Below are 56684 nucleotides of genomic sequence, written 5' to 3'. Positions count from 1 at the left end.
GATTCCGGCCGGAACGCAGACAGGCGAGCAGTTCCGCCTGCGCGGCAAGGGCTTCTCCGTACTGCGCTCCTCCGCGCGGGGGGACATGTACATTCAGGTTGTGGTGGAAACGCCGCGCCACCTGAGCAAACAGCAACGTGAACTGCTGGAGGAGTTTGAGGGCGACGCGGCGGGCCACGCCAAGGGCAGTCCTGAAAGCACCGGCTTTTTCAGCAAGGTGAAGGACTTTTTTGAAGGCAAGCTCTGACCCCGTCCCGCTGGCCTTGGCTGGCATGACCGGGCGGCAGTTGAAATTGCCGATTGTTCAGGTGTAGGGTCTGGACACTATTCATGGTGAATCCCCCCAACTCGCACCATGAGTAGGGTCAGGCGGCGCGATCCCCCGGTCGCGCCGCCATTTCTATGTCTGGACTGGTGGAGAAAGCTCAATGAACGCGCAGCCATTGCGTATCGGGATCGCGGGCCTGAACGGTCGTGTCGGTCGCCTTCTGGCTGAAGAAGTGCCGGCAGGTGGCGCAGTGCTTGCAGGTGGCACAACACGCGATGGCAGCCCCGTTGCCGGTATTGATTGCCCGGTTTACGCGGATATTGCGGAACTTGCGCGTAATTGCGATGTAATCATTGATTTTACCCATGCCGATACGGTGGTGGAACATGCCGCCGCGCTGCGTAAGGTCGGGACGGCATGGGTGCTGGGCACCACCGGCCTGTCAGCGGCGCAGCAGCAGGCGGTTGATGCGGCGGCCCGCGAGGTGCCCGTGGTGCAGGCGGCCAATTTCTCGGCCGGTGTGACGCTGGTCACCCGCCTTGCGCGCCAGATGGGTGCGGCCCTGCCCGGCAGCGACTATGACGCCGAGATACTGGAAATGCATCACCGGCAGAAGGTGGATGCACCATCGGGCACGGCGCTGGCCATGGGGCGCGCCGTTGCCGAGGGGCGTGGCATCAGGCTGGAAGACCATATTGAAAGCGGGCGCGATGGCCATACCGGCCCGCGCGCCGATGGTGCGATCGGCTTTGCCGCGTTGCGTGGCGGGCAGATCGTGGGGGAACATTCGGTCATCTTCACCTCCGGCCATGAGCAGATCATCCTGACCCATCGCTCGTTCGACCGCCGGGTCTATGCCACCGGCGCGGTCCGGGCGGCCGGATGGCTGCGCGCGCGCGCGCCGGGCCTCTATTCCATGGATAACGTGCTGGGGCTTGATCCTGTCGCCAGTTGACGCAGCGCACCCATAAGCAGGGCGGGATGGTGGTATTTATGGAAATGGCTTGACGCTTGTTTTTGTTTCCGCCAAACGCATCCGATCGTACGTCAGGCTCCATGGGCGTTGCTTATTCCTACTCTACACGAGGCAGACAGGACCATTATGCGTAATAAAGGCGATTTTCTGTTCACATCGGAATCAGTATCCGAAGGGCATCCTGACAAGGTCGCCGACCGGATCAGTGATACCGTTCTCGACGCATTTCTGGCCGCGGACGGTGAATCGCGCGTTGCGTGTGAAACGATGGTCACCACCAACCGCATCATTCTGGCTGGTGAAGTGCGCGGTCCGGCCTCCGTCACGCCGGAGAAGCTCATCCAGGGCGCGCGTGATGCGGTAAAGGACATCGGCTACGATCAGGCCGGTTTCTCCTGGCGCAACGCGGAAGTCGAATATTACCTGCATGCGCAGTCCGCCGATATCGCGGTGGGCGTGGACAGCGCGGGTGAGAAGGACGAAGGCGCTGGCGACCAGGGCATCATGTTCGGTTTCGCCACGCGTGAGACCGAAAGCCTGATGCCTGCGCCGCTGTTCTACGCGCATGAAATCCTGCACCGCGTGCGTGACCTGCGCAAGGCGGGCGACCCGCGCGCCGCCGCCCTGCAGCCGGATGCGAAAAGCCAGGTGACCCTGCGCTATGTCGATGGCAAGCCCGTTGGCGCCACCTCGGTCGTGATCTCCACCCAGCATGTCGAAGGTGCCAGCCAGGCCACCATCCGTGAGGAACTGGGCAGCATCGTGCGTGATGTCCTGCCGCAGGGCTGGATGTGCCCCGAGGACGAATTCTACGTCAACCCGACCGGCGTGTTCGTGATCGGTGGCCCGGATGGTGACTGTGGCCTGACGGGGCGCAAGATCATCGTGGATACCTATGGCGGTGCGGCCCCGCATGGCGGCGGCGCGTTCTCGGGCAAGGACCCGACGAAGGTTGACCGTTCGGCTGCCTATGCCTGCCGCTACCTGGCCAAGAATGTGGTTGCCGCCGGTCTGGCCGACCGCTGCACGCTGCAGATTTCCTACGCCATCGGCGTGTCCCACCCGCTGTCGGTCTATGTTGACCTTGATGGCACGGGCAAGGACGTGGACGAGGCCAAGCTGGGCCGTGTGCTGCGCGAAGTCATGGACCTCTCCCCCCGTGGCATCCGCAAGCACCTGCGCCTGAACCGCCCGATCTACACCCAGACCTCCGCCTATGGCCATTTCGGCCGTACGCCGGATGCGGCGAAGGACGATTTCACCTGGGAGCAGACTGATCTGGTCGATGCTCTGCGTGGTGCCTTCAACCGCTAAGGATCACATCGGGATCAAAGGGCGGGAAGCTTTTCCCGCCCGATCCGGCCCATCGGGGCCGGGACCATCGGGGGCCTGCCATGACTGCTTGCAAAAGCCGGTCGCGGCGGCCCCCGTTGCGTTCCAATCATGGCCCCGGCACAGGGGTAATCATGCCGCGCGGTCAGCCCGCATGGCAGCAGGAGCAGGATTTTCGGACATATGACGGCCTCCGTGGATGTAAAGGCATCTCCAGAACGGCTTTACGGGCGGCAGCGCGGCCACCCGCTGCGTGCGCGCCAGCAACGGCTTCTGGACCAGACGCTGCCACGGCTGCGTTTCCCTGAATCCGCCATTGCGGACCCGGCGGCAGGCTTTGGCCGCGCGCCGCAGCAGATCTGGCTGGAAGTCGGCTTCGGGGGCGGTGAACATTCACTGGCCCAGCACGCCGCACACCCCGATGTGGGATATATCGCCTGCGAGGTGTTCGAGAACGGCCTGTGTTCCCTGCTGTCGCGCGTGGTGCCCGAAGGGGGCGAGGAAACCGCCCCCGTGCCCGACCTGCTGCGGATATGGGACGAGGATGCGCGCATTCTGCTGCAGCGCCTGCCTGATGCGTCCATTGACCGCATGTTCCTCATGTTCCCTGACCCGTGGCCCAAGTCACGGCATGCGAAGCGGCGCTTCATCCACCCTGAAACGGTCAGGCTGGCCGCGCGCATCCTCCGCCCCGGTGCGATCTGGCGCGTGGCGAGCGATGACCCGACCTATCAGGCATGGGTGGAGGAAGTCATGGGCGCGCAGGACCTGTTTGAAACCGCACCCCCTGCACGCATCCGCCCCGAAGGCTGGCCCCCTACCCGGTACGAGGCCAAGGCGCTGAAGGCCGGGCGGCAGCCGCTGTACTGGACGTTCGTGCGCCGCTGATCAGGACAGGGCGGTGCCGGTCAGCCGTTCCGCCACCTGCCACAGCCGCCGTGCGGTGGTCAGGTTGGTGGCGGCAGGCGGAATCCATGCCTCGGCCACGTGGCCCCGGCGTTCGCCCGGCCCGTCGGGGCCGTAATAGCCGCCATCGCGCGCCTCGGGCGCCATGGCCGCGAATTCAATGGGCAGCGCACCGTGTGCCGCCGACTGCCCCATGAACCGGAAGGCCCATACCGCTCCCACCCGCGTCAGGCGTTCCTGCAGGCCCTGCCTTGATGTCAGGCGGCTGGTGGCGATGTCGGTCCGGGCCCAGCCGGGATGCGCGGCTATGGAATGGAGCGGCCAGCCATGGGCGCGGGCCTGCCGGTCAAGTTCCAGCGCCAGGATAAGGTCCGCCAGCTTGCTCTGCCCATAGGCGCGGAAGGGCGCGTAACGGCGGCGGCCCTGCAGGTCGTCAAACACGATCTGGCCCTTCAGCGCGGCAAGGCTGGCCACCGTTACGACCCGGCCCCCTCCATCTGCCGCGCAGACCAGCGGGCGCAGCCGCGCGGTCAGCGCGAAGGGGCCGAGGAAATTGGTGCCGAACTGGAGTTCGAACCCGTCGCGCGTTTCCAGCCGGTGCGGGGTGCCCATCACGCCCGCATTGTTGACCAGCACATCCAGCCGGTCGGTTTCCTGCGCCAGTTCATGGGCAAAGGTGGCGATTGACTCAAGGCTTGCCACATCCAGCACGCGGAAGCTCGCATCCGCCCCCGGCTGGTCATGTTGCAGCCGGGCCAGTGCGTCCAGCCCCTTCTCCACATTGCGGCCCGTAAGCATGACCCGCGCCCCGCGCGCGGCAAGGCCAAGGGCCGTCTGGTAGCCAAGTCCGCCGGTTGCGCCGGTGACAAGGGCAAGGCGGCCGTCCATGCGGGGGGCCTGTTGGAGTGTCCAGTGTCTGCTCATCTGTCCACCTGTTCGCTGGATTGGGTCATTTCCTGCTCCGCCGCGGCTTCGGCCCGGGCGGTCAGGCGCGCTTCATGCCGGCGCAGGAAAATGACGGTGCATATCAGCATGATTCCGCCCCCGGTCGCGAATGCTATGCCCACCGGGCCGGAAATATGAAGGATCCTGTGGCCCAGATAATAGGCCGCATAGGCATACCCACCCGCCCACAGCATGCCGCCCATGGCGTTGAACAGCAGGAAGCTGGGCCATGGCATGTGGTTCGCCCCCGCCAGCAGGGCCACGAACATGCGCAGGATAGCGATGAAACGCCCGAAAAAGACAATCACGCCTCCGTAACGCCGGAACAGGAAACGCCCCGTCTGCAGGCGGCGCGGTGTCAGGCCGATCCGTGAGCCCTTGCGCTCCAGCAGCGGGTAGCCCAGCCAGCGGCCGATCAGGTAGCCGAAATTGTCGCCCATGATCGCGCCGATGGTGGCTGCGGTCGCAACCCACGCAATATCCAGCCTGTGCGTGGCGGCGCAGTAGATCGCGGCGGAAATGACCAGTGTCTCGGCCGGAAGGGGCGCGCCCATGCTTTCCAGCATGACAATGACCCCGATCACGCCATATCCGTAATGCTGGAAAAGTTGTTCAAGATGCTGGAGCAGCGGACTACCTGTCAGAAAGAAAAAGGTTATGTAGGTTACGGAGCCAGACCGTGAAGAACGGTTTGCGCAATCCCGATCCCATTGTCACGCACAAATGGCAGGAGTACGAACATGACCCAGTCCCCCACAGCCGACAGGACAGGCCCCGATGTGCGCCCCTATGGCACGTGGCCTTCCCCCGTCAGTGCGGGCCTTGTCGCGGGGCGGACGGTGGCATTGTCGGATGTGCGCTCCGATGGTGGGGATGTTTACTGGATTGAAGGCCGCCCGGCGGAAGGCGGCCGCCGCGTGCTGGTCCGCGCACATGGCAATACAGTGTCCGACATGACGCCCGCCCCGTTTGATGTCGGCACCCGCGTGCATGAATATGGGGGCGGGGCCTATGCGGTGCGGCAGGGGACTGTCGCATTCAGCAACCGCCGTGACGGGAGTGTCTGGCTGCTGGAAAACGGGACCCCGCGCTGCCTGTGCGCCGGGGCGGGACTGCGTTATGCCGACCTGACCTTCAGCCCCGACGGTCGTTTCCTGTTCTGTGTGCGTGAAGACCATCGCGCCGGGGATGAGGAACCTGCCGCCGCCATCGTGGCGCTGGATTGCGGCCCGGATGTGGACCCCGCCCTGAATGATGGCGTGCCGCTGGTGATGGGGCCGGATTTCCTGTCCTCTCCCCGTCCCTCGCCCGATGGGCGCTACCTTGCATGGATCGAGTGGGACCACCCCGCCATGCCGTGGGACGCGACGCGGCTGCGTATTGCCAGCCTGCTGTGCGAAGGCGATGACCCGCCGCGTCTTGCCGCCCCGTGGACCGCCGCGGGCGGCGAAGGGCTGGCTGAATCCATTATCGAGCCATGCTGGGATATGGCGGGCCGCCTGCTGGCGCTGTCGGACCGGAGCGGCTGGTGGAACCTCTACGCCTTTGACACCACATTCGGCGCGCCGAAGGCCCTGGCGCCAATGGAGGCCGAAATTGGCCAGCCGCACTGGGTTTTTGGCCTGCGCAGTTACGTGCCGCTGGCCAATGGCGATATTCTGGCCATGGTGGTCGAGGCGGGCGAGGCACGGCTGGTCTCGATCCATATGGGCAAGGTGACACCGCTGGATTTCGGTGCGCCTTCCGCCTGTCCCGTTCCGGTGGGGACGGACGGGTTCGCATGGCTTGATGCGCCATCCGATAATGCGGCGGCGGTGGTCCGTGGTGGTCCGGGGCAGACGCCCACGGTATTGCGGCGGGCGACGGAACTGCCCCTGAGTGCTGGCGATATCGCCCTGCCCCGCCCCATCAGCTTCCCCCTGCCCGATGGTTCCGGCGCCGGGCATGCCTTTTTCTACGCGCCTGCCAATGCACGTTATGCAGGCCCGGCGGGGGAAAAGCCGCCGCTGGTGGTCATGGCCCATGGTGGTCCCACGGGGCGCGCCAGTGCCGCGTTTTCGTTCAAGGTGCAGTGGTGGACCAGCCGGGGCTTTGCCGTGGTGGATGTGAATTACGGTGGCTCGGTCGGGTTTGGCCGGGCCTATCGCCAGCGGCTGGAAGGCCAGTGGGGCGTGGTCGATGTGGATGACTGCATTGCCGCATGTGACCATCTGGCACGTACCGGGCAGGTTGACCCGGCGCGTATCGTCATACGCGGCAGCAGCGCCGGTGGCCTGACCGTGCTGCTGGCGCTGGCCCGTTCGGACCTGTTCGCGGCTGGTACCAGCCTGTATGGCGTAACCGACCTGCGCGCGCTGGCGCGTGATACGCACAAATTTGAATCGCGCTATCTCGATACGCTGGTTGGCCCCTACCCTGCTGATGAGGCCACCTACCTTGCCCGCTCACCCATTACGCAGGTGGCAGGCATCCATGTGCCGGTGCTGTTCCTGCAGGGGCTGGATGATGCGGTGGTGCCGCCCGCGCAGGCGGAGTCGATGGTGGCCGCCCTGCGTGCGCGTGGCGTGCCCTGCGCGCTGTATGAGTTCGCGGGTGAAGGCCATGGCTTCCGGCAGGAAGCGACCATACGCAGGGCGTGGGAACTGGAACTGGCCTTCTACCAGCAGGTGCTGAAGCTGCCTGTCTCCCCTGCCCCTACGGTTGACCTGATGGCGGACGGGCAGGCCGTAAGGTCCTAGCCCGGCCCGCAGGGGTCAGTCTTCGTTTTCGTCTTCCTCGGCAATGGCGGTGTTGCCGCGGGTCGGGCGGAAACGGCCCTGGCGCAGGGCTTCCTCGATGTCTTCCAGCGAAGCGCCGCGCGTTTCCGGCACCATGAAGAAGACGAACAGCACCGACAGCAGGTTCACCCCGGCATAGAACCACATGGTGCCACCCAGCGTGATCTTGGAGACCAGCGTCAGCGCCGTGCTGGTCACCAGCAGGTCACTGCCCCACAGCATGGCCGAATGCAGGCTGGTGGCGTTGCCGCGCATGGAAAGCGGGAACATTTCCGCCCCCAGCAGCCAGCCCACGACCTGGATACCGCCCGCGTTGAACATCATGAACAGCAGCATGAACGCGATGATCAGCCAGCTTCCCGCACTGCCGGGCTGCGGGTGGATGAGGAACATGATCCCCAGCCCGATCAGGCTGACGACGCTGCCCGGCCCCATGACCAGCACCAGACGGCGGCGACCGATCCGGTCAACGATGTTCGAGCCCAGAATGGTCATGACCAGATAGATGACCGCAATGCCGATGCTGGCCATAAGGGCTGATGAACTGCCAAAGCCCGCATCCGACAGGAAGGTCGGCGCGTAATAGATCATCATTTCCAGCCCGCCCGCCTGCGTGAAGAAGGCGACGCCAAGGGCGGCGACAAGGGCGGGACGCACCCATGGCTGCATGACGCCACGCCAGCCCACATCGCGGGGGTCGGTTTCCTCGTTCGCGTTGGCGTGGATGTGGCGCATCTCGCGCCGGACCTCGCGCTTGGTCGTGCGGATGCGCTGGAGCTGTTCCAGTGCGGAATCCAGGCTTTCATGCTCGGCTGCCCAGCGCGGGCTTTTGGGCAGGAAGAACATCGACACGAACACGATGGCCGCCGGAATGGCCGCGATGGCCACCATCGGCCGCCAGCCCCATGCGTCGCGCGCGGCGAAGCCGATGATGTTGGCCGCCAGGATGCCGATGCCAATCGCGATGTTGAACATCGTGACCATGTGGCCGCGCTGGTGCGCGGGGGCCAGTTCCGAGATGTACATGGGCACGACCTGCGTGGACCCGCCCACCGCGAGGCCAAGGAACACGCGGGAGATGATGAGCATGTAAACATCGGGCGAGAAGGCGCAGGCAAGCGCGCCCAGCACGAACACCGCCGTCACGATCATGACGGAGGAACGGCGCCCGTAATGTTCCGACAGCCAGCCCGTCAGGAGCGAGCCGATCACGGCGCCCGCCAGAATGGCCGAGGCCACCATTTCCTGCAGGAAGCTGCTCAGGTGGAAATCACGCGTAATGAGCAGCAGCGCCCCCGAGACGATGCCGGTATCGTAACCATAGAGGCCGCCGCAGATGGCGGCCACGATGGCTGCGAGCCATAAAGTCTTCCGGGCGTTGGGGGAAATCTCGATGTTGGTCAGGTCGGGTAACGGTTCGACATCTGACTGGTTGTTCAGGGCAGGCGGGGCTTGATCATTCATGCGGTGGCCTTCTCCTTTCTCTTGTTATTTATAAAGCAGGCGTGCCGGTCCGGTTCCCTGCGGGTGGTGCGCACACCCCGCGTCAGCGGGGCGTGGTGTCCAGGGCGGCTTTCATGCTTGCGATCCGGGCAAGTTCGGTGTGCAGGCGCGACCAGTCATCGGCGGTGGCGATGGGCTGCCAGATGGCTTCCACCGTTTCAACGGGCATCATGGCCGGGGCTTCCCCCACGAAATAAGGGTGCGACAGGTCGATGCCCGGTACAGGCTCATGCAGCATGATCCGGTCGAACAGGGGCCGGAAGCTGTCCTGTGCATAAAAGTCCTTATGTAGTCCTGATGTGGCGCGTTTCTGGCTTAGGGGGCCACCATACCAGTCAAAAAACGGAAATTCAAATCCAATCTGGCTTTCATCCATGAAAGAGAACAGGGATTCGCGCAGATCAGTAGATGATTTTCTTGAAATCTCCTTGAGGCCAAGCCGGTTAAGCACTGTAATATCGAGAAATCTTTCGTACCGTGCCTGAAAATCGTTAAAAATACTTTGTATGGTTTCAATGCGGGAAAGGGGCAGCAGGCACTCCCCCAGTCGCGCCACGTTCCACATCATCGCCTGCGGCTGGCGGCCATAGGCGTACAGGCCGGAATGGTCGAAATAGGCGGCGGTAAAGTCCGGGTCGAAATGGGGCAGGAACCGCCACGGGCCGTAATCAAAGCTCTCGCCGGTAATATTGACGTTGTCGGTATTGAGTACGCCATGGACAAAGCCCGCCGCCATCCACTGCGCCGTCATTTCGGCAATGCGGGTGGTCGCGGCATCATACAGCGCCGCGGCAGGGTCGGCCGCATCGGACAGGTGGGGGTAATAGGTCTCGATCACGTAGGCCACCAGATGTTCGATGCTGGCCCGGTCATCATGCGCCACCAGACGCTGGAACGTGCCGATGCGGATGTGCGAGTGGCTGAGCCGCGCCAGCACGCATGACCGCGTGGGGGAAGGTTCATCGCCCCGGTGCAGGTTTTCGCCCGTCTCGACCACGCTCAGGGTGCGTGATGTACGCACGCCCAGCGCGTCCAGCCGTTCGCTGGCCAGGATTTCGCGCACCCCGCCCTTGAGCGTCAGCCGCCCGTCGCCCCCACGTGACCAGGGCGTGGTGCCGCTGCCCTTGGTGCCTATGTCCAGCAGCCTTCCGTCCACCCCGTCCATGAGCTGCGCGAACAGGAAGCCCCGCCCATCGCCCAGGTCGGGGTTGTAGGCGTGGAACTGGTGGCCGTGATAGCGCAGCGCCAGCGGCCGGGGCAGGGAGCCGGGCAGCGGGTCGAAATAACCGAAATGGCGGACCCACTCCGCATCATCGAGCGTGTCGAGGCCGATGCGCGGCGATACGTCGTCATTGCGGTAGCGCAGGATATGGGCCGGGAAATCGGCGGCCTTCACCACATCATAGAATTCGTCACCCAGTCGGCTGTGGTGCGTGGCGGGGGTGTAGGTTCTGGAAAGGGGCATTTTATCTACTTTACGTGTGATAATAAATTACTGGAGGTCGGGGCCGCGCAGCGGCAGGTCCAGCGAGAAAGGCAGCGGGTCATTCAGGCAGGCCGCGACTTCGGATGCGGAGACGGCGGCGATGCTGTCCGGCGTCCAGCGCGGGGCGTTGTCCTTGTCGATCAGGCGGGCGCGTACGCCCTCGGCAAAGTCCGGGCGGCGCAGCATGTGGCAGATCAGGCGGAATTCCTGCTCCAGCACATGGTCCAGATCCGGCAGCCTGCGGGCCGCATGATAGGCGGCGAAGGTGACGCACAGCGCAAACGGGCTGGCGGCCTGCATCGCCTCCATATCCGCGCGCGCCCAGTCGGCCGGATGGGTGCTGAGCCTGCGCAGGAGTTCGGGCATGTCCGGCGCGCTGTAAACGGGCGCAATGGTGGCCGTATCCGGGCCAGGGGACAGGGTGGAGCATGGGGTCAGGCCATCCATGACACGGCCCGCGGGCTGGCGGGTCAGGGCATCGGCCAGCATGTCCAGCTTATCGGAATGGGCCTGCCGGTCGGCAAAGCCGGCATCAATGGCGGCGGTGGCGTTCATGCGCCCGCCCGTCAGCGCCAGGCGCAGCCCGCTCAGCCCCGGCGCGCGGGACAGGAGGTACGAACCCCCCGCATCCGGCGTCAGGGCAATGGCGACTTCCGGCATGGCGAGGCAGGCGCGCTCGGTCACGATCCGGTGGCGCACATGCCCCCCCAGCCCGATCCCGCCGCCCATGGCGATCCCGTCCAGAAACGAGACGACCGGCTTGGCATATCCCGCCAGCAGCGACGCCAGGCGGTAGCTGTTGCGGAATGGCTCCGCAGCGCCGGAAAAGTCGTCATGTTCCAGCCGGGCGCGGATGGCGCGGATGTCGCCCCCCGCGCAGAACGCCCGGGGGCTGGTGCTGTCCAGCAGCACGGTCTCGATCGTGGGGTCGTGCCGCCAGGCCCGCAGGCAGTCGGTTATGCGGGTGATCATGTCCATGTTCAGGGCATTGAGCGCGCGGGGGCGGTCAAGCGTGATGCGCCCCAGCCTGCCGGTCTGGCGTATGTGTACCAGTTCAGGGTTCATACGGCGGTTTCCTTGTGCGGTTTCCTGTGTTCAACCGGTGCAGAATGCGCTACCCCGGCTACCGTCCGGCGTCACGGCTGCGTGCGGACCGACCGGCATGCAACAGCGACTGAGGCACATTACCATGGGAGTTGACGCCCTTACCTTTCGTAACGCCATGGCGCGCCTTGGCGCGGCGGTAAATGTCGTTACGACCGGAACACTGGATGACCCGGCGGGTTTTACGGCCTCCGCCGTATGCTCGGTCACCGATACGCCGCCCACCGTACTGGTCTGCCTCAACCGCAATTCCCGCGTGCGCGACCGCTTCCGGGTGGATGCGGCCATGTGCATCAACGTGCTCGGGGCCGAACAGAAGGACATATCGGGCGTGTTCGCCAGCCCGCTCGAGCAGGCGGAGCGTTTCCGTTCCGGCCACTGGGATACGCTGACCACCGGCGCGCCCGTGCTGGAGGAAGCGGTCCTGTCGCTTGACTGCCGGATCGAACGCATTGTGGAAGTCGGCACCCACAGCGTCATGTTCGGCGCGGTGGAAAGCGTGCGCAGCGGCAGCGCGCGCGGCGGGCTGGTCTATTTCAACCGCACCTATCACATGCTGCCCCACACGGACGAATAGCCCGCCCGTTCCCGGTTAAGGAAAAATCCAGTTTTCTGCTTCATGAGCGGTGGGACGGATCAATCTGACGGGAAGACAGGCATAAAATGGGCAAGACACCGGACAAGAAACGCATGCATGCGGGCAGGGTTCCCGTCTTGACGCTGCACCGGCTGATCTGGATACATGCCGGGCTTGCCCTTTTCGTGGTATTGATGGCCATGTGGGTGGATTACCTGCCGGACTGACCCCTGCCCGCCTTTGGCTTTTGGCTGGATGGGTCATGCTGGCGACCGGACACAGGAGCACCAGCAGTGGCCCGCACGACACCGATGGCCGGGACCGGCCAGGCCGAAGGGATGGACGCGCTGCTCGATCAGGCCGCCGCCCTGTGCCATGAACGCGCCGTAAGGCTGACGGATATCCGCAGGCTGGTGCTTGGGCTGGTTCTGGCGGCCGAGCGCCCGCTGGGGGCCTATGAACTGCTGGAACGCATACGCACGAGCCGGGGCCGCCCGGTGGCCCCGCCCACGGTGTACCGGGCGCTTGATTTCCTGCTGGAGCAGGGGCTGATCCACAAGATACAGCGTCTTTCCGCCTTTGTCGGCTGCCGGCACATGCTGGAATCAGGCCATGCCTGCCATGGTCATGTCCATGCGGCGCAGTTCCTGATCTGCACCCGGTGCGGGCGCGTGACGGAGCTGGATGACCACCATATCCTCCATGCGCTGCTTGAGGTTACGCAGGCACGCGGCTTTTCTGTCAGGCAGAGTACGATCGAGGCCGAAGGGATATGCGCCGCCTGCGCCTGAGGGAAGGCGGCAGCTTACTACCGGCATGGATGGGGCAGGGACATGGCGCAGCGGCGGAAGGGCAGGGGGATGGAGTTGCCTTTCGCGCCCATGGCCCGCGCCCCGCGCCGGGGTGCGCGGCGTAAGGCGGCGGTAACCACCCCGCCCGCGCCGGACCCGGCCACACAGCCGGACCTGTTCACGGTGCCGCCGCCACAGGCGCGGCGCAGGCTGACCTATCTGGACATAACGGCGCTGGGGCTAGGCAGGGTGGACATGGGCACCCTGCGGGCAGGAACCGGGCCGGATGGTTATCTCTACCATGTGACCACACAGGACGGGCTGGATACGATACAGGCCCGTGGCACGCTTGTGTTTTCCGAACGCGCGCCGCTGGTGCTGACGGAACGCACCGGTGTTGCCGCGTGGCTGGCGGACATGATGGAGCATGACGCCCTGGATGGCCCGCCGGTCATTTTCCGGGTCCGGCGGTTCATGGTTGATGACCTGCTGGAAAATGATCCTGACCGGACACGCGGATATGGTGTATCGTTTTACCTGCTGACCGGCATTGACCGGTCGGAACAGTAAGAAAACCGGCAATAAAAAAGATCAAAAGGACCGGACTTGATGGAAAACCAGCCCCAGGGCACCGGCTTCGACCCGGCCCGCCTGCGTACTCTTGTCATCGGTTGCCTCGCCGCACTGGCCGGCCTTATGGCGGGGCTTGATATCGGGGTCATTTCCGGCGCGCTGGATCTGGTGGCGCGGGCCTTCCATGCATCCACCATCGCACAGGAATGGATTGTCAGCGCCATGATGGGGGGTGCGGCCATCGGCTCGTTATGCGGAGGGTGGATGTCGCACCAGATCGGGCGCAAGCATGCGCTGCTGGTCGGCGCGCTGGTGTTTGTTGCCGGGTCGCTGGCCTGTGCGCTGGCATGGTCGATCCCGTCCATGATCATCGGCCGCCTCGTCATGGGGCTGGCCATCGGGGTCGCGGCGTTCACCGCGCCGCTCTACCTGTCCGAAATCGCAAGCGAGCAGGCGCGCGGCGCCATGATCTCGACCTACCAGCTCATGATTACGGCGGGTATCTTCATCGCGTTCCTGACCAATACGATGTTCAGCTACTCGGGCAACTGGCGCGGCATGTTCGCCGTGGCGGCGGTGCCGGGGGTTCTGTTCCTGATTGGCGTGCTGTTCCTGCCGTACAGCCCGCGCTGGCTCATGATGCGCGGCCGCCGGAACGAGGCGCTGCAGGTGCTTGAAGACCTGCGTGACGACCGGAGCGTGGCCATGCGGGAAATACAGAATATCAGCCGCCAGTTGCAGATGAAGCAGCGCGGCTGGAGCCTGCTGCGCCATAACGCCAATTTCCGCCGTTCCATCTTCCTCGGCATCGCGCTGCAGGCCATGCAGCAGCTCGCGGGGGTGAATGTTGTGATGTATTACGCCCCGCGCATATTCGCGCTGGCGGGCTACGTTGGCCCCGCGCAGTTGTGGTGTACGGCCATGGTGGGGCTGGTGAACATGCTGGCCACGTTCATTGCCGTGGGGCTGGTGGACCGCTGGGGGCGCAAGCCGATCCTGTACACCGGCTTCATCATCATGGCGATTGGCATGGGCTTTCTGGGGCTGGTGCTGAACCATTCCGATCTGGGGCAGACGGAGCAGATCATCTCGGTCTTCATGCTGCTGGTCTATATTTCCGGTTTTGCCATGTCCGCCGGGCCGCTTATGTGGGTCCTGTGTTCGGAGGTGCAGCCCATTCAGGGGCGTGACCTTGGCATTTCCATTTCCACGCTGACCAACTGGGTCGCCAACATGATCGTGGGGGCCAGCTTCCTGTCCCTGCTGCAATGGCTGGGTAATGGCATGACCTTCTGGCTGTTCGCGGGGTTCAACCTTGTGTTCGTGCTGGTGACGTGGCGCTTCGTGCCGGAAACCCGTGGCATGTCGCTTGAAAAGATCGAGCAGCGGCTTATGGCTGGCCTGCCGCTGCGTGAAATCGGGCAGGGCCGCCCGCTATCGGCCGGGGAGGGGTAAACCTTTCCCGTTCGGAAAAGCTGTCAGGAAACGCCGCCTTTTTGAAAAAAAGGCGGCACCCAGAAACTTTATACTTTTTACCGATGCGTTATTGGGGGCCGTTTACATACGGCGTCAGCTTGCCTGCCAGCCATCAAGCTGTAGGGCAACCCCGGCCAGATACAGGCTCCCGCATATGATAACCCGCGCGGGCGGGGTGGTGGGCTGCGCGCCTGCCGCCAGATGCGCCAGCGCGGCCCGTAATGTCGGACCAGCCGTGGCCTTGCCGCCCGATGCCGCGATGATGTCGGCCACGGGCTGCGCCAGGTGCTGGCTTTCCTCGGCCACGGCCTGGACGGATGCGGCGCGGGGCATGAGCGGGGCCAGGAAGCCGGTGGCGTCCTTGGTCTGTTTCATGCCGATGACAAGATGGGTCGGGCGGTCGGGCCACGCATCCATCACGCGTGCCAGCACTTCACCCGCGCCGGGGTTATGGCCTCCATCAAGCCACAGTTCCCACCCTTCGGGCAGGAGTGCCGCCAGATGCCCGGTCAGGCGCTGCATGCGCGCGGGCCAGTCGGCGCGCGCGATGCCGGACCACGCGGCGGGTGGCAGCGGCAGCCCCGTGGCGCGCAGGGTGGCCACGGCCAGCCCGGCATTGTCAATCTGGTGCGCGCCACCCAGCCCGGGCAGGGGCAGTTCAAGCGTGCCGTGCGTGTCACGGTAATGCAGGCCCGCGCCATCGGGTGTGGGGGCAATGAACCATTCATGGTCACGCCGCCACAGGGGGGCCGTGTTTTCCCGCGCCGTGCGCTCCAGCACCTCCATGACCTCGGCGGGCTGGCGGCCGGTGGTGACCGGCACATCGGGTTTGATGATCCCGGCCTTCTCACCCGCGATGGCCGCCAGCGTATTGCCGAGGAACGCCTCATGATCCATCGAGATGGCGGTAATCGCGCAGGCTGCCGGGCGTTGCAGCACGTTGGTGGCGTCATGCCGCCCGCCCAGACCGACCTCCACAATGGTGAGATCGGCCGGATGGCGCGCGCACAGCACGAAACCCGCCGCCGTCAGGACCTCGAACACCGTGATCGGCGCGCCCGCGTTGACCCGCTCGATTTCTTCCAGAACGGCGGTGAGTTCGCTTTCCCCCACCAGTTCCCCCGCAATGCGGAAGCGCTCGGTCACATGGACAAGGTGGGGAGAGGTCAGGACATGTACCCGCCAGCCCGCGGCCTCGGCCACGGCGCGCATCAGCGCGCATGTGCTGCCCTTGCCATTGGTGCCCGCCACATGCACCACCGGCGGCAGGTGCCGCTCGGGGTGGCCAAGGCGCGCCAGCAGTGTTTCCAGCCGGGTCAGGGACAGGTCGATCAGGGCCGGATACAGGCGGTTCAGCCGTTCCAGTATCTGCCCGGCACGCCCGACGAATTCAGGGCCGAGGGTTGGCGCGCTCATGCGGGTATCCTGCGTGGGGTCAGGCGGCGGGGCGGGCGATGTGGCGGTAGTTGAGCTGGCCGATCAGCCGCCCCAGCGTCTCGGGCAGCTTGCCACGGGCCACCACCATGTCCAGCATGCCGTGCTCGAGCAGGTATTCCGCGCGCTGGAAGCCCTCGGGCAGTTTCTCGCGCACGGTATCCTCGATCACGCGCTGGCCCGCGAAGCCGATCAGCGCATTGGGTTCGGCAATCTGCACATCGCCCAGCATGGCGAAGGAGGCGGAGACACCCCCCGTGGTGGGGTTGGTCAGCACCACCAGATAGGGCAGGCCCGCTTCCTTGAGCATTTCGACTGCGACCGTCGTGCGGGGCATCTGCATGAGGCTGATCATGCCCTCCTGCATGCGCGCGCCGCCCGAAGCGGTGAACACGACCAGCGGGGACTGCTGGAGGATGGCCAGCCGGGCGGCGGCAAGAAAGGCCTCGCCCAGTGCCGCGCCCATCGTGCCCGCGATGAATTCGAACGCCATGACGGCCACGACCGCGTTATGGCCCCCGATCAGGCCATGCGCCACGGCCATGGATTCATCCAGGTGGGATTTGGCGCGCTCATCCTTCAGGCGGTCGGTATAGCGCTTGCGATCACGGAAGGAGAGGGGATCAACCGGCACCTTGGGCAGTTCGATGCGGGTATATTCCCCCTTGTCAAACGTCCATTCCAGCCGCTCGGGCACACTCGCGCGCATGTGGTGGCCGCAATGTGGGCACACGTTCATGGCCTTGAGCAGGTCCTTGGTCAGGATCATCTGCTCGCATGATTCGCAGTTGGTCCACAGATTGTCCGGCACTTCCCGCTTGAGCAGGCCGCGGATCTTGGGGCGGACATATTCGGTCAGCCAGCTCATATTGCCTCTCCCTGGTCTCGTCTGGGCGCCTGTTCAATACAGGCAGATGAGTGATTGGGCCAGATTGTCATTCATTTCCGTACTGCATGCACCGCATCGGCCAGCGTGCGCAACTGCGCCAGCACGCGCGGCACGGTCTGGTCAGTGGCCCGGCCTGCGTCATCCAGCGTGCTTTCAAGCGTGTTGAGCAGGGCGGAGGCCACGACGGCGGCATCGGCCACGCGCACGGCGTTGGCGGCCAGTTCCGGCGTGCGGATGCCAAAGCCGATGGCGATGGGCAGGTCGGTGGCGCGGCGCAGGCGCGGCAGGGCCTGGGCCAGTTCATCGGTGCTGGCGGTGCGCGTGCCGGTTACGCCGGTAATGCTGACATAATACACGAACCCCGACGCGCCATTGAATACGACCGGCAGCCGGTCATCGGGCGTGGTGGGGGCCACGAGGCGGATGATGTCCAGCCCCGCCTGTGCCGCAGGCGCGCTGAGCAGGTCGGCTTCCTCCGGCGGTAGGTCCACCACGATCAGCCCGTCCACGCCCGCTGCCCGCGCATCGGCGCAGAAGCGTTCCGGTCCGTAAGCCCCGATGGGGTTGGTGTAGCCCATGAGGATGATCGGGGTCTCGTCATCATCCTTGCGGAAGGCGGCGACCATTTCCAGCACGCGCTTCATGCTGGACCCGGCCTTCAGCCCGCGCCGGGCGGCCTTCTGTATGGTCGGGCCATCGGCGGAGGGATCGGAGAAGGGGACGCCAACCTCGATCAGGTCGGCCCCGGCGGCGGGCATGCCGCGCAGGATGGCCAGCGCGGTGTCGTAATCGGGATCACAGGCCTCGACATACGGGATCAGGGCGCCACGGCCCTGCTGGCGCAGGGTGGCGAAGCGGCGGGCGATGCGGCTCACAGTTTCACTCCCAGATGTTCGGCAACCGTGAAGATGTCCTTGTCCCCCCGGCCGGAAATGTTGACGACCACGATCGCGTCCTTTGGCATGTCAGGCGCGATCCTGGCGGCATAGGCGATGGCGTGGGCACTTTCCAGCGCGGGAATGATGCCTTCGGTGCGGGTGCAGAGCTGGAAGGCGTCCAGCGCGTCCTGATCGGTCGCACCCACGTATTCCGCCCGCCCGATGTCATTCAGCCATGAATGTTCCGGCCCCACGCCGGGATAGTCCAGCCCGGCGCTGATGGAATGGGCCTCGGTCACCTGACCGTCCGTGTCCTGCAGCAGGTAGGTGCGGTTGCCATGCAGGACACCGGGCGTGCCACGCTCGATGGAGGCGGCGGTGCGCCCGCTGTCCAGCCCGCAGCCCGCGGCCTCCACGCCGATCAGGCGGACCTGCGGGTCGTCAAGGAAGGGGTGGAAAATGCCCATGGCGTTGGACCCGCCGCCGATCGCCGCGACGATCGCATCGGGCAGGCGGCCTTCGGCGGCCACGATCTGTTCCTTGGTTTCCACGCCGATGACGGACTGGAAATCACGCACCATCTGCGGGTACGGGTGGGGACCGGCCACCGTGCCGACAAGGAAGTAGGTGTCATGCACGTTGGTCACCCAGTCGCGCATGGCTTCGTTCATGGCATCCTTGAGCGTACCGGCCCCGGCGGTGACGGGCACGACCTCGGCCCCGAGCAGGCGCATGCGGAAGACGTTGGGCTTCTGCCGCTCGACATCGGTGGCGCCCATGTAGATCGCGCATTTCATGCCGAACAGCGCGCAGACGGTGGCGGTGGCCACGCCGTGCTGCCCCGCGCCGGTTTCGGCCACGATGCGGGTGCGGCCCATGCGGCGGGCCAGCAGGATCTGCCCCATGACGTTGTTGAGCTTGTGGGAGCCGGTGTGGTTCAGCTCCTCGCGCTTCATGTAGATTTTCGCGCCGCCAAGTTCTTCTGTCATGCGGCGCGCGAACCATAGCGGGCTGGGACGGCCGACGTAATCCTTGAGGTAATAATCCAGTTCACGCCGGAATTCGGGGTCGGCCTGTGCGGCCTTATAGGCGGCGTCCAGTTCCAGGATCAGCGGCATCAGGGTTTCTGCGACGAAACGGCCGCCGAAAATTCCAAAACGCCCACGGCCGTCGGGGCCGCTGCGCAGGCTGTTGGCGCCTGCCTGTGTGTCTGTTGCGCTCAACTTCGCTACTCCGCAAGAATAGGTGCGTGGCTCACTGGTTTTTCCATGCAGCCGTCCCGGGCCGCGTGTAGGGCGGTTCTGGACCGGATGGCGGCAAAATACCAGCCCCCCGGCGCAGGCATGTCATGTCATGATTTGACATGTTTGCTGCCGCATGATGGATGGACACGGATCAGGAACGAAAGAAAGACGGCTCATGTTTCTAGCGCATCGCCCCGGGGCTCCGGCCAGAAGTGTGACCACGGCGGAGGACGCGGCGGGCGCTGCCTGGCTGGATCTGCTCAACCCCACACCGGAGGAGGAGACCCTGGCGGCACAGGTGACGGGCCTGCGGATTCCCACCCGTGCCCAGCTTGACGAGATCGAGAGTTCGTCGCGCCTGTTCATGGAGGATGACGCCGTCTATCTGTCCACGCCGCTGGTGCGCAAGACGCCGGATGACTTCTTCGTCTCCCCGGTCGGATTCGTGCTCATGCATGACCGGATACTGACGATCCGCTTCACCGGCTTCAGCGCGTTTGACGTGGTGGCCCGGCAGGTGGCGGGGCAGGGCGCGCTGGGCGCCAATGAGGCGGCGATCCTGCTGCTGGAGGCGATCGTGGACCGCCTGGCGGATATTCTGGAACATCTGGGCCAGGCGCTGGATGGCATGTCGCGCGATGTGTTCCAGTCCGAGGAGCCGGGGCAGGCGCAGGCGGGCACGCTGCTGCGCAACATGCTGCGCCGGGTGGGGCGGTCGGGCGATCTGGGATCGTCCGTGCGGGACAGTCTGCTGGGGCTTGAGCGTATTTCCATATTCCTGGGCGAGAACAAGCGCCATGACCTGTCCGAGCACCTGCAGGCGCGGCTGGGTACGGTGGAGCGTGACATCCGCTCACTGAACGATTTCGTGTCACAGACGGCCAACAAGGTCCAGTTCCTGCTGGATGCGACGCTGGGCTTTATCAGCATCGAACAGAATAACGGCATGAAGATACTGACCGTGGTCAGCTTCATTGGTGTCGCGCCCACGCTGGTGGCGGGGATCTATGGCATGAATTTTCATGACATACCGGAGCTCAACTGGAAATATGGCTACTGGTATTCCCTCATACTTATGGCGGCGACCGTCATACTGCCGCTGATCTGGTTCTGGCGGCGCGGGTGGCTGGGAAAGTAGGGATAACGGGGCCGGTTATTGTGGTCTGCGCGGCTGTGCGGGCCGGGCAGGTGTGGCTTATGCTTGACTTCGGGGCAGAACTGCCATAGGGTGCCGGTGTTCCGGAAGGTTTATCAACCTGTCTGGATTCCCCGCCCTATCAGTCAAGCAGCATCCACCGTTTCGCAAGAAGATGGTCAGGTATTGCGCCCCGCGCATCCTGCTCGTGATTGCTGGCTTTACTTTTCCCTTCGTGAACTGCCCACTTATAGGCATATCCTGCATGCAACTCGCCGAACTCAAGGCCAAATCCCCGGCAGACCTTCTGGCTTATGCCGAAAGTCTGAATATTGAAAACGCATCATCCCTCCGCAAGCAGGAGCTGATGTTCACGATCCTCAAGACCCTGGCGGATAATGACCAGGCGATCTATGGGGACGGCACGCTTGAAATCCTGTCCGACGGGTTTGGTTTCCTCCGCTCGCCCGAGGCCAATTACCTGCCCGGCCCGGATGACATCTACATCTCCCCCAGCCAGGTCCGCCGTTTCGGCCTGCGCACCGGTGATACGGTGGAAGGCCAGATCCGCGCCCCGCGTGACGGGGAACGGTATTTTGCGCTGCTCAAGGTCAATGCGATCAATTTCGAGCCACCCGAAGCGGTGCGCCAGCGGATCAATTTTGACAACCTGACCCCCCTGTACCCCGAACGCCGGTTGCAGATGGAGGTCGAGAACTCCGCCGTGGGTGGAGCGGCCGAACCGCCCGCCAATGGCAAGGGGAAGGGCAAGACCCCGAACCGCGACTTTACTTCCCGCGTGATTGACCTGGTCTCGCCCATCGGCATGGGCCAGCGCGCGCTGATCGTGGCGCCGCCCCGTACCGGCAAGACCGTGATGCTGCAGAGCATCGCCTCCTCCATCGCCGCGAACCATCCCGAAGTCTTCCTGATCGTGCTGCTGATTGACGAGCGGCCGGAGGAAGTGACCGACATGGCGCGTTCCGTGCGCGGTGAAGTGGTGTCCTCCACCTTTGACGAGCCCGCCACGCGCCATGTGCAGGTGACGGAAATGGTGCTGGAAAAGGCCAAGCGCCTGGTCGAGCACAAGCGTGACGTGGTGATCCTGCTGGATTCGATCACGCGTCTGGCCCGTGCCTACAACACTGTCGTGCCCTCATCGGGCAAGGTGCTGACCGGTGGTGTGGACGCCAATGCGCTGCAGCGCCCCAAGCGCTTCTTTGGTGCCGCCCGCAATATCGAGGAAGGCGGGTCGCTGACCATCATCGCGACCGCGCTGATTGATACCGGCAGCCGCATGGATGAAGTCATTTTTGAAGAGTTCAAGGGCACCGGTAACTCGGAACTGATCCTTGACCGCAAGCTGGCGGACAAGCGTACCTTCCCCGCGATTGACATCACCAAGAGTGGCACGCGTAAGGAAGAACTGCTGGTTGACCGGGCTGAACTGGCCAAGATGTGGGTGCTGCGCCGTATCCTTGCCCCCATGGGCACCATGGATGCGATGGACTTCCTGCTGGACAAGCTCAAATACAGCAAGACCAACCATGATTTCTTCGATGCTATGAATACCTGACCGACCCGTCGGCAGTAACAGACTGGAAAACCCCGGCCCTTGTGCCGGGGTTTTCTTTTGGAAGCTGTTTAACCTCCCCAATCAGAAGAAAGTTTTTGGTGAAGCTTTTTTCAAAAAGCTTCAGAAAACGCCGCCTTTTTAAAAAAGACGGCACCCCAAAACTTTATATTATTCCGGTGTAGCGGAATCTTTTGCGGGGTTTCGGGGAAGCAGGATCGTGCTGCCCGTGGTCTTGCGTGCCTCAAGTGCAATATGAGCCTGTGCGGCGTCATGCAGTGCAAAGGTCTGGCCGATATGTGGTTTGAGCACGTCCTTTTTCACCAGCGCGAAAACTTCCTTTGCCGCGTGCAGCAGCGCCGTGCGCCGGGCGATATAGGTCATGAGCATCGGGCGGGTCAGGTACAGGCTGCCATGGGCGGCCAGTGTGCCCACGTCCACGCCGGTTACGGGGCCTGAGGCGTTGCCGTAGCTGACCATGAGGCCACGCGGTGCGAGGCAGGAGAGGCTGGTCTCGAATGTGGCCTTGCCGATACTGTCGTAAACCACGGGCAGCATCCGGCCTTCGGTCAGGTCACGCACCTGCTCACTGACACGGTCCGTGCCGATGATGACATGCCTGGCCCCGTTGGCCCGCGCCAGTTCGGCTTTCTCCGCAGTGGAGACAACACCGATGACATGCGCGCCCAGATGCTGCGCCCACTGGCACATGAGCAGCCCCACACCACCGGCTGCGGCATAGACCAGTATGTCGTCACCGGGTTGCACGCGATAGACTTCGCGCAGCAGCATGTGGACACTCAGGCCCCGCAGCATGATGGCGGCGGCGGTGCTGGAGGCAATGTCATCGGGCAGGGCGACAACCCTGTCGGCCGCAATGGTCCGGAACGTGGCGTAGCCGCCCGGCACGCCAGCATAGGCGACGCGCATTCCCGGGCTGAGATCATGCACGTCGGGGCCGACAGCCGTGATGGTGCCGGCACCCTCCATACCGGGAATGGCGGGCAGGGAAGGGAATTTGTAAAGGCCGCTGCGGAAGTAGGTATCAATGAAATTGACGCCAATCGCATCCTGCCGCAGCATGACTTCACCTGCCGCAGGTGTGGGCACAGGCAGGGTTTCGGTGCGGAGTACGTCGGGGCCGCCATATTCATGAATGCGGATGACGGTATTCATGGCTTGTCCTCCTTCAGGCATTACCGGACTGTCTCCGGTTCAGGGCTTGGTGGTGGAAAGCGCTTCCAGGTCGCGCAGGAACATCCGGTCACGTGCGCCTTCATCACCGGGATAGGTTTCGGGGTCGTAGTCGGGGCAGTCCGTGAAGTCGATGCGGTGGCAGGGAATGAGGATGGGAATGGGGTTTTCCATACAGGCGCTGAGAATGTCCTCAGGTGTGACACCGGCCTGGGCCGCCGCGTCCTTCCAGTCAACCTGCTGGCCCATGGGAATGGTCCGCATGAACTGCCACGCGGCAAGCTGCCCGTCGCTGCCATAGGGAGCTAGCGGCAGGTCGCATGGTGTGGTCGCGCCATCAAAATAGGCATCCAGCCAGTTACGCGCCGCCAGCAGAACGGGGGTCGGTTCCTGATCGCGCCCCCAGCCCCAGTCGAGCGCCACGATCTGCTCATCTTCAGCCGAGACGGTAAGCGGCGCCAGGGGGGAATGCATTGAAAGTTGTGGCATGAGTCACCTTGATCAGGACAAAGAGGTGAAGGATAACGCCGTTCCCGGAGCGGACAAAATGACGATGGCAATGACGGAGATGTTTATGCGGGAAAGTGATGGGCATCCTCCAGTCATTTTCGCCCTGGCCAGCGGCCTGTCACGGGCGGCCATCGCGGTCATGCGGTTGAGCGGGGTAGGGAGCGGCAGGATTGTGGAAAGCCTGTGCGGCCGTCTTCCCGCGCCGCGCCGTGCCTCCCTTCGTGGCCTGTGGCGGCGTGACGGGGCGGAGCCTGTCCTGCTGGACCGGGCGCTGGTGCTCTGGTTTCCCGGTCCGGACAGCTATACGGGCGAGGATAGTGCGGAACTGCACCTGCATGCCGGTCCCGCTGTCATCAATGCCGTGGCCGATACGCTGGTTGCCCTCGGGGCCCGCCCGGCAGAACCGGGCGAGTTCAGCCGCAGGGCGTTTACCCATGGGCGGATGGATCTCATGCAGGCGGAGGGCATAGCCGACCTGATTGATGCCGAGACCGAGGCCCAGCGGCGGCAGGCCCTGGCGCAGGTTGATGGGGCACAGAGTCGCCTGTACCAGCAATGGGCGGACAGGCTGCGCGTGCTGCTGGCGCATCAGGAAGCATTGATCGACTTCCCTGACGAGGAACTGCCCCCCGAGGTTGAACAGAGGCTGGTTGATGGCCTGCAGGAACTGCATGCGACCATGCAGGCTAGCCTGCTTGAGGGCGCTGGGGCGGAACGGCTGCGGCGTGGGCTGGTCTTTGCCATTGTAGGCGCGCCGAATGTGGGCAAGTCCAGCCTGCTTAACGCGCTGGCGGGGCGGGATGCGGCGATTGTCTCCCCACGCGCGGGCACGACGCGTGATGCGATCGAGACCCGGATCGTGCTGGGGGATGTGCCGGTCACATTGGTTGATACCGCTGGCCTGCGTGACACGGATGACGAGATCGAGGCCGAGGGCGTGCGGCGTTCACTGTTTCACGTGAAACAGGCGGATTGTGTCGTGCATGTATTCACGGGCAGTCAGGCCCCGCCACGGCTGGAAGGGGATGGCCTGCTGGTCTGTAACAAGATAGACCTGCATGACGCGCCTGAGGGTGCGATTGGCATTAGTGTACTCACCCATGCGGGGATGGATGTGCTAAGGGATGTTCTGGCCGCGCACGCACGGGCGCTGACGGCAGGCCAGGCGCAGGCTCCATTCACCCGTGCGCGGCATCGCGCCGCCATTGAGGAGACGGTGCACCACATCGGGCGCGCGCTGGGCATGGACTGGCCTGAAATGCGTGGGGAAGAAATGCGGCTTGCCATGCGCGCGCTGGGGCGACTGACGGGCGCGGTGGATGTAGAGGCCCTTCTGGATACCGTGTTTGGCCAGTTCTGTATTGGCAAGTAGGAGACGCGCAGGATGAACCGCGCATATGATGTGATCGTCGTTGGTGGGGGGCATGCGGGGTGCGAGGCCGCTGCTGCCGCCGCGCGCATGGGTGCCCGCACGATGCTGTTGACACATCGGCGCGATACGATCGGGATCATGTCGTGCAACCCGGCCATTGGCGGTATTGGCAAGGGGCACCTTGTGCGCGAAATCGATGCGCTGGACGGGCTGATGGGGCGCGCCGCCGATCGTGCCGGAATCCATTTCAAGCTGCTCAACCGCTCCAAGGGACCAGCCGTGCATGGCCCGCGCGCGCAGGCGGACCGCACCCTTTACCGGCAGGCGATACAGGACCTGCTGGCGGAAACCGCCCTGCTGGATATTGTGGAGGGCGCTGCAGCCGACCTGCAGGTTGATGAGCAGGGTCGGGTCCATGGTCTGGTCTGTGAAGACGGGCGCACTTATTCATGCGGCGCCGTAGTGCTGGCGACCGGTACTTTCCTGCGCGGCACGATCCATATCGGTCACGACAGCCAGCCCGCCGGGCGGGTAGGGGATCGTCCGGCCAATGCGCTTGGCGAAAGGCTGGCCGCGCGCGGGCTGCGTATGGGACGCCTCAAGACAGGTACTCCCGCCCGTATCGCGCGTGACAGTATTGACTGGGACAGCCTGCCTGAAGACAGGGGGGATGCCATTCCTGAACCGTTCAGCCGCATGACGGACGCCATCACCAACCCTATGGTCTCGTGCCGCATCACGGCCACGACGCCCCGCACGCATGAAATCATCCGGGACAATCTCCAGCTTTCCGCCCTTTATGGCGGGGTGATTTCGGGGCGGGGGCCGCGCTACTGTCCATCCATCGAGGATAAGGTGGTACGTTTCGCGCAGCGTGAATCACACCAGATTTTTCTTGAGCCCGAAGGCCTGCCCGGCAACCCGGAGGGAAATCTGGTCTATCCCAACGGGATTTCCACCAGCCTGCCGGAAAATGTCCAGCATGAGATGCTGCGCAGTATTCCCGGGCTGGAGCACTGCCGGATCGTGCGGCCGGGATACGCAGTGGAATATGACTATATCGACCCGCGTGAACTTGCCCCCACGCTGGAGCTGAAGAACATGCCCGGCCTGTTCCTCGCCGGGCAGATCAATGGCACCACCGGGTATGAGGAAGCAGGCGCGCAGGGACTGGTCGCGGGCATCAATGCTGCCCGACATGTCGGGGGCGGGCAGGGGGTCACGCTTGATCGTGGTGATGCGTATATCGGTGTCATGATTGATGACCTGACCACGCAGGGTGTGTCGGAACCCTACCGCATGTTTACCTCACGCGCGGAATACCGCCTGACCCTGCGGGCTGACAATGCGGACCTGCGTCTGACCCCGCGTGGCATGGAGTGGGGATGTATCGGTCCCGCCCGCGCCGCACGCTTTCGTGCCGATCAGGCAGCTATTGATGCGGCGACCGATCGCGCGCGCAATGAAACCTATACGTCTGACCTCCTGCGCAGGGCAGGGGTCAATGTTTCGGCAGATGGGCGTGCCCGTTCCCTGCTGGACGTGCTGGCGACAGATGCCGCACCTGAAACCGTAAGCCGGATCGCGCCATGGTTTGCCGACCTTCCGCCCCGTGTGGCCCAGCACCTGACGACCGAGGCACGCTATAGCGGCTACATTTTCCGTCAGGAGCGCGAGATCCGCCAGCTTGCTACGGAGGGCCGCATGCCCCTGCCTGTGGATCTCGATTACAGCCAGATTGGCGGGCTGAGTACGGAAATGCAGGAACGTCTTGCACGGGTGCGACCGATTACCTTCGGGGCCGCGCAGCGTATCCCCGGCATTACGCCATCCGCCCTGATGGCCCTGCTGGCGCATGTGCGCCAGAAGCCGGTGATGGCATGATGCGCGGTGACAATCCGGCGGCTCTGGCCGATGTTTCACGTGAAACACGCGACAGGCTGGAACGCTATGCCGGCATACTGCAACGCTGGAACCAGCGTATCAATCTTGTCTCCCCGCATGACCTGCCGCATCTATGGTCACGCCACATAGCTGACAGCCTGCAACTGGCGGACCAGATTCCGGCAGGTGGGGTAACGCTGGTGGACATGGGCTCGGGCGGGGGTTTTCCCGGTCTGGTCATTGCCTGCGCCACGGATGCGCATGTTACCCTGATTGAGTCGGATCAGCGCAAGGCCGCTTTCCTGCGTGAGGCCGCGCGGGTGGCAGGGGCGCGGGTAACGGTATGTGCCCAGCGGCTGGAAGTGGCGCGGGTGCCCCCCGCGCAGGTAGTGACGGCCCGCGCACTGGCGCCGCTGTCCCGCCTGCTGGAATGGGGCACGCGCTTCCTGCAACCGGATGGTTTCTGCCTGTTTCTGAAAGGACGGAATGCGGAAGAGGAATTGACGACAGCCCGTGCCGATTGGCACATGGCAACAACCCGGATTCCAAGCCGTACAAATACGGATGGTGTGATTCTAAAATTGAGCGATATCAGGCGTGTCAAAGACCACAACAATGAATGAGACGGGAACCCCGGCAGTTTCTTCCCCCCGTATTATCGCCCTTGCCAACCAGAAGGGCGGCGTTGGCAAGACCACCACGGCCATCAACCTTGCCGCGGCGCTGGCCACATCAGGGCAGAAGGTCCTGCTGGTTGACATGGACCCGCAGGGCAATGCCTCCACCGGCCTTGGCGTGGGCTATGACGCCCGCAGTGCCGGTGCCTACGCCATGCTGGAAGATGGCGCACGCGCAGCAGACGTGGTGCAGTCCAGTGAGGTACCCGGCCTGTCACTGGTAGCAGCGGATACGGAACTGGCGGGCGCGGAACTGGAACTGGTCATGGCTGACCGACGCGAATACCGCCTGCGCGATGCCCTGGCGCAGATCGGCGCGGATTATGACGTGGTGCTGATCGACTGTCCGCCCAGCCTTGGCCTGCTTACGCTCAATGCGCTGGTGGCGGCACATTCGGTCATTGTGCCGTTGCAGTGCGAGTTCTTTGCGCTGGAGGGAATCAGCCAGCTGGTGCGGACCGTCAACAGCGTGCGCCAGTCGCTTAACCCGGCGCTGAAGCTCGATGGCATTGTCCTGACCATGTACGACCGGCGTAACAACCTGTCGGAACTGGTAGCGGATGACGCCCGCAGCTTCTTCGGGGACAAGGTGATGGAAACCCTGATCCCCCGCAATATCCGCATCTCCGAAGCGCAGAGCCACGGCCAGCCGGTCATGAATTATGATACCCGCTCCTCCGGCAGTCAGGCCTATCAGGCGCTGGCGGTCGAGGTGGCTGAACGTCTGGCCCTCGGGGTGGCAGCAAAAGGGAAGGTCCGCTGATGAAAAGCAGAAAGGACGCAGCCCGTCCCCGCCTCGGGCGCGGTCTTGCCGCCCTGCTGGGCGAACAGGTCAACATGCTGCCCGCCAGCCCGGCGGTCGAGGGGCGCAAGGCGCCGGATGTCATCGCCAGCCTGCCGGTGGATGTGCTGGAACCCGGTCCTTTCCAGCCACGGCAGGAAATGGAACCCGCGGCACTGGATGAACTGGCCAGCTCCATCCGGGTGCGCGGCATCCTGCAACCCATTCTGGTGCGCCCGCATCCGCAGCGTAAGGGTGTCTACCAGATCATAGCCGGGGAACGGCGCTGGCGTGCCTCCCAGCTTGCGGGGCTGCATGACGTGCCGGTCCATGTACGCCCGCTTGATGATGGTGACGCCATGGCGGCGGCGCTGGTGGAAAACCTCCAGCGCGCCGACCTCAATGCCATTGAGGAAGCGGAAGGCCTCCAGCGCCTGCTTGATGAATATGACCTGACGCAGGATGAACTGGCCAGCGCCATTGGCAAGTCACGTCCGCATGTGGCCAACATGGTCCGCCTGCTGCAGTTGCCGCCGCCGGTGCGTGATGCCGTGCGCCATCGTGGCCTGTCAGCCGGTCATGCCCGTGCCCTGCTGGCCCATGCGGACCCGGTTGCGGCCCTCAGGGTCGTTCTGGCGCAGGGGCTCAATGTCCGGCAGACGGAGGCCCTGGCCCGCCAGCAGGAGCGCAAGGCCGCCAATGCGCGTGACAGGGCGGAAAAAAATGCCAAGAACCCCGAGATCGCATCGCTCGAACGCGACCTGACAACCCGCCTTGGGGTAAAGGTCCAGATTGCCTTTGACGGGAAAGGGGGCAGCATAAAGATCGATTACCGTTCGCTGGAACAGTTCGATGGCCTGCTGCGCCTGTTGCAGCAGTAGAAAAATTCAGAAAATTTAAAAAACCCTCTTGCCATGGTGCGTTATGGGCTGCTAGAAGCCCTCTCACCCGATCGGGTAACCCTGTGGGCGCATAGCTCAGTTGGTAGAGCAGCTGACTCTTAATCAGCGGGTCCAAGGTTCGAGCCCTTGTGCGCCCACCATAGGGTTTAATAAGATTACATAAGTCCCCATCAAGGCGTAGCCGGTGGGGATTTTTTGTATCATGGCCGCAGGGCCTCACTGCGGCACAGTTCTGGTCAGGCGGCAGGAAAGGGGCGGCATGGCATATCCATTCCCTCTGGCTGCGTATTTCCCCCGGCAGGCCGTATGAACGCCCCACGTCCCCTGATCGGTGTCACGCTGGATAGCGAGCCACCCACGCCGGGCGGTTACTCAGGCTTTCCATGGTATGCCATCCGCCAGAACTATATGGACATGATCGCCGCCTGCGGTGGCCTGCCGGTGGCGCTGGGGCATGAGCCTGAACTGGCGGTGGAACTGGTTGCGCGCCTCGATGGGCTTGTCGTGACAGGTGGGGCCTTTGACGTGCCGCCCGACCTTTACGGGGGCGGGGAATGGCATGCCACCGTCCAGACCAAACCACGCCGCACGCTGGCGGAAACAGCCCTGATCCGGGCCGCCATGGCGCGGGGGATTCCGGTGCTGGGCATATGCGGTGGCATGCAGCTTCTTGCGGTCGTGCTGGGCGGGCAACTGGTCCAGCATATACCGGACACATATCCTGCAAGCCTTGCGCATGAGCAGCCCAACCCCCGTAACGAGGCCGGGCATGACGTGCATGTCGTGCCGGGCACCCATCTGGCCCGGCTGGTGGGGCAGGACAGGCTGGCGGTCAATTCCGCGCACCATCAGGCCGTGTCTGATCCGGGGCGTGCGGTTGTGTGCGCGACCGCGCCGGATGGGGTGGTGGAAGCTATTGAACTGCCCGGTTATCCATTGTGCATCGGCGTGCAGTGGCATCCGGAATTTGGTATATCGGCAGGGGATCATCTCCTGTTCAACGGGTTGATCGACGCTGCGAGGCAGACAGGAACATGACACAGGACCATTCCACCCCCGCCGCATCCCAGCGTGGTGACCGTATTGCCAAATGGCTGGCCCGCTCTGGTGTGGCGAGCCGCCGCGACGCGGAGCGCATGATTGCCGAGGGCAGGGTCAGCCTGAACGGCACCACCATCACCCACCCCGCCACGTTTGTGGAGACGGGTGACATCGTGCAGGTGGACCGCAACGTGGTCAGTGCGCCAGACCGCACCCGGCTGTGGCGTTACCACAAGCCTGACGGGCTGGTGACAACCCACCGCGACCCAGAAGACCGCCCCACCGTATTCGATTCCCTGCCTGAGGGGCTGCCCCGGGTCATCAGCGTCGGTCGCCTTGACCTGAACAGTGAGGGGCTGCTGCTGCTGACCAATGATGGCGAACTGGCCCGCAAGCTGGAACTGCCCAGCAATGGCTGGATACGCCGTTACCGCGTGCGTGTTTTCGGCGTGGTGGATGAGCGTATTCTGGCGTCACTGGCGGGAGGCAGCGAATTCGAGGGCGTGCGCTACGGCCCGATCGAGGCGCATCTTGATTCCCGCAAGGGTGACAATGCGTGGCTGACCGTATCGCTGCGCGAAGGCAAGAACCGTGAGATCCGCAGGGTCATGCAGGGCCTGAACCTGCATGTCAGCCGCCTGATCCGTACATCCTACGGCCCCTTCCAGCTTGGCACACTGGCGCGCGGGGAACTGGAGGAAGTGACCGGCAAGGTCATTCGTGAGCAGGTGCCCGGCCTTTCTGGCAGCAAGACCCCGCGCCCGGCATAATGCGTATCATCGCGGGGGAATGTCGGGGCCGCAGCCTGCAGGCGCCGCCGGGGCGGACCACCCGCCCCACGGCGGACCGGGTGCGCCAGGCGCTGTTCGATACGCTGGCCCACGCGCCATGGGCCGGGGCCGACCTGATCCGGGGCGCGCGCGTGCTTGATGGTTTTGCCGGTACTGGCGCGCTGGGGCTGGAGGCCCTGTCACGCGGGGCGGCAAGCGCGCTGTTTGTCGAGCAGGACCGACAGGCCCTGCGTGCCCTGCGGGAGAACGTCGCCACCTGCGGCATGCAGGACCGCGCCGTAATCCGCCCGGCCGACATGCTGCGCCTGCCGCCCCGTGGCGCTGCGGGGCCGATGGATCTGGTCTTTCTCGATCCACCCTACAACAAGGATATGCCTGCCCGCGCACTGGCCGTGCTGGAGCGGGGCGGATGGCTGGGACCGGCCACGCTCATCATAGTGGAAACAGCGGCGGACGAGCCCGCCCCGGTCGCGGTGGACCGACTGCTGCTGGAACGGCGGCATGGTGCCGCCTGCCTGTTCGGCTGGCGGCATGAAGCCCTCGGCATGACATAATTCATTGCCGTATTTTGTGTGCCCGGCCTTCTGTCCATGGGGTTGACGGGGTTATAGTTATCTCCTTTGCCGGAAATGGCGGCATGCTACGCAATGGCCATTTCCCTTGTGTTTCTGGTTCCCGCAGGCATCTGCGTGCCGGGACCATACTGATCAGGATGTGGATTTTTGGCGATCTTCAGCCGTTTTATCCCTGACTCGCTGTCCTCCGCGCCCGAGCGTTCGCGGCTGCGCGAACGGCTGGCCGAAGCCGGAGGGCTGGGACTGTGGATTCTGGCGCTGTGCCTCGCCATCGCGATGTGGAGCTATGACCCGCGCGATCCGTCCGCCAATACATCCAGCGCCCAGCCACCGGCCAACCTCATGGGGCGGCCGGGCGCGTACATGGCCGACATCATGTTGCAGGATTTCGGGATCGTGGGGGTCATCGCCATCCTGTGCCTGCTGGCGTGGGGCTGGCGGCTGATCCGCCATCATGGCCTGGCGTCAGCACTGCTGCGTGTCATCGCCCTTCTGTGCGGCCTGCCGGTCATCGGGGCGGATATTGCGGCACTTCCCCTGTTGGTGCCGCGGTTTCCTGCCCTGCTCTGGCCGACCGGGGCCGGGCTGGGGGGCGCGGTCGGGCTGTCCGTCGCCCATATGTCCATTCAGGCCGCGACCGGTTTCATCGGGCGTGGTGGCCCGCTTATTGTCTGGTTGCTCGGGCTGGTTCTGGGCGGCCTGCTTCTGCTGCTGGCCTTTGCCCTGTCCATATCGGAATGGAAGGGGATCGGCCGGGGCATAAAATTCGTGCTGCGCCAGCCGGTGGCCGTAGCCCTGTGGCTGCGGCGACTGGCCAGGCAGACAGCGGATGCATCCGCCAGCCCTGACGAAACCGTCCACCCGCTCCGTCGGCAGGCGCCCGATTTTCCCTCGCCACTTTCCGCTGCCCTTGCATCCGGGCCGGAAGCGCCTTTCACCACAGGCAGGGCAGGGGAGCCGCCTGTCGTTCCCCCGGTTGATGCCGCGCCCGTACATGCCCCGGTACCCGGCACGGCCATGATGCCGGTGGTGGAACCGGCCGTGGCAAAGCCCGCACCGCCGCCTGCCGCAAAAAGCGTGCCCGTAATGGCGAAGGAGGAAGCGCCACGCCCGGCACTGGGCATGCGTTCTAATGATGCAGGCCGCCCCGCACCGGTCTCGCTGCATACAAGCTGGATGCACCCGCCGGGCATGGATGAGGAAATCACCCAGCCCCTGCTGGGCGGGAACGCCCTGCCATCCGACCGGCTGCCCTGGCACGAGGAACCTGCGGGCGATGCGGTCGAGCCGCCCCATATCGGCGCGCATGACGAACTGCCATCCGCCGTAACGGAGCCCGCGCGCCCGACCCTTCTGTCGCGCTTCTTCTCCGGCAGCCGGAGCACGCCGGAGCCGGAAGTCTCCACCGTGATGGACGGATATGCACCGCCGCCGACCGCTGCGGCGGAAGATACGGCCTACAGCCCGTCTCCCCAGCCCCAGTGGCAGTTCCCATCCCTGTCCCTGCTCACGCCCCCACCGGCAGATGCCGCGACCAAACCGACCGACGAGCTGCTTCAGGCCAATGCGGCCCATCTCGTTACCGTGCTGTCGGAATACGGGGTGCAGGGCGAGATCGTGGCTTATCACGCAGGCCCGGTTGTCACGCTGTACGAACTCCAGCCCGCGCCGGGTATCCGCGCCGCGCGCGTGATCGGCCTTGCCGATGACGTGGCGCGTTCGCTGTCGGTGCTGAGCGTGCGCATTGCAACCGTGCCGGGGCGTAATGTCATCGGTATCGAGGTGCCCAACGCGCGGCGTGAGACAGTCTATTTTTCCGAACTGCTCATGGACCCGCAATGGTCGCATGCGCGCGCCCGGCTCAACCTTGCACTGGGCAAGGATATTGCCGGGGAATCGGTGTACAGCGATCTCGGCTCCATGCCGCACCTGCTCATCGCGGGCACGACCGGCTCGGGCAAGTCGGTTGGCGTGAATGCCATGATCCTGTCACTGCTGTACCGTCTCTCGCCCGACCAGTGCCGCCTGATCCTGATTGACCCCAAGATCCTCGAACTTTCGATTTACGAGGGCATTCCCCACCTCATGACCCCGGTCGTGACGGAACCGGCCAAGGCTGTGGCAGCGCTCAAATGGGCGGTGCGGGAAATGGACCGGCGGTACCGCGCCATGGCGCATCTGCAGGTGCGCAACATCGCCAGCTACAACGACCGCGTGACCGAAGCGCGTGAACGGGGCGAGATCGTGACCCGCCGCGTGCAGACCGGCTACGACCCGGAAACCGGCAAGCCCACATTCGAGGAGCAGCAGCTCGCCCTCGATTCCCTGCCGTACCTCGTGATCGTGGTCGATGAGATGGCCGATCTCATGATCGTGGCGGGCAAGGAAATCGAGGCCCTGCTGCAACGTCTCGCCCAGAAGGCGCGGGCGGCGGGCATCCACCTGATCCTGGCAACCCAGCGCCCGTCGGTTGACGTGATCACCGGCACCATCAAGGCCAATTTCCCCACACGCATTTCCTTCCAGGTCATCAGCAAGTTCGACAGCCGCACCATTCTGGGTGAGCAGGGTGCCGAGCAGCTTCTGGGCCGTGGCGACATGCTGTTCATGCAGGCGGGCGGGCGGATCACGCGCGTGCACGGGCCGTTCGTGGATGACAGCGAGGTCGAGGCCGTCGTGGCCTTCCTGCGCACGCAGGGTGAGCCGATCTATGATGATGATGTCATCTCCCCGCAGGAAGATGACAGCGCGGGCAAGCCCTTTTCCGCCCCCGGCGGCGGGGGGGAGGAAGACGGCCTGTTCGCTCAGGCGGTCGAGGTCGTGGCGCGGGAGGGCAAGGCCTCCACATCATTCATCCAGCGCCACCTGTCGATCGGCTATAACCGCGCGGCCAAGATCATCGAACAGATGGAAAAGGAAGGCCTTGTCAGCGAGGCCAACCATGTCGGCCGGCGCGAAGTACTCATGCGGCGCCCCACGGAAGACGAATGAGCGCGGCCATCCCTTCGCGCCAGGCACCGCCTTCCGTTCCCCCGCCTTTTACGGTCCTGTTCCGGGACAACAGGTTTGTGGTCATCGACAAGCCGCCCGGTCTGCCCGTCCATCCCGGGCGGCTGGGCGGCCCGAGCGTGGAGGACTGGTTCACGCATCTCTCCCGCCACCGCAACGGCCCGTGGCTGGCCCACCGGCTGGATCAGGATACATCGGGCTGCCTTGTCATCGCCCTGCGCAAGCAGGCGCTGGTCGCGGCACAGGCCTGTTTTGCGGCCGGTCAGGCGCACAAGACATACTGGGCCATGGTGCAGGGTGTTCCCACGGGCGCTTCGGGCGTGGTGGATACGCCGCTTGCGCGGGTGGAGCAGGGGCGGCAGTGGTCCATGCAACCCGCGCCAGCAGGCGGGCAGGAGGCCCGTACGCGCTGGCGCGTGCTGGGGCAGGGGCGGGATGCGGCGGGCCATGCCGTAAGCTGGCTTGAACTGCGCCTCGAGACCGGGCGAACTCATCAGGCCCGTGCGCATTGTGCCCTGTTGGGGTGTCCCATACTGGGTGACAGCCGATATGGCGCACGCGCGGAAGGGGCGTTATACCTTATGAGCCGGAGCATTTTCCTGCCACTGGACATTCCCGTACATGCCACGGCCATGCCACCGGAACATATGCGCCGTCTCATGGCACAGGCAGGCTGGACCCTGCCGCCTGATAACGTGGAAAAGGAAGCAGCACGGTGTTCGCCCACACATTGACGCAGGAACTGATGCGCGTGCTGGAACGGCCGGACCTGCGTGTGATTGCGGGGGAGAGGCGGATCATGCTCGATCCGGCGCTGGCGCTTCCCTTCCGCATCCTGCCCGATGGGGCGATCGTGCTGGGCATGCCCACGCAGGGGCAGCAGGAAGTCACGGCCTTTTACCTGCGCCATGCGCTGGAACTGGCAGCCCTGCTGGAAACCGCGCCAGACCGTCCCATATGCGCCGCCTTCTGTGCGGCGCGCACGGCGGCCCTGTTCTGGTATCTCGACAGCGGCCGGCAGGATGCGGATGCCCCGGCCCCGTGGGTGTCCCGTATGGCGGGGGCCAATCCGCCCCCGGTTCAGGCGCTGGCGGAAATCTGGTCATGCCTTGCCCCCCTGCAGCCCCCGCCAGCGCGGGCGGGTAATGGCGATGACATGACGCGCCTGCACGATGCGCTGCCGGGTCTGTGGCCCCTGCTTGGCCCGACCGAGACACTCATGGCCACTGGCGGCGATGCCCGGCTGAGCATTGATCCGGCCACCGGGCTCAATCACTACGGCTGTTCGCACCGGCCCCGGCCATGGGCCATTACCTTTGCGTCCTCCACCGCATCTTCACTGTCGGAGCGGGGATTCGCCGGGGCGGAGAAGGCGCGCCTGTCGCTTCTGGCCGGTGCGCTGCATGGCCGGGTGGAAGCCGCGGCCAGCGCCCTTGATGCCGGGATACAGGACCGGCTGGCTGCCCATTTTGGCCTGCATGCGGATGAAGGCGTGGTACTCGCGCCCTCAGGCACGGATTGTGAACTGTATGCGCTGGCGCTGGCCACGCTTGCGCCGGGTGGGCGGCCCGTTGGCAATATCCTCATCGCCCCGGAGGAAACCGGCAGCGGCGTTCCCCTTGCCGCCATGGGCTGCCATTTCGCCAATGATACCGCACGCGGCGTGGCGGTGACGGGTGGGGCGCTGATTGAAGGCTTTCCGGCGCATACGCTGGTCGCCAACGTCCCCATGCGTGATGCCGAAGGCCATGTCCGTGCCCCGGCCGACGTCGATGCCGAAACCTGCCGTGTGGCGCATGAAATGCGCCGGGCCGGGCGGCATGTGCTGCTGCACCGGCTGGACCTGTCCAAGACCGGCCTGCTGGCGCCGGGGCTGGATGCGCTGGAACAGGCCTGCCAGCCCGATGCCGTAACGGGGGACTGCCCCGATGTGGTGGTGGATGCCTGTCAGGCCCGGCTCGACCCGGCGCGGGTCCGCGCCTATCTGGACAGGGGCTGGATGGTCATGGTGACCGGCTCGAAATTCTTCACCGGGCCCCCATTCTGCGGGGCGCTGCTGCTTCCGGCGGGTGTGCGGCGCAGGCTGGACGGGCCGCGCCCGGTGCCGGTGGGGCTGGGGGATTACAGCTACCGTAGCGCATGGCCCGCAGGGCATGCGCTGGCGGCCCTGCCGGATGGGCACAATATCGGCCTTATCCTGCGCTGGTGGGCCGCCCTGTCGGAAATGGCGGCGTTCAGCGCCATTCCCCGTGCCGTGGTTCATGACCGCCTGAGCGGCTTCCTTACCGCGATCGAGGCGCGCATCACGGCGGACCCCCTGCTGGAACTGCTGCCGCTGGCGGCCCCCCGGCGGCCCCTGCTTGAAAATGCATGGGACTGCCTGCCCACCATCCTGTGTTTTTTCGTCCGCGCGCCCGACTGTACGGGCGGGGGCTTTCGCCCGCTGGCGCTGGCGCAGGCGCGGCGGCTCCATGCATGGCTCAATACCGACCTGTCGGACATTGTTCCGGCGGATGATCCTGACGCGGCCCTTGCGTCTGTCCTGTGTCATGTGGGCCAACCGGTGCCCGTGGCCCATCCCGGCCTGCCGGGCGCCATTGCGGGGGTGCTGCGCATTTCCGCCGGGGCGCGGCTTGTCTCAGGCGAACCCTCGCATGAGGGCATGGACCCCACCGGGCGCCTGCGCCGCGAGGCCGGTAACGTGGGCCGTATCCTTGACAAGGTCGGGCTGATCCTGCGGCACTGGTCACGGCTGAGCAGCGCGGACCCGGTGCAGACCTACCTGCCGCATGGCTGGCGGGCGCGGGCGATCCTGCCAGCCTGACAGGTGATGATTTTCCTTCCTGATGGATTTCGCGAGTGACAACCCAGAGCAATCACGGCAATTTTCTCGATACCCCGCAACTGCAGTCAGGGATTACCCGCTTCTGGCTTATCCGCCATGCCCTGGTGGAACAGAATGCCCGCATGCACCTGTATGGCACGATGGATGTGCCCCTGTGCCCTGACAGTCTGGTAGCCCAGCGCCGGATGTATGAATCACTGGCGCACCGGCTGCCCCGTCAGGCGCTGTGGTTCACATCACCCCTGCGCCGCACGCACCAGACAGCCCGCGCCATCCAGGAAGCCGGGTACGGCCAGCGGGACTGGCGGATCGAGCCGGGCTTTATCGAACAGTCCATGGGGCAGTGGCACGGCATTACCCATGACAGCCTGCCCGAAAGGCTGAGCCTGCCCGCCCATCCGTTCTGGTCCGTGGGGGCGACGGAACTGCCGCCGCAGGGGGAAAGCATGGTGCAGGTCTGCGCCCGGGTGGGGGCGTGCCTTGACCGGCTGGCCAGCGAACATGCGGGGCAGGACATGATCGTGGTCAGCCATGGCGGGGCCATTCGCGCCGCCCTGGCGCATGCCCTGCGGATTCATGCGGAAACCGCGCTGCATTTCTCGATCCAGAACCTTTCGCTCAGCGTGATCGAACGCCTGCCCGAAGGCTGGCGTATCGTGACGGTGAACGAACTGCCCATGCCCTGATCCGCCTAGCGCGAATGGAAGGCCAGCATGCATGTCAGCGCACAGGGTTCGCCCGGCTGTGCGTAGCGGCTGCTTCGGTCGTCTGCTGTCGCCATTCCCGCAACAATGGCGGCGGTGGCCAGAATCAGTGTAAGCATATGCATGACCTTACCCCCAAGCGTGTGGGTCGGCTGCGGTCCGGGCAGGTATTGCGGAACCCAGAAAAGCACCGCCCTGTGTCTGTCTGCCTGATGGGCATGCCCGCGACTCCTGTCGCGGCATGTCACGTTCCTGAAACGGTTGGCGCGCGCTCCCGGTTGCGCCTGACGGTCAAAAAATACCGTGGAACAGGTACGGCATGGCATGGGTGACGGAATGGCCCGCGTGGGCCGTCACGATCGGGGGGAGATGATGCGCGCATCCCTGTTGCCGGGTCAGTTCATGGATATCGCCATGGCGGAGGCACGTGCTGCCGCCGGGCGTGGGGAAGTGCCGGTGGGTGCTGCTCTGTCCGGTCCCGGCGGCGTGCTGCTGGCGCGCGCGGGCAACCGGGTGGAGGAATGGCGCGATCCCTCCGCACATGCGGAAATGCAGGTGATGCGCGCGGCGGTCCACCAGCTTGGCGGTGAGCGCCTTGGCGGGTGCGTGCTGTATGTCACGCTGGAGCCATGCCCGATGTGCGCGGCGGCAGCCACGCATTTCCGGCTCGGGCGTATCGTGTTCGGCGCCTATGACCCCAAGGGCGGCGGCGTGGAGCATGGCCCGCGTGTATTTTCCCATCCGCGCTGCCTGCACCGGCCCGAGGTCGTGGGCGGCGTGCGGGAGCGTGAGGCGGGGGCGCTGCTACGGGATTTTTTCCGCCACCTGCGCGCCTAACCTATTTGTCATGCAACGGTATGGGACGGGCTGGCCTACTTGCGGCACAATGCTGGCAATGGGACTGTAAGCGTTGGCGGCCAGTCCCGCCCGTTGTTCCGAGATTGCAGCAGGACCATCATGTTCAGGGGTATCATGTCAGACGTATTACGGTCGAACACCATTTCCTTGCGCCGGTTTCGTAGCCATCTGCTGGCTTCCCTGGTGGCCGGCACGGTCGCGGGGGGCTGCCTGTCCGCCGCCATGCCCGCCCGGGCCGATGACAGCGGGGTCATCCGCCCTGATACGCAGATCCAGCAGCTGCCGAATTTCGTCAATCTCGTAAAGCAGGTCAAACCGGCGGTTGTCTCCATCACGGCGCGCATCAAGGACCCTGACATGAGCGAGGAAGGTGGCGGCGGCGGCATGCCCGGCGGCTTCCCGTTCCCCTTTCCGTTCCAGATGATGCCGCAGCAGGGCCACCAGACGGTGGAGGCACGTGGTTCGGGCTTCATCATCTCGGCTGATGGCTACGTCGTGACCAACAACCATGTGGTCAAGGGCGCAAGCAAGGTGACCGTCACCCTCGATGACGGCACGGCGCTGCCCGCGCGGATTGTCGGGCGCGACTCCAAGACCGACATCGCCCTGCTCAAGGTCACCCCTTCGGGCAAGCTGCGCTTTATCGAACTGGGTGATTCCGACCGGGTCGAACCGGGTGAGTGGGTCGTGGCCGTTGGCAACCCGTATGGCCTTGGCGGCACGGTAACGGCCGGTATCGTCTCCGCCCGTGGGCGCGATATTGGTGATGGGCCCTATGATTCCTTCATTCAGGTCGATGCGCCCATCAACCGGGGCAATTCCGGTGGCCCGCTGTTTACGCAGGACGGCAAGGTCGTGGGGGTGAACACCGCCATCCTGTCACCATCGGGCGGGTCGATCGGGATCGGCTTCGCCATTCCGTCCGATACCGTGAAGAACGTTGTCGACCAGCTTGAAAAGACCGGCCACGTCACGCGCGGCTACCTTGGGGTTACGGCGCAGGCGATCACCCCGTCCATGGCCAGTGCGCTGGGTATGAAGCCGTCCGCCTCCGGCGCACCGGCTACCGGGGCGCTGGTGGCCAGCGTCAGCGCAGGCAGCCCGGCGGAAAAGGCCGGGCTGAAGGCGGGTGACGTGGTGACGGCGCTCAACGGCCAGTCCATCGACAATCCGCACACGCTGGCGGTCAAGGTCGCGTCCATCGTGCCGGGCACCAAGACAACCGTATCCTACCTGCGCAACAACAAGCCCCAGACGGCCAGCATCACCATTGCCAGCCTGGGCAAGGGCGGCACGGCTGACAGCACGGTGGGCGATGCCCCGCATGATGCGGACAAGGGCCCCCGTCTGGGCGTGACCCTTGCGCCCCTTACGCCCGACCTGCGCCAGCAGCTCGGGCTGGAAGATGGCGTGCGTGGCGTGGTCGTGAGTGACGTGCAGCCCGGCTCCCCGGCCGAGCAGGCGGGCATTCACGCGGGCGATGTCATTCAGGCGGTGGGCGAGGTGCCGGTCGAGAACCCGCGCGCCACGGTTTCCGCCATCCGGCAGGCCCTGCAGGCCAACCATTCCGTGCTGCTGCGGGTGGTGCGCAACGGGCAGAGCGTTTTCGTGGCGGTCAGCCCCAATACGGATGATGGCGACGCCGCCCCGGGCGATGACGACGACCAGTAAAACCCGGCGGGCATGAACCCACGGCTTTCGGGGCCGGTGCATCGCTGCGCCGGCCCTTTTTTGTATTCCCTGGCGTATGGGACGGATTTTTTGCCGTTTCGCCCAAAAAAACGGGCTGCGATGATTGTGGCGGGGCTGTTTCTTGCCTTATCTGCTCGCATCGTCACGTTTGTTTCCGGAGGGATGATGACCGGCCCAGCAATGCCCGACACGCAGGAACCATCCCGCGCGCGCCTGATTGACGGCAAGGGATTCGCCTCCCGCCTGACACAGGACATCGCCGCCGATGTGCAGTCTTTCTACGACCGCCATCACATCACCCCCGGCCTTGCCGTGGTGCTGGTGGGCAATGACCCGGCCAGCGAGGTCTATGTGCGCAACAAGGCGCTCCAGACCCACCGCGCGGGCATGCGCTCGTTCATGCACATGCTGCCCGCCACCACATCGCAGGATGAACTGCTGGGGCTGATCGCGCGCCTGAACGTGGACCCCGAAATCCATGGCATCCTTGTCCAGCTTCCGCTGCCCGCCGGGCTGGACCCGGTCGCGGTCACCAACGCCATCGCCCCGGAAAAGGACGTGGACGGGCTGGGCGTGGTCAATGCCGGGCGGCTGGCGCTGGGCCTGCCGGGCCTTGTGCCCTGCACCCCGCTGGGCTGTCTGCTGCTGCTGCGCCATTACGTGGGTGACATGCGCGGCAAGGACGCGCTGGTTATCGGCGCGTCCAACCTTGTCGGCCGCCCCATGGCGGAACTGCTGCTGCAGGAGGGCTGCACCGTAACCGTGGCGCATATTGACACGCGCGATACGGCGGCCCTTGCGCGGCAGGCGGATATCGTGGTGGTGGCGACCGGCGTGCGTGAACTGGTGCGGGGCGACTGGATCAAGCCGGGTGCCACGGTCATTGATGTCGGCATTTCCCGTATCACGCTGCCTTCGGGCAAGACGCGGCTGGTCGGGGACGTGAAATTTGACGAAGCCGTGCAGCGTGCGGGCATGATCACCCCCGTACCCGGTGGCGTCGGCCCCATGACGATCGCCTGCCTGCTCCGTAACACCCTTGATGCCGCACGCATGATTGTGGAAGCACGGGTGCGCTGAACGCGCTGCCTGCGTGCACAGGAAAGAAGAATGACCCTGACTTCTGTAGAACTGATCCCGCGTGACCGTGAAACGCTGATGCACGACGCACGTGAGGTCAGTGAGGTATTTCCCGATGCGCAGATGATCAATATTCCCGATCTGCTGCGTTTCCCCCTGCGGAGCTGGGAGGCGGCGGCCCTGATCCGCCCCATCTTCCCCCGCGTGGTGCCGCATATACGCGCAATCGACATCCCCCCCGATGCGCCTCTGCCGGGGGCGGAGGACGAGGGCCTGCGCGAGGTGCTGGTGGTGCAGGGGGACCCGCCATCGGACCTGAAGCACCGGACCTATCCCAACACGACCGAGAGCATCATTACCCGCTACCGGCGTGAGGCACCGCATCTGACGGTATATGCCGCGTTCGACCCCTATCGCCGCGCGCCGTACCTGGAGATGGAAGCCATCGCGCGCAAGAAGGACGCGGGTGCGGCCGGCCTGTTCACCCAGCCTGTCTTTGACATGCGCATGCTGGATATGTGCATGAACTGGCTGCATGGGGAAAACGTGTTCTGGGGCATCTCCCCCGTGGTCGGCCCCAAGTCACGTTCCTATTGGGAAACGACAAACCACGTCATTTTTCCCCCCGATTTCGAACCGACGCTGGAGGCGAACATCGCCTTCGCCCGGCAGATGATGGACGCGGTGGCGCAGGCGGGAGGCAACACTTACCTCATGCCGCTGCGCGTAAATCTGGCGCGCTACCTCACGCCGCTGCGCAGGGGGTAGGGGACCGGGGCGCGGGAATGGTCAGATCCATCCCCGCGCCCGGATCAGCCCGAATGTCGCGATCGTGACCATGCAGGTGATGCGGCCATCAACGATCATCGCCTCCATTTCCGCCAGTGTCACGGTATGGCACGTGATGTCCTCTTCCGTTTCCTCACGCTGGTGCGGGCCCTGTTTCAGCCCGGTGGCTAGGAAGACCCGCCCCTTCTGCGTGGTAAAGCCCGGCCCCTGATACAGCAGCCCGGCATCGCGCATGTTACTGGCCACAAGCCCGGTTTCTTCACGCAGTTCGCCACGCGCCACCTCCTCGGGGGCCGCGTCGGGGCGGTGTTCCCACATGCCCATGGGCAGCTCCCACATCCGCCTGCCCACGGGGTAGCGATACTGGCGGATAAGGGTCACGCGCCGTTCCTTCCCGCCAGCGTCATCCCATAGCGGCAGGATCACGACAAAATCCCCACGTTCCACCACGCCGTACAGGCCCTGCCTGCCATTGGGGCGGATGATGATGTCCTCCCTCACGCGGGTCCATGGGTTTTCATAGGCGGTACGGGTGGAAACGGTCACATATCCGCCTGCATCCGGCGTGGGGGATTGCGTCATGGGGTGTCCATCCTCTGTAATCATACCGAACATGCCCTGATGCCATGCAACAGGGGCAGGGTGCGGGAGTTGATGCTGGCGTCAGGATTTTGCAGTTCTTTGAGTAATCCGTACTGTTATTTCATTCCGAAGCCATTCTGTCCGCCGGTCCGGGCCGCTGTTATCCGCGCCGACCGATCCTATCGTGGAGTTTACGCGTATCATGTCCGGCTCGCAGGCCTCATCGGTGTCTCATACACGGCGGATACTGTCCGTCGTACTGTTCAATCTCCTGTGTTACATAGATATCGGCCTGCCGATGGCGGTCATTCCGGTTTTTGTGCATGAGGTGCTTGGCTACAATACGGTACTGGCGGGGTTTGCCGTTTCCATCCAGTACCTCGCCACCTTCGCCTCACGCGCTAGCGCAGGGCGCCAGACGGATCGCATGGGGGCCAAGCCCACCGTGGTCAAGGGACTGGTCATATGCACCCTGTCCGGCGTGATGCTGCTGCTGGCGGGCGTGCTGCTGCATTTCACCATGCTGTCCATCATGCTGCTGATCCTGAGCCGTATCCTGCTGGGCATTGGTGAAAGCTGGACTGCGACGGGCGCCATCATATGGAATATCGGGCGCGTGGGCGCGGCACGGACGGCGCAGGTCATCTCGTGGAACGGGATTACATCCTATGGCGGGATCGCGCTGGGCGCGCCGGTCGGGCAGCTCCTGTCCGGCCTGCCGTTGCCCTATGGCGGGTTGACCATGGTGGGCGTGCTTTCGGCCGCGCTGGCCCTGTTCGGGTTCGTGCTGGCGCGGCAGTACGAGCCTGTGCCGCCTGTGCCCAGCAGCGGGCCGCCCATGTCCTTCCGCGCCGTGTTTATGCGGGTGCTGCCCCATGGACTTGTGCTGGCCTGTGGTTCGGTCGGGTTCGGCACGATTTCCGCCTGTCTTGCGCTGTTCTACGCCAATAACCACTGGGACGGCGCGGCCGTGGCCCTGACCGGGTTCGGGATCATGTTCTGTCTGGTGCGGTTCCTGTTCGCTCGCCAGATCGACCGCCGGGGCGGCCAGTCCGTCGCACTCGTGTCGCTGCTGGTGGAGACGCTGGGGCTGGTGGTGCTGTGGCAGTGCCATACCGTGGCGGGCGCGGCCATCGGGGCGGCACTGACCGGGGCGGGGTTCTCGCTGGTCTTTCCCGCCATGGGCGTGCTGGCGGTGACGCGCGTGGGGCCGGAAAACCGGGGGGCCGCGCTGGGGGCCTTTTCCGTTTTCCTTGATATCGCGGTGGGGCTGTCCGGGCCGTTGCTGGGGCTGGTGATCCAGACAATGGGATATAGCGCGCTGTTTCTTGTCTCGGCCCTGTTTACGCTGGCCGGTGTGGGTGCGACCATTGTACTGAAATTCCTGCCGCGCTGAGCCTGCACGGGCGCGCGGACTGACATTTTGTGGGAGCTGAGCTGGATAGATGCAGATTTCATCCGTGGCCGTTTTTTGTGGTTCGCGTTTCGGGGCGCGACCGGAATACGCAGCGCAGGCACGCGCGCTGGGTACGGCGCTGGGGCAGGCCGGGCTGCGACTGGTCTATGGCGGGGGCCATGTCGGGCTGATGGGGGCCGTGGCGGACGCCACGCTGGCCGCAGGCGGCGCGGTCACGGGGGTCATCCCTTCCTTCCTGCATAGTCGTGAGATCATGCATGAAGGGGTGACGGACCTGACCGTGACCGAGACCATGCATGAGCGCAAGGCGCTGATGTTTGCCGCATCCGACGCATTCGTGGTCATGCCGGGCGGGCTGGGCACGTTTGACGAGACCATCGAGATCATGACCTGGCGGCAGCTGCGCCAGCATGACAAGCCGATCTACATCGTCAACATCGCAGGCTGGGCGGATGCACTCCTGGCCATGATCGAGTCCTGCATTACCGATGGTTTTGCTGCCGCCACGGTGCGTGACCTGTTTACGGTGGTGCCCGATGTCCCGGCCCTGATGGCCGCGCTTGCGGCCCTGCCGGTGCAGCCCGGCGCGCGGGACAGGGTCGCGACGCTGTAAATCTTTTCATCTATCCCCTTGCGTAAAAAGGCATGGGCTTGTATAGCCGCCTGCAACGGAGTGTAGCTCAGCCTGGTAGAGCACTGTGTTCGGGACGCAGGGGCCGGAGGTTCGAATCCTCTCACTCCGACCAGTTTTGCAGGCCGGTCACCATAAGGTGGCCGGCCTGTTTCTGTTCAGGGCATGTCCCGGCCATCAGGTTGCGATGGGGGATGAAATGTTTTATTTCAGGTTGCTTCACGGGCCGCACATGGCCCACAGGGTCACCCCCGCATTTTCCTCCTCACGTTTCGTGACATCCCGGGACTTTGACTGATCATGCAAGTTGCCGCCGCGCCCGCGCATAATGACATGCATGCCCGGTGCGCGCCCCGGCCGGGGCCACAGCTCAGTATCATCATTCCATGCTATAATGAGCGCGGGAATGTCGAACCGCTGGTCCGCGCGGTTGCCGCGGCGGTTACGCGGTATGACTGGGAACTCATCTTCGTCGATGACAATTCGCCCGATGGCACGATTGAGGAAGTCTGGCGTCTGGCCCGGGCCGACAGCCGTGTGCGCGGGATCGTGCGCATTGACCGGCGGGGCCTGTCCTCCGCCGTGATCGAGGGCATCCTGTCCTCATCCGCCCCGATTGTCGCGGTGATGGATGGGGACATGCAGCATGATGAAAGCCTGCTGGAGCAGATGGCCGATGCCATAAGCACGCAGGGCTATGATGTTGCCGTTGGCAGCAGGCATGTCGAAGGTGGTGATAACAGCGGGCTGGCCAATGCGTGGCGGCTGCTGCTGTCAAATGCGGGCATACGGATTGCGCAGTATTTCCTGCCTGTCCGGATCACCGACCCGATGAGCGGTTTCTTTGCCGTCCGCCGCGATCTGTTTGTCAGATCCGTCCATGAACTGTCGGGAACGGGGTTCAAGATACTGCTCGATATGCTGATGGTCCAGAAAACCGCGCCCCGGATCATAGAACTGCCGTTTGTTTTCCGTTCCCGTCAGGCGGGCGAAAGCAAAATGGGCCGGAAAGTACTTTTCCAGTTTGTGCAGATGATTTCCTACCACCTGCGGGCCAGAAAAAAGCAGGGTGCGAACAAATAGTACATAAGGATACTATTTGTTACGCACCCAAGGCATGACGGGTTGATGGAAAGGGGAGAAGTGATTCTTCCCTTTACTTATTTCGAATCCGGCGCAGGGGCACCCGTTGCACCCGTTGCACCCGTTGCACCCGTTGCACCCGTTGCACCCGTTGCCGGTTTGCCCGTTTCCGCAGGCTGGTCACCTGTCGTGGTCCCTTCCGGTGCCGCTGCCGGGGATGCCGCAGCCCCATCATGCGATGGCGTAGCCTGCGGCTCTGGCGCGGTGGAGGGGGCAGGCGTGGCCGATGCCCCGTCCGGTGCGGGCGTGGCTTCTGGCGCTGGTGTGGCGGGAGCCACCGGGGCTGCATCTGCTGCTGGCGGTGGGGCGGCAGGGGAGGTCGCCGGACTGTTCGCCGGGGCCGTATCGCTCGGGCTGGAAGCTGGCGGGTTCGTCGCGGGAGGGGACTGGGGCGCGGGCGTTGATGCCGGTGCGGGAGCAGGCTGTGTGGCCTGGGTTTGCGCACCCTGCGTTTGGTTCCCCTGTGTTTCCTGACCGTGGCTGTCCCCACTCTGGCCATCATGCGCGGGCTGCGGTTCACCCCCACTGGCCGGTGCGGCCTGGGTCTGCGACTGCGATGGGACCTGCGGCGTGGGTGGCACCATGTTGGGTGATGAGGGCGCGCTGGCTCCCACGGTGGACATCTGCGGCAGCGTCGGGGTCGGGGCCACCGGCGGCGGGGTGAGTGTCACGGCAGGCTGGCTGTAGCGGCTCAGTGTCTCGGCGTCGCTCTGCACATTGTAGGCATTCATGGGCGGCAGCGGCTCGGGGGAGGGCTGGTCAGCCGCCGGGTTCCGGTCAAGCACCACGCGCGTATTCTGCGGGTAACGGTTCATGAGGCCCAGCAGCGTGCCATTGGTCCAGCCAAAGCCGATCTGCATCGGGTATTCCCCGCCGCCCTTGCCGCCCTTGGGGCTGATATAGGGATTGACCACATCGTATTTTTCCAGCAGCACGCCGGATTTTTCATAGGTGCCGATCACGCGGCCCATCCAGCGCGCCGCGATGTCACTGGCCAGCGCGTCATAGCCGTACTGGTTGAAACCCTTGACCGCCATCCATTGCAGCGGCGCCCAGCCATTGGGTGCATCCCACTGCTGCCCGCTGGTCCGTTCGGTCGCGATCAGGCCACCCACCTTGAGCAGGTTCTTGCGCACGGTTTCCGCTACCGCCTTGGCCTGTTCGGGCGTGGCCATCTGCAGGAACAGCGGCATGACTGTCGCCCCGGACAGGATGGAGGTGGATTCCCCCTTCTTCCAGTCATAGTCGATGAAGGCGGCGCGCCGCTCATCCCACAGGAAACGGTGCAGCGCGTCGATGCGCTCCTGCGCCATGCGGGCATAGCGGGCGGCATTTTCCTTGTCGCCCTTCAGGTCATAGGCGTGGGCCAGTGTCTGCTGCAGGTGCGGGATCAGGCTGTTGAGTTCCACCGTCAGCAGTTCGGTCGTGTGGATGGTGGACAGGGTGCGGCCATCGGCCAGCCAGCGCGAGGAGAAATCCCACCCCGTTTCCGACCCCGCGCGCAGGTCGCGATAGACCTCCTCCTTCGGGCGGTCGGAATGTGCGGCGGTGGCGATGTCCTGCGGGTAGCTCTCGTCACGCGGGGTGTCGCGGTCATCCCAGTGGCGGTTCATGAGCGTGCCGTCAGGCATGCGCACCACATGGCGGTAGGCACCCCCCGGTGGCACGGAGTCCTGCCCGTCCATCCAGTAATCATATTCCGCCTGGAGTTCCGGCAGGAAGGTGAGGTACGCCACCTGTCCGTCATGCATGGCCAGAAGGTCAACCATGAGCGAGAAGAACGGCACCTGCGACCGGCTGAGGTAATAGGTCCGGCTGCCGTTGGGGATATGGCCGTACCGGTCGATCATCGAGGCCATGTCGCGCACCATGTCGCGCATGAGGTCGATCTTCTGGTTTTCGTACAGCCCGATCATGGTGAAGTAGCTGTCCCAGTAATACAGCTCACTGAACCGCCCGCCGGGCACGACATAGGTATAAGGTAGCGCCAGAAGCGAGGAATAGGCCACCTGCGTATCGGGCGGGCGGCTCAGTACTTCCCACATGCCGCTTATGTAGTCGCGCACGTTCTCATCGGGGCTGCGTTGGTAGGATACGGTCTTGCGTTCGGGCAGCGTGAAGTGCTGCGCCACGAAATCCTTGAGCGAGAAGTCCGGCCGCAGCCGGGCCAGCTTGTACTCCGCCAGCAGGTCGGCCGGGGCTTCGTCGGGTATGGCGTCCGCGGCGGTCTTGGCGTCGGTATAGATATGGGCCTCGCCAATGGCCTGGAACAGCCCGTCCAGCACGATCGACGGCGGCCGCAGGTCCTGTGTCAGGGCCGCAGGCAGACCCGCGACGGAGGACAGCGCATCGGCAGGGGGAATGGGCGTGGTACCGCTTGACGCGGCCCCTCTCTCCTGCGCCGGTGTCTGCGGTGTCTGCGGTGTCTGCGGTGTCTGCGGTGTCTGCGGTGCGGGCGTGCTGGCGGTGGCAGGCGGCGCATTGTCGGGCGCGGGCGCTACGTTGGCAGGCGGCGTCGCGGTTGCCGGGGCCGCAGGGGCAGGCGTGGGTGCCTGTGCAGGCGCGGCACTAACGGGTGCTGGTGCTGGCGTCGGTGCGGGCGTGGACGCGGCGGCAGGTGCCGCGTTTTCATGCGCGGCCGTCCCGTCCTGCGGGGCAGGGGCAGCCGTTCCCGAAACTTCGGGGCCGGGCGTCTGGGCCGGAGGTGTCGCCGGAATCGGGGCCTGGGGCGCAGGCGGCATGTTTCCGCTCCCTGAAAGCGGTTCAGGCGTGGGCACCGAATCGGGTTGTCCCGTTGCCGGTGCCGCCGGTCCGGCTGCCGTGCCGCCCGGCTGTTCCGGCGCGGGTGGTGTTGCTGCCGTCCGTTCCGTGCCGGTGGAGGGCGCGGAAGGGATGGCAGCCGGAGATTGCGCGGGGCGCGCCTGTGACGTGACGGATTCCGTTTCTGTCTGCCCCAGCGCGGGTGTGCCCGCATACAGAAGGCCGACGACAAGTACCCCGGCCTTTTGGGGAATGAACCGGGACAGATTTGAACCACACAGAAGGGAAATTCTCACGAGACGCCATTTCTCCGGACAATGGAAATCCGATCTTTGTACACTGTTCAGCCTTTCAACCCTATCACAAAGGGAAACAGCCCAAATGAAAGGAAGTTCATTTTCCCGCATGGCACCTGTCATGAGCGCACCCCAACTTTCCCATAGGGGTAAATCGGGCTATGCTGTCTGGCCCCTCCCGGCCCGCGCGGCCTGAGCGTTCATTTCCTTTCGTTCCGCCAACCGGAGTTTCCGTTTCATGCCATCCTCCCTTCAGGGGCTTTCCCCGCTGGCCGCAACCGATGCCCTGTTTTTTGAACGCGCCGGGGCCCGCCTTGGCCGACCGGATGCCGAACGCCTGGTCCAGCAGGCGCTCGAAGGGATGGATGACGGGGAACTGTTCCTCGAATACCGGGAAAGCGAGGCCATTGCCCTTGATGAGGGCGTGATCCGCTCGGCCACGTTCGACACATCCTCCGGCTTTGGCCTGCGCGCCGTGCTGGAGGCGGAAACCGGTTTCGCCCACTCCGATGAAATCAGTGAAAGCGCGATCCGCCGCGCTGCCGAGACCGTGACCCAGATCCGGTCGGGCCGTACCGGCACGCTGGCGGCGGGGCCGCGCGCGACCAACCACCACCTCTACCCCGACATCAACCCGCTGGCGGAGGGGGCGTTCGCCACCCGCGCGGCCATGCTGTCGGAACTGGATGCCTATGCCCGCGCGCGTGACGCGCGCGTGGTGCAGGTCATGGCCTCCCTCTCGGCGGAATGGCAGGCTGTGCAGATCATGCGGCCCGACGGGCAGCGTGTGGCCGACATCCGCCCGCTTGTGCGCATGAACGTGTCGGTGGTGGTGGAACAGGACGGACGGCGCGAAAGCGGTGGCCACGGGCTGGGTGGCCGTTATTCCTATACCCGCCTGCTGGCTCCCGATGTGTGGAAGGGCGCGGTGGACGAGGCGCTGCGCATGGCGCTGGTCAACCTGGACGCCCGCCCCGCCCCGGCGGGCGAGATGGAGGTCGTGCTTGGCGCGGGCTGGCCCGGCATCCTGCTGCATGAAGCCGTAGGCCATGGGCTGGAAGGTGATTTCAACCGCAAGGGCACGTCGGCTTTCGCCGGTCTCATGGGCAAGCGTGTGGCCGCGCCCGGTGTGACGGTGGTGGATGATGGCTCCCTGCCCGAACGGCGTGGCAGCCTGACCGTTGATGATGAGGGCACGCCCACCGGCCGCACCGTCATGATCGAGGACGGCATCCTGACCGGCTACATACAGGACCGTCTCAACGCCCGGCTGATGGGTGTGGCACCCACGGGCAACGGGCGCAGGCAGTCCTATGCCCACGCGCCCATGCCGCGCATGACCAACACCATCATGCTGGGCGGTGACGCCACGACCGAGGACATGATCCGCAGCACGAAACGCGGGCTGTACGCGGTCAATTTCGGTGGCGGGCAGGTGGACATCACTTCGGGCAAATTCGTGTTTGCGGCGTCCGAGGCCTACCTGATCGAGGATGGCCGCGTCACCACGCCCGTGCGCGGCGCAACCCTGATCGGTAATGGCGCGGACGCCATGACCCGCGTCACCATGATCGGGGCCGAGCCCGCGCTTGACCCCGGCATCGGCACCTGCGGCAAGGCCGGGCAGGGCGTGCCGGTGGGGGTGGGCCAGCCGACCCTGAAAATGACCGGCCTGACCGTGGGGGGCACCGGCGGTTCCTGACCGCCGCCGGGCACGTCAGCCGCGCGCTGCCGCCATCAGCGCCTTCATGTGGCGGATCACGGCGGGCAGGCCGTCAAAGATGGCCTGCCCGATCAGGAAATGCCCGATATTGAGTTCCATCACCTGCGGTAGCGCTGCGACCGGGGCGACATTGGCATAGGTCAGCCCATGGCCCGCATGGACCTCCAGCCCGCACCGCGCGGCATGGGCGGCACCCGTGGTCAGGCGGCCCAGTTCAATGGCGCGGGCCGTCTCGTCCGCCGCATCGGCATAGGCGCCGGTATGCAGTTCTACAACCGCCGCACCCAGGCGCGCCGCCGTTTCGATCTGCGCGGCGTCGGGGTCGATGAAGAGCGAGACACGAATCCCTGCATCACGCATGCGGGCGATCCGCGGGGCAAGGGCCTGCGCCTGCCCGCATACGTCCAGCCCGCCCTCGGTCGTGACTTCCTGCCGCCGCTCGGGCACCAGGCAGCACGCATGCGGGCGCAGGCGGGTGGCGATGGCGGTCATTTCCTCCGTCGCGGCCATTTCCATGTTCAGCGGAATCGCCAGTTCGGCACGCAGGCGCTCGAGGTCGGCGTCACGGATATGGCGGCGGTCCTCGCGCAGGTGGGCGGTAATGCCATCAGCCCCCACATCCTGCGCCAGCAGGGCGGCGCGGACAGGATCGGGATGGGTGCCGCCACGCGCGTTACGCACCGTGGCGACATGGTCGATATTCACGCCCAGCCGGATCGGGGCGGGTGAGGGTGCGCTCATGGCCTGTTCCTGTGTTCGGCCATCCGCGTGGCCATGCGCAGCGCGGCGACAAGGCTGGACGGATCGGCCATGCCCCGGCCCGCAATGTCGAACGCGGTGCCGTGGTCGGGTGACGTGCGGATGATCGGCAGACCCAGCGTGGCATTGACGCCCTGCGTCATGTCGATGGTCTTGAGCGGGATCAGCGCCTGATCGTGATACATGCACATCGCTACATCGTAACGTGCCCGGGCGGCGGGGGTAAACATGGTGTCGGGCGGCCAGGGGCCGCTCACATCCATGCCATCCGCGCGCAGGGCGTCAATGGCGGGCTGGATGATGGTCTGCTCCTCCGTGCCCATGGTGCCGCCTTCGCCCGCATGGGGGTTCAGCCCGGCCATGGCGATGCGCGGGGTGGTAATGCCAAAATCCCGCCGCAGGGCGGCATAGGTGGTGCGCGTGGCGGCGATGATGCGGGTGCTGTCGAGTTCATCAAGCGCGCGGCGCAGGCCGACATGGATGGTGATCGGCACCACGCGCAGTTCCGGGCAGGCCAGCATCATCACCTCGTGCCCCGGCATGTTGCACAGGGCGGCGAGGTATTCCGTATGGCCGGGATAGGCGAAGCCCGCCTTCTTCAGCACGATCTTGCTTATGGGGCATGTCACCACGCCCGCCGCCTGCCCGGTGCGCGCCAGTTCCACCGCGCGTGCGATGCTGGCGGTAATGGCCCCGGCATTGCGGCTGTCTGGCTGGCCGGGGCGGGGCGGGATGTCCAGCGTGACCGGCAGCACGGGCACCGCGCGGTCGAACACACCGGCGGCCTGCGCGATGGTCTCGATCTCGCGCACGGGCACGTCATGCTGGTGAATGATCTGCGCATCCCCGATCACCGCGAAAGGCTCCCCGCCATGGCGCAGGGCCCGCCACGCGCCCGCCGTGATTTCCGGCCCGATCCCGGCGGGGTCGCCCATGGTCAGGGCCAGCGGGCGCGTGGCTTCAGGCATGGGACGCCGCCATGGCGTGCAGGATGCGGACCCATGACCGGATGCCCTTGTGAAAGGAGGTCAGGTCATATTTCTCATTGGGGGAATGGGCGCGATCATCATCCAGCGCAAACCCCACCAGCAGCGCGGACATGCCCAGCACGCGCCGCATGTCGGCCACGACCGGGATCGAGCCGCCGCAGCCTATGGTCACCGCAGGCGTGCCCCATTCCGCCCCCAGTGCGGCAAGGGTGGGTCTGAGGCCGAAAGTGCCATCGGGCAGGGTGCTGGCCATCGACCCGCCACAGGGCTTGAAGGTAACGGTGCAGTCCGCTGGCAGCATGTCACGCACACGCGCGCAGAAAGCCTGCCGGATGCGGATGGGGTCCTGCCCCGCCACCAGCCGGAACGAGACCTTCGCCACGGCCTCGCCGGGCAGGACGGTCTTGAAACCCTCATCGGCGTAACCGCCCGAGATGCCGTTGATCTCGAAACTGGGGCGGCACCATGTCTGCTCGATGGCGGTGTAGCCTTTCTCGCCCGCCGCGACCGAAAGCCCGACCTCACCGAGGAAGGTGGCGTCATCGGGGGCGATCTCGGCCCAGCGCGCGCGCAGCGCCTCGGGCGGGTCCTGCACGCCCGCGTAAAAGCCCGGCAGCGTCACGCGGCCGCTCTGTGGGTCACGGATGGAGGCCAGCGCCTGACATAGCAGTTCCACCGGGTTGCGCGCGGCATTGCCGTAAATGCCCGAATGCAGGTCACGGTCGGCGCAGCGCAGGTGGATTTCCTCGCCCACCATGCCGCGCAGCATGGTGGTGACGGCTGGCACGCCGGGCAGCATCGCGGTATCACAGATCAGCCCGACATCGGCGCGCAGTTCATCACTATGCGCATCCATGAAGGGCAGGAGGTTGGGACCGCCACATTCCTCCTCGCCCTCAATCAGCAGCGAGACACGCACCGGCAGCGTACCCTGCGTTGCGCGGATGGCGCGCAGGGCTTCGATGAAGGTCATGACCTGTCCCTTGTCGTCCGACGCCCCGCGCGCGACGATGCGTTTGACGCCATCCTTGCCCGTGACCAGAACCGGCTCGAACGGCCCGGTTTTCCATAGCGACAGCGGATCGACGGGCTGCACGTCATAATGGCCGTAGAACAGCACATGCGGGCCGGCGGGAGGCGTGCGGTCATGGGCGACCACGATGGGGTGGCCCGGTGTCTCGCACAGCCGGGCGTCAAAGCCGAGGCTGTCCAGTTCATCACGCAGCCACTGGGCGGCGCACCGGCAATCGACCGCATGTTCGGGCTGGGTGGAAATGCTGGGTATACGCAGGAACGCGAACAGCCGCTCAAGCGCGGCGTCCAGGGCTTTGTCCGCCTGTTCCAGAACGGGAGAAAGGGCGGAAGGCGTGTCGGTCATGGAAACTCCGTTTGCAATCGGCGGCCGGTGCGCGATTTTGCCTGTCACGGGACCAAAAGCAACACATCCGTATTTTCAGCACTGTCCATGCAGGAACCCCAGCGCGGGCAGTGGCCGCCACGTGCGCGGCAGGTCCGCCCGCCGGTAGGGGCGGATGCTGTAATGGGGCATGGGTATGCCGTTGCGTTCCAGAAAGCCGCGATAGGCGGCAACCTGCCTGCTGCGCCATTCGCAGTCGGCCTCCGCTGCGGCGCGGGTGGGATAGATGCTGGCAATGCGTGTCTCGCGCCCGGCGCTGGCCACCACCGCCCAGGATTCATCACGGCGCGCGGTGGTACGAAAAATGACAACCTTGCCCATATGTCCTGCTCCCGTTGCGGTCGCACGGGCCGCCCGTGGCCCCATAACGCAGGCAACCACGGCTGTGGCGCACGATCAAGCGCCCCCTGCGGTGAATTGATTTCCTTGCAGGTCGCGGTTGTTGGCGTGTAGGGAAGCAGGATCATGATACGTCTTGTCATTACCCTGCCCGTGATCGTGGCGCTGATCATTTTCGCCGCCTGCAATCAGGCGCCGGTGGAACTTTCATGGCTGGAATGGAAATGGACGTCATCGCCCGGCGTGCTGGCGCTGCTGGTGGGCGCGCTGTTCTATGCCACCGGGTCGGCCAGTGCATGGATCGTGGTGCTGCGCCAGATGCGCCGCGCCCGCCGGGCCGAGCAGGAACTGCGCACCCTGCGCGCCCGCATGCCCGTGGATGAGGCCGGTCCTGCCCGCGCGCCCGGCCTGACATCGGCCCCGCCGGATTCCCCCATGCTTAAGGCTTATGCAGCGGGTAATACGCCGGTGCCCGCGCCTGCGCCCGTGGCCCCCGCACCGGTTACGGTCATGCCCGAAGCCCCGGCCACACCGGATGCGCCGCCGCCGTCCGAACGGCCTGCTGGCTGATCTTTCCCTGTTTTTTCGTTACATCCGTAGCCTGCCCGGAGTTACCGCCAATGCGTGGACGGTCCACCCGCCTGATTGTTGCCCTCGATACCAAGGATACGGCGCAGGCCGCGCGCTGGCGGCACGAGACCATGGGGGCCGCCGGGGCGGTCAAGCTGGGGCTTGAGTTCACCTATGCCCGGGGGCTGGACGCCGTGCGTGAGGCAGCGGGCGATGCGCCGCTATTCCTTGACCTGAAGCTGCATGACATTCCCAACACTGTCGCGTCTGCCATTGGCAGCCTGGCCGCGCTGCGGCCCGCCATGCTGACCATCCATGCCTCTGGCGGGCGGGCGATGATCGCCGCTGCCCGCGCGGCGGTGGACGAGACTTTCCCCGCAGGTGCGCGCCCCCTGCTGCTGGCCGTGACCGTGCTGACCAGCATGGATGCCGAGGCCCTGCATGAAACCGGGGTTGAAGGCAGCGTGGCAGAACAGGTGGTGCGTCTGGGGCGGCTGGCCGTGGGGGCTGGGGCTGACGGGCTGATCTGTTCCTCGCACGAGATCGCGCCGCTGCGGCAGGCATTGGGCGAAAAGCCGGTGCTTGTCGTGCCCGGCATCCGTCCGGCAGGCAGCGCGGTGGGCGACCAGAAGCGTGTCATGACCCCGGCGCAGGCCCGCGCGGCGGGGGCTGACTGGATTGTGGTGGGGCGTCCCATCACCCGCGCGCCCGACCCCGCTGCTGCTGCGCGGGCAATCGCGGCCGAACTGTCAGCCTGAGCCGGGACGGAGGCAGGTCCATGCCGGTCAGGGTCAAGATATGCGGCCTGCGTGATGAAGCCGGGCTGGATGCCGCCTGTGCCGCGGGTGCCGACTGGGTCGGGTTCGTGTTCTTTGCCCGCTCGCCCCGCCATGTAACGGCGGAAGTGGCAGGCAGGCTTGTCCGTGGCATGCCCGGGGACGGCCCACGGCGTATCGGCCTGTTTGTGCGCCCAAGCGATGATGAGATCCGGCATGTGCTGGACCATGTGCCGCTTGATGGCATTCAGATCTATGATGACGCATCGCGCGCCGTGGCGGTTCGTGAACATTTTGGCCTGCCGGTCTGGCTGGCCAGCGGCATCGACAGCCGTGCCGACCTGCCCACGGGCTGTGGTGTGGATGCGATGGTGATTGAATCCCGCGCACCCGCCGGGTCCGACCGCCCCGGCGGCAATGCCCGTGCATTTGACTGGACCCTGACCGCCGGGTGGCAGGCCCCCGCGCCATGGCTGCTGGCGGGCGGCCTGACCCCCGATAACGTCCAGACCGCCACAAGGCAGAGCGGTGCGCGCGCGGTGGATGTCTCGTCAGGTGTGGAATCCGCGCCGGGCGTCAAGTCACCTGAACTGATCCACGCCTTCGTCCGCGCAGCCCGCACCCCATCGGGCAGGGTGCTGGCCATCGACCCGCCACAGGGCTTGAAGGTAACGGTGCAGTCCGCTGGCAGCATGTCACGCACACGCGCGC

General features: G+C 65.1%; 52 protein-coding genes, 2 tRNA genes and 1 pseudogene (1 of these 55 running past the window's edge). 37 read left to right on the top strand and 18 right to left on the bottom strand.

The genetic code is table 11. From position 1 onward, the window contains the following. From dnaJ to trmB, 4 genes are all read left to right on the top strand, one after another. A protein-coding gene (dnaJ, locus tag DY926_RS14815; RefSeq protein WP_116704072.1) for a molecular chaperone DnaJ crosses the window boundary here: on the top strand, window positions 1-247 show its 3' end. It extends 887 nt beyond the left edge of the window; only the last 247 of its 1134 coding nucleotides appear in the window; the start codon falls outside the window, past its left edge; its stop codon occupies window positions 245-247. Window positions 248-428: 181 nt separating this feature from the next. After that, complete coding sequence (gene dapB, locus DY926_RS14810) at window positions 429-1223, top strand: 4-hydroxy-tetrahydrodipicolinate reductase (RefSeq protein WP_116704071.1); 795 nt, start codon at window positions 429-431, stop codon at window positions 1221-1223. Between the two features lie 147 nt (window positions 1224-1370). Then, entirely contained in the window at window positions 1371-2558 is a 1188-nt protein-coding gene (gene metK, locus DY926_RS14805; protein ID WP_116704070.1) for a methionine adenosyltransferase, read from the top strand. A 201-nt stretch (window positions 2559-2759) separates the two neighbouring features. Further along, window positions 2760-3464 carry a tRNA (guanine(46)-N(7))-methyltransferase TrmB gene (trmB, locus tag DY926_RS14800; RefSeq protein WP_116704069.1) on the top strand — a complete coding sequence of 235 codons (705 nt, stop codon included), beginning with the start codon at window positions 2760-2762 and terminating at the stop codon, window positions 3462-3464. On the opposite strand, the gene DY926_RS14795 is transcribed toward trmB, so the two are convergent. Beyond that, window positions 3465-4406, bottom strand: coding sequence for an SDR family oxidoreductase (locus DY926_RS14795; RefSeq protein WP_116704068.1), 942 nt, complete (start codon window positions 4404-4406; stop codon window positions 3465-3467). Further along, on the bottom strand, window positions 4403-5011 hold the full coding sequence (locus DY926_RS14790; protein ID WP_338034347.1) for a DedA family protein: 609 nt from the start codon (window positions 5009-5011) through the stop codon (window positions 4403-4405). Before DY926_RS14790 ends, DY926_RS14795 begins: the two co-directional genes overlap by 4 nt. A 156-nt stretch (window positions 5012-5167) precedes the next feature. Between DY926_RS14790 and DY926_RS14785 the strand changes: the two genes are divergently transcribed. Then, window positions 5168-7165, top strand: a complete 1998-nt coding sequence (locus DY926_RS14785; protein ID WP_116704067.1) for a S9 family peptidase — start codon at window positions 5168-5170, stop codon at window positions 7163-7165. A gap of 15 nt (window positions 7166-7180) precedes the next feature. Here DY926_RS14785 and DY926_RS14780 read toward each other — a convergent pair whose 3' ends face one another. The 3 genes from DY926_RS14780 to DY926_RS14770 all read right to left on the bottom strand — a co-directional run bounded on the left by DY926_RS14780 (window position 7181) and on the right by DY926_RS14770 (window position 11258). Then, the gene (locus DY926_RS14780; protein WP_116704066.1) at window positions 7181-8668 is read right to left on the bottom strand and encodes a sugar porter family MFS transporter; all 1488 of its coding nucleotides are present in this window, start codon (window positions 8666-8668) and stop codon (window positions 7181-7183) included. Window positions 8669-8750: 82 nt separating this feature from the next. Next, on the bottom strand, window positions 8751-10172 hold the full coding sequence (locus DY926_RS14775) for a protein adenylyltransferase SelO (RefSeq protein ID WP_116704065.1): 1422 nt from the start codon (window positions 10170-10172) through the stop codon (window positions 8751-8753). Window positions 10173-10199: 27 nt separating this feature from the next. Continuing rightward, on the bottom strand, window positions 10200-11258 hold the full coding sequence (locus DY926_RS14770) for an enoyl-CoA hydratase/isomerase family protein (protein ID WP_116704064.1): 1059 nt from the start codon (window positions 11256-11258) through the stop codon (window positions 10200-10202). Window positions 11259-11382: 124 nt separating this feature from the next. On the opposite strand from DY926_RS14770, the gene DY926_RS14765 reads away from it, so the two are divergent. From DY926_RS14765 to DY926_RS14750, 5 genes are all read left to right on the top strand, one after another. Then, window positions 11383-11874: a flavin reductase gene (locus DY926_RS14765; protein ID WP_116704063.1), complete on the top strand. Its 492-nt coding sequence runs from the start codon at window positions 11383-11385 to the stop codon at window positions 11872-11874. Between the two features lie 86 nt (window positions 11875-11960). Continuing rightward, window positions 11961-12101 (top strand): hypothetical protein, encoded by a 141-nt coding sequence (locus tag DY926_RS17600; RefSeq protein ID WP_186336190.1) that lies wholly within the window; start codon window positions 11961-11963, stop codon window positions 12099-12101. A gap of 66 nt (window positions 12102-12167) precedes the next feature. Beyond that, window positions 12168-12665, top strand: coding sequence for a transcriptional repressor (locus DY926_RS14760; RefSeq protein ID WP_408886075.1), 498 nt, complete (start codon window positions 12168-12170; stop codon window positions 12663-12665). Between the two features lie 42 nt (window positions 12666-12707). Then, window positions 12708-13235: a hypothetical protein gene (locus DY926_RS14755; protein WP_116704061.1), complete on the top strand. Its 528-nt coding sequence runs from the start codon at window positions 12708-12710 to the stop codon at window positions 13233-13235. Between the two features lie 39 nt (window positions 13236-13274). Then, entirely contained in the window at window positions 13275-14693 is a 1419-nt protein-coding gene (locus tag DY926_RS14750; protein ID WP_116704060.1) for a sugar porter family MFS transporter, read from the top strand. A gap of 114 nt (window positions 14694-14807) precedes the next feature. On the opposite strand, the gene DY926_RS14745 is transcribed toward DY926_RS14750, so the two are convergent. From DY926_RS14745 to trpB, 4 genes are all read right to left on the bottom strand, one after another. After that, entirely contained in the window at window positions 14808-16130 is a 1323-nt protein-coding gene (locus DY926_RS14745; protein ID WP_116704059.1) for a bifunctional folylpolyglutamate synthase/dihydrofolate synthase, read from the bottom strand. A gap of 19 nt (window positions 16131-16149) precedes the next feature. After that, complete coding sequence (gene accD, locus DY926_RS14740) at window positions 16150-17016, bottom strand: acetyl-CoA carboxylase, carboxyltransferase subunit beta (protein ID WP_116704058.1); 867 nt, start codon at window positions 17014-17016, stop codon at window positions 16150-16152. Window positions 17017-17087: 71 nt separating this feature from the next. Further along, window positions 17088-17912 (bottom strand): tryptophan synthase subunit alpha, encoded by an 825-nt coding sequence (gene trpA / locus DY926_RS14735; protein WP_116704057.1) that lies wholly within the window; start codon window positions 17910-17912, stop codon window positions 17088-17090. Next, window positions 17909-19138, bottom strand: a complete 1230-nt coding sequence (gene trpB, locus DY926_RS14730) for a tryptophan synthase subunit beta (RefSeq protein ID WP_116704056.1) — start codon at window positions 19136-19138, stop codon at window positions 17909-17911. The genes trpA and trpB overlap by 4 nt, the downstream gene beginning before the upstream one ends. A 196-nt stretch (window positions 19139-19334) precedes the next feature. On the opposite strand from trpB, the gene DY926_RS14725 reads away from it, so the two are divergent. After that, a complete protein-coding gene (locus DY926_RS14725; protein ID WP_116704055.1) occupies window positions 19335-20297 on the top strand; it encodes a magnesium transporter CorA family protein in 963 nt (320 codons plus the stop codon). A gap of 262 nt (window positions 20298-20559) precedes the next feature. After that, window positions 20560-21870, top strand: a complete 1311-nt coding sequence (gene rho / locus DY926_RS14720; protein WP_116704080.1) for a transcription termination factor Rho — start codon at window positions 20560-20562, stop codon at window positions 21868-21870. Window positions 21871-22038: 168 nt separating this feature from the next. On the opposite strand, the gene DY926_RS14715 is transcribed toward rho, so the two are convergent. Then, window positions 22039-23043, bottom strand: coding sequence for a quinone oxidoreductase family protein (locus DY926_RS14715; RefSeq protein ID WP_116704054.1), 1005 nt, complete (start codon window positions 23041-23043; stop codon window positions 22039-22041). Window positions 23044-23082: 39 nt separating this feature from the next. Next, a complete protein-coding gene (locus DY926_RS14710; RefSeq protein WP_116704053.1) occupies window positions 23083-23535 on the bottom strand; it encodes a methylated-DNA--[protein]-cysteine S-methyltransferase in 453 nt (150 codons plus the stop codon). A 100-nt stretch (window positions 23536-23635) separates the two neighbouring features. Here DY926_RS14710 and mnmE point away from each other — a divergent pair, with 100 nt between their 5' ends. The 13 genes from mnmE to DY926_RS14645 all read left to right on the top strand — a co-directional run bounded on the left by mnmE (window position 23636) and on the right by DY926_RS14645 (window position 38134). Continuing rightward, window positions 23636-24943, top strand: a complete 1308-nt coding sequence (mnmE, locus tag DY926_RS14705; RefSeq protein WP_241503248.1) for a tRNA uridine-5-carboxymethylaminomethyl(34) synthesis GTPase MnmE — start codon at window positions 23636-23638, stop codon at window positions 24941-24943. 12 nt (window positions 24944-24955) lie between these two features. Beyond that, window positions 24956-26827: a tRNA uridine-5-carboxymethylaminomethyl(34) synthesis enzyme MnmG gene (gene mnmG, locus DY926_RS14700; protein ID WP_116704051.1), complete on the top strand. Its 1872-nt coding sequence runs from the start codon at window positions 24956-24958 to the stop codon at window positions 26825-26827. Next, a complete protein-coding gene (gene rsmG, locus DY926_RS14695) occupies window positions 26824-27450 on the top strand; it encodes a 16S rRNA (guanine(527)-N(7))-methyltransferase RsmG (protein WP_241503247.1) in 627 nt (208 codons plus the stop codon). The genes mnmG and rsmG overlap by 4 nt, the downstream gene beginning before the upstream one ends. Beyond that, window positions 27443-28267, top strand: coding sequence for a ParA family protein (locus DY926_RS14690; protein WP_116704050.1), 825 nt, complete (start codon window positions 27443-27445; stop codon window positions 28265-28267). The genes rsmG and DY926_RS14690 overlap by 8 nt, the downstream gene beginning before the upstream one ends. Then, window positions 28267-29166: a ParB/RepB/Spo0J family partition protein gene (locus DY926_RS14685; RefSeq protein WP_116704049.1), complete on the top strand. Its 900-nt coding sequence runs from the start codon at window positions 28267-28269 to the stop codon at window positions 29164-29166. Before DY926_RS14690 ends, DY926_RS14685 begins: the two co-directional genes overlap by 1 nt. Before the next feature lie 85 nt (window positions 29167-29251). Then, window positions 29252-29327 (top strand) — tRNA-Lys (locus tag DY926_RS14680). Window positions 29328-29493: 166 nt separating this feature from the next. After that, entirely contained in the window at window positions 29494-30225 is a 732-nt protein-coding gene (locus tag DY926_RS14675) for a gamma-glutamyl-gamma-aminobutyrate hydrolase family protein (protein WP_116704048.1), read from the top strand. Further along, on the top strand, window positions 30222-30998 hold the full coding sequence (locus DY926_RS14670; protein WP_116704047.1) for a pseudouridine synthase: 777 nt from the start codon (window positions 30222-30224) through the stop codon (window positions 30996-30998). Before DY926_RS14675 ends, DY926_RS14670 begins: the two co-directional genes overlap by 4 nt. Next, window positions 30998-31573 (top strand): 16S rRNA (guanine(966)-N(2))-methyltransferase RsmD, encoded by a 576-nt coding sequence (gene rsmD, locus DY926_RS14665; RefSeq protein WP_116704046.1) that lies wholly within the window; start codon window positions 30998-31000, stop codon window positions 31571-31573. Before DY926_RS14670 ends, rsmD begins: the two co-directional genes overlap by 1 nt. Window positions 31574-31741: 168 nt before the next feature. Further along, on the top strand, window positions 31742-34585 hold the full coding sequence (locus tag DY926_RS14660; RefSeq protein WP_116704045.1) for a DNA translocase FtsK: 2844 nt from the start codon (window positions 31742-31744) through the stop codon (window positions 34583-34585). Then, the gene (locus DY926_RS14655) at window positions 34582-35337 is read left to right on the top strand and encodes an RluA family pseudouridine synthase (RefSeq protein ID WP_116704044.1); all 756 of its coding nucleotides are present in this window, start codon (window positions 34582-34584) and stop codon (window positions 35335-35337) included. Before DY926_RS14660 ends, DY926_RS14655 begins: the two co-directional genes overlap by 4 nt. Then, entirely contained in the window at window positions 35319-37427 is a 2109-nt protein-coding gene (locus DY926_RS14650; protein ID WP_116704043.1) for a hypothetical protein, read from the top strand. The genes DY926_RS14655 and DY926_RS14650 overlap by 19 nt, the downstream gene beginning before the upstream one ends. A 35-nt stretch (window positions 37428-37462) precedes the next feature. Next, window positions 37463-38134 (top strand): histidine phosphatase family protein, encoded by a 672-nt coding sequence (locus tag DY926_RS14645; protein ID WP_116704042.1) that lies wholly within the window; start codon window positions 37463-37465, stop codon window positions 38132-38134. Window positions 38135-38139: 5 nt separating this feature from the next. Here DY926_RS14645 and DY926_RS18025 read toward each other — a convergent pair whose 3' ends face one another. Then, window positions 38140-38271, bottom strand: coding sequence for a hypothetical protein (locus DY926_RS18025; protein WP_274541808.1), 132 nt, complete (start codon window positions 38269-38271; stop codon window positions 38140-38142). Between the two features lie 283 nt (window positions 38272-38554). Here DY926_RS18025 and DY926_RS14640 point away from each other — a divergent pair, with 283 nt between their 5' ends. From DY926_RS14640 to DY926_RS14625, 4 genes are all read left to right on the top strand, one after another. Further along, window positions 38555-38989: a nucleoside deaminase gene (locus DY926_RS14640; RefSeq protein WP_116704078.1), complete on the top strand. Its 435-nt coding sequence runs from the start codon at window positions 38555-38557 to the stop codon at window positions 38987-38989. Window positions 38990-39109: 120 nt separating this feature from the next. After that, a complete protein-coding gene (locus DY926_RS14635; RefSeq protein ID WP_116704041.1) occupies window positions 39110-40681 on the top strand; it encodes a Do family serine endopeptidase in 1572 nt (523 codons plus the stop codon). 186 nt (window positions 40682-40867) lie between these two features. Then, the gene (gene folD, locus DY926_RS14630) at window positions 40868-41782 is read left to right on the top strand and encodes a bifunctional methylenetetrahydrofolate dehydrogenase/methenyltetrahydrofolate cyclohydrolase FolD (RefSeq protein ID WP_408886074.1); all 915 of its coding nucleotides are present in this window, start codon (window positions 40868-40870) and stop codon (window positions 41780-41782) included. Window positions 41783-41812: 30 nt separating this feature from the next. Beyond that, window positions 41813-42550, top strand: coding sequence for a methylenetetrahydrofolate reductase (locus tag DY926_RS14625; protein WP_116704039.1), 738 nt, complete (start codon window positions 41813-41815; stop codon window positions 42548-42550). 21 nt (window positions 42551-42571) lie between these two features. Here the strand turns inward: DY926_RS14625 and DY926_RS14620 are convergent, their stop codons facing one another. Continuing rightward, window positions 42572-43153, bottom strand: a complete 582-nt coding sequence (locus tag DY926_RS14620) for an NUDIX domain-containing protein (RefSeq protein WP_116704077.1) — start codon at window positions 43151-43153, stop codon at window positions 42572-42574. A gap of 202 nt (window positions 43154-43355) precedes the next feature. On the opposite strand from DY926_RS14620, the gene DY926_RS14615 reads away from it, so the two are divergent. The 4 genes from DY926_RS14615 (at window position 43356) to DY926_RS14595 (ending at window position 46284) form a co-directional block, all read left to right on the top strand. Beyond that, window positions 43356-44549: an MFS transporter gene (locus DY926_RS14615; protein ID WP_116704076.1), complete on the top strand. Its 1194-nt coding sequence runs from the start codon at window positions 43356-43358 to the stop codon at window positions 44547-44549. 49 nt (window positions 44550-44598) lie between these two features. Continuing rightward, window positions 44599-45183 carry an LOG family protein gene (locus DY926_RS14610; RefSeq protein WP_116704038.1) on the top strand — a complete coding sequence of 195 codons (585 nt, stop codon included), beginning with the start codon at window positions 44599-44601 and terminating at the stop codon, window positions 45181-45183. Window positions 45184-45239: 56 nt separating this feature from the next. After that, window positions 45240-45316: transfer RNA gene (locus DY926_RS14605), tRNA-Pro, on the top strand. 185 nt (window positions 45317-45501) lie between these two features. Then, window positions 45502-46284 carry a polyprenol monophosphomannose synthase gene (locus tag DY926_RS14595; protein ID WP_116704036.1) on the top strand — a complete coding sequence of 261 codons (783 nt, stop codon included), beginning with the start codon at window positions 45502-45504 and terminating at the stop codon, window positions 46282-46284. A gap of 77 nt (window positions 46285-46361) precedes the next feature. Here the strand turns inward: DY926_RS14595 and treF are convergent, their stop codons facing one another. Continuing rightward, complete coding sequence (gene treF, locus DY926_RS18140; RefSeq protein ID WP_456305934.1) at window positions 46362-49523, bottom strand: alpha,alpha-trehalase TreF; 3162 nt, start codon at window positions 49521-49523, stop codon at window positions 46362-46364. A 115-nt stretch (window positions 49524-49638) separates the two neighbouring features. On the opposite strand from treF, the gene tldD reads away from it, so the two are divergent. Then, on the top strand, window positions 49639-51102 hold the full coding sequence (tldD, locus tag DY926_RS14585; protein ID WP_116704035.1) for a metalloprotease TldD: 1464 nt from the start codon (window positions 49639-49641) through the stop codon (window positions 51100-51102). Window positions 51103-51117: 15 nt separating this feature from the next. Here tldD and DY926_RS14580 read toward each other — a convergent pair whose 3' ends face one another. The 4 genes from DY926_RS14580 to DY926_RS14565 all read right to left on the bottom strand — a co-directional run bounded on the left by DY926_RS14580 (window position 51118) and on the right by DY926_RS14565 (window position 54609). Next, a complete protein-coding gene (locus DY926_RS14580) occupies window positions 51118-51864 on the bottom strand; it encodes a pyridoxine 5'-phosphate synthase (RefSeq protein WP_116704034.1) in 747 nt (248 codons plus the stop codon). Then, window positions 51861-52850 (bottom strand): 4-hydroxythreonine-4-phosphate dehydrogenase PdxA, encoded by a 990-nt coding sequence (pdxA, locus tag DY926_RS14575; protein WP_116704033.1) that lies wholly within the window; start codon window positions 52848-52850, stop codon window positions 51861-51863. The genes DY926_RS14580 and pdxA overlap by 4 nt, the downstream gene beginning before the upstream one ends. Then, window positions 52843-54249: a M20/M25/M40 family metallo-hydrolase gene (locus tag DY926_RS14570; RefSeq protein ID WP_116704032.1), complete on the bottom strand. Its 1407-nt coding sequence runs from the start codon at window positions 54247-54249 to the stop codon at window positions 52843-52845. Before DY926_RS14570 ends, pdxA begins: the two co-directional genes overlap by 8 nt. Window positions 54250-54324: 75 nt before the next feature. Beyond that, window positions 54325-54609: a hypothetical protein gene (locus DY926_RS14565; RefSeq protein WP_116704031.1), complete on the bottom strand. Its 285-nt coding sequence runs from the start codon at window positions 54607-54609 to the stop codon at window positions 54325-54327. A 144-nt stretch (window positions 54610-54753) separates the two neighbouring features. Here DY926_RS14565 and DY926_RS14560 point away from each other — a divergent pair, with 144 nt between their 5' ends. The 3 genes and pseudogenes from DY926_RS14560 to DY926_RS14550 all read left to right on the top strand — a co-directional run. Beyond that, a complete protein-coding gene (locus DY926_RS14560; protein ID WP_116704030.1) occupies window positions 54754-55197 on the top strand; it encodes a LapA family protein in 444 nt (147 codons plus the stop codon). A 50-nt stretch (window positions 55198-55247) separates the two neighbouring features. Beyond that, window positions 55248-55955, top strand: coding sequence for an orotidine-5'-phosphate decarboxylase (gene pyrF, locus DY926_RS14555; RefSeq protein WP_116704029.1), 708 nt, complete (start codon window positions 55248-55250; stop codon window positions 55953-55955). Window positions 55956-55975: 20 nt separating this feature from the next. Continuing rightward, window positions 55976-56593, top strand: a pseudogene (locus DY926_RS14550) (phosphoribosylanthranilate isomerase); the annotation flags it as partial. Between the last annotated feature and the right edge of the window lie 91 nt (window positions 56594-56684).

The sequence above is a fragment of the Komagataeibacter melaceti genome, assembly GCF_003403295.1.
GTDB classification, from domain to species: domain Bacteria; phylum Pseudomonadota; class Alphaproteobacteria; order Acetobacterales; family Acetobacteraceae; genus Komagataeibacter; species Komagataeibacter melaceti.
The sequence above is the reverse complement of the archived record's forward strand: the minus strand, read 5'-3'. Positions and strand labels throughout refer to the sequence as shown.

Excerpts from the sequence above, each read along its gene's own strand:
- dapB (WP_116704071.1), top strand. The coding sequence starts at position 429 with ATGAACGCGCAGCCATTGCGTATCGGGATCGCGGGCCTGAACGGTCGT.
- metK (WP_116704070.1), top strand. The coding sequence starts at position 1,371 with ATGCGTAATAAAGGCGATTTTCTGTTCACATCGGAATCAGTATCCGAA.
- trmB (WP_116704069.1), top strand. The coding sequence starts at position 2,760 with ATGACGGCCTCCGTGGATGTAAAGGCATCTCCAGAACGGCTTTACGGG.
- DY926_RS14795 (WP_116704068.1), bottom strand. The coding sequence starts at position 4,406 with ATGAGCAGACACTGGACACTCCAACAGGCCCCCCGCATGGACGGCCGC.
- DY926_RS14785 (WP_116704067.1), top strand. The coding sequence starts at position 5,168 with ATGACCCAGTCCCCCACAGCCGACAGGACAGGCCCCGATGTGCGCCCC.
- DY926_RS14780 (WP_116704066.1), bottom strand. The coding sequence starts at position 8,668 with ATGAATGATCAAGCCCCGCCTGCCCTGAACAACCAGTCAGATGTCGAA.
- DY926_RS14775 (WP_116704065.1), bottom strand. The coding sequence starts at position 10,172 with ATGCCCCTTTCCAGAACCTACACCCCCGCCACGCACCACAGCCGACTG.
- DY926_RS14770 (WP_116704064.1), bottom strand. The coding sequence starts at position 11,258 with ATGAACCCTGAACTGGTACACATACGCCAGACCGGCAGGCTGGGGCGC.
- DY926_RS14765 (WP_116704063.1), top strand. The coding sequence starts at position 11,383 with ATGGGAGTTGACGCCCTTACCTTTCGTAACGCCATGGCGCGCCTTGGC.
- DY926_RS17600 (WP_186336190.1), top strand. The coding sequence starts at position 11,961 with ATGGGCAAGACACCGGACAAGAAACGCATGCATGCGGGCAGGGTTCCC.
- DY926_RS14755 (WP_116704061.1), top strand. The coding sequence starts at position 12,708 with ATGGCGCAGCGGCGGAAGGGCAGGGGGATGGAGTTGCCTTTCGCGCCC.
- DY926_RS14750 (WP_116704060.1), top strand. The coding sequence starts at position 13,275 with ATGGAAAACCAGCCCCAGGGCACCGGCTTCGACCCGGCCCGCCTGCGT.
- DY926_RS14745 (WP_116704059.1), bottom strand. The coding sequence starts at position 16,130 with ATGAGCGCGCCAACCCTCGGCCCTGAATTCGTCGGGCGTGCCGGGCAG.
- accD (WP_116704058.1), bottom strand. The coding sequence starts at position 17,016 with ATGAGCTGGCTGACCGAATATGTCCGCCCCAAGATCCGCGGCCTGCTC.
- DY926_RS14725 (WP_116704055.1), top strand. The coding sequence starts at position 19,335 with ATGTTTCTAGCGCATCGCCCCGGGGCTCCGGCCAGAAGTGTGACCACG.
- rho (WP_116704080.1), top strand. The coding sequence starts at position 20,560 with ATGCAACTCGCCGAACTCAAGGCCAAATCCCCGGCAGACCTTCTGGCT.
- DY926_RS14715 (WP_116704054.1), bottom strand. The coding sequence starts at position 23,043 with ATGAATACCGTCATCCGCATTCATGAATATGGCGGCCCCGACGTACTC.
- DY926_RS14710 (WP_116704053.1), bottom strand. The coding sequence starts at position 23,535 with ATGCATTCCCCCCTGGCGCCGCTTACCGTCTCGGCTGAAGATGAGCAG.
- mnmE (WP_241503248.1), top strand. The coding sequence starts at position 23,636 with ATGCGGGAAAGTGATGGGCATCCTCCAGTCATTTTCGCCCTGGCCAGC.
- mnmG (WP_116704051.1), top strand. The coding sequence starts at position 24,956 with ATGAACCGCGCATATGATGTGATCGTCGTTGGTGGGGGGCATGCGGGG.
- rsmG (WP_241503247.1), top strand. The coding sequence starts at position 26,824 with ATGATGCGCGGTGACAATCCGGCGGCTCTGGCCGATGTTTCACGTGAA.
- DY926_RS14690 (WP_116704050.1), top strand. The coding sequence starts at position 27,443 with ATGAATGAGACGGGAACCCCGGCAGTTTCTTCCCCCCGTATTATCGCC.
- DY926_RS14685 (WP_116704049.1), top strand. The coding sequence starts at position 28,267 with ATGAAAAGCAGAAAGGACGCAGCCCGTCCCCGCCTCGGGCGCGGTCTT.
- DY926_RS14675 (WP_116704048.1), top strand. The coding sequence starts at position 29,494 with ATGAACGCCCCACGTCCCCTGATCGGTGTCACGCTGGATAGCGAGCCA.
- DY926_RS14670 (WP_116704047.1), top strand. The coding sequence starts at position 30,222 with ATGACACAGGACCATTCCACCCCCGCCGCATCCCAGCGTGGTGACCGT.
- rsmD (WP_116704046.1), top strand. The coding sequence starts at position 30,998 with ATGCGTATCATCGCGGGGGAATGTCGGGGCCGCAGCCTGCAGGCGCCG.
- DY926_RS14655 (WP_116704044.1), top strand. The coding sequence starts at position 34,582 with ATGAGCGCGGCCATCCCTTCGCGCCAGGCACCGCCTTCCGTTCCCCCG.
- DY926_RS18025 (WP_274541808.1), bottom strand. The coding sequence starts at position 38,271 with ATGCTTACACTGATTCTGGCCACCGCCGCCATTGTTGCGGGAATGGCG.
- DY926_RS14640 (WP_116704078.1), top strand. The coding sequence starts at position 38,555 with ATGGATATCGCCATGGCGGAGGCACGTGCTGCCGCCGGGCGTGGGGAA.
- DY926_RS14635 (WP_116704041.1), top strand. The coding sequence starts at position 39,110 with ATGTTCAGGGGTATCATGTCAGACGTATTACGGTCGAACACCATTTCC.
- folD (WP_408886074.1), top strand. The coding sequence starts at position 40,868 with ATGACCGGCCCAGCAATGCCCGACACGCAGGAACCATCCCGCGCGCGC.
- DY926_RS14625 (WP_116704039.1), top strand. The coding sequence starts at position 41,813 with ATGACCCTGACTTCTGTAGAACTGATCCCGCGTGACCGTGAAACGCTG.
- DY926_RS14620 (WP_116704077.1), bottom strand. The coding sequence starts at position 43,153 with ATGACGCAATCCCCCACGCCGGATGCAGGCGGATATGTGACCGTTTCC.
- DY926_RS14615 (WP_116704076.1), top strand. The coding sequence starts at position 43,356 with ATGTCCGGCTCGCAGGCCTCATCGGTGTCTCATACACGGCGGATACTG.
- DY926_RS14610 (WP_116704038.1), top strand. The coding sequence starts at position 44,599 with ATGCAGATTTCATCCGTGGCCGTTTTTTGTGGTTCGCGTTTCGGGGCG.
- DY926_RS14595 (WP_116704036.1), top strand. The coding sequence starts at position 45,502 with ATGCAAGTTGCCGCCGCGCCCGCGCATAATGACATGCATGCCCGGTGC.
- treF (WP_456305934.1), bottom strand. The coding sequence starts at position 49,523 with ATGACAGGTGCCATGCGGGAAAATGAACTTCCTTTCATTTGGGCTGTT.
- tldD (WP_116704035.1), top strand. The coding sequence starts at position 49,639 with ATGCCATCCTCCCTTCAGGGGCTTTCCCCGCTGGCCGCAACCGATGCC.
- DY926_RS14580 (WP_116704034.1), bottom strand. The coding sequence starts at position 51,864 with ATGAGCGCACCCTCACCCGCCCCGATCCGGCTGGGCGTGAATATCGAC.
- pdxA (WP_116704033.1), bottom strand. The coding sequence starts at position 52,850 with ATGCCTGAAGCCACGCGCCCGCTGGCCCTGACCATGGGCGACCCCGCC.
- DY926_RS14570 (WP_116704032.1), bottom strand. The coding sequence starts at position 54,249 with ATGACCGACACGCCTTCCGCCCTTTCTCCCGTTCTGGAACAGGCGGAC.
- DY926_RS14565 (WP_116704031.1), bottom strand. The coding sequence starts at position 54,609 with ATGGGCAAGGTTGTCATTTTTCGTACCACCGCGCGCCGTGATGAATCC.
- DY926_RS14560 (WP_116704030.1), top strand. The coding sequence starts at position 54,754 with ATGATACGTCTTGTCATTACCCTGCCCGTGATCGTGGCGCTGATCATT.
- pyrF (WP_116704029.1), top strand. The coding sequence starts at position 55,248 with ATGCGTGGACGGTCCACCCGCCTGATTGTTGCCCTCGATACCAAGGAT.